At 70.2% G+C, this 55,717-nt stretch carries 55 protein-coding genes, 1 tRNA gene and 1 pseudogene (2 of these 57 cut by a window edge); 23 read left to right on the top strand and 34 right to left on the bottom strand.

The annotated features are described in order from the left end of the window. The 3 genes from FB559_RS08865 to FB559_RS08855 form a co-directional block, all read right to left on the bottom strand. On the bottom strand, positions 1–135 hold the 5' end (the start) of the coding sequence (locus FB559_RS08865) for a hypothetical protein (protein WP_141955151.1). It extends 567 nt beyond the left edge of the window; 135 of the gene's 702 nt are visible here — the first part of the coding sequence; it begins with the start codon at positions 133–135; its stop codon lies off the left edge, out of view. Positions 136–355: 220 nt separating this feature from the next. After that, on the bottom strand, positions 356–1,252 hold the full coding sequence (locus FB559_RS08860; RefSeq protein ID WP_141955150.1) for a class I SAM-dependent methyltransferase: 897 nt from the start codon (positions 1,250–1,252) through the stop codon (positions 356–358). A gap of 56 nt (positions 1,253–1,308) precedes the next feature. Beyond that, positions 1,309–2,073, bottom strand: coding sequence for an SDR family NAD(P)-dependent oxidoreductase (locus FB559_RS08855; RefSeq protein WP_141955149.1), 765 nt, complete (start codon positions 2,071–2,073; stop codon positions 1,309–1,311). 103 nt (positions 2,074–2,176) lie between these two features. Between FB559_RS08855 and mshA the strand changes: the two genes are divergently transcribed. From mshA to FB559_RS08840, 3 genes are all read left to right on the top strand, one after another. After that, the gene (mshA, locus tag FB559_RS08850; protein ID WP_425455058.1) at positions 2,177–3,460 is read left to right on the top strand and encodes a D-inositol-3-phosphate glycosyltransferase; all 1,284 of its coding nucleotides are present in this window, start codon (positions 2,177–2,179) and stop codon (positions 3,458–3,460) included. Between the two features lie 46 nt (positions 3,461–3,506). After that, the gene (locus FB559_RS08845; RefSeq protein WP_141955148.1) at positions 3,507–4,046 is read left to right on the top strand and encodes a type III secretion system chaperone family protein; all 540 of its coding nucleotides are present in this window, start codon (positions 3,507–3,509) and stop codon (positions 4,044–4,046) included. Positions 4,047–4,169: 123 nt separating this feature from the next. Then, positions 4,170–4,970 (top strand): SAM-dependent methyltransferase, encoded by an 801-nt coding sequence (locus FB559_RS08840; protein WP_141955147.1) that lies wholly within the window; start codon positions 4,170–4,172, stop codon positions 4,968–4,970. Positions 4,971–5,010: 40 nt separating this feature from the next. Here the strand turns inward: FB559_RS08840 and FB559_RS08835 are convergent, their stop codons facing one another. Continuing rightward, complete coding sequence (locus FB559_RS08835; protein ID WP_141955146.1) at positions 5,011–5,850, bottom strand: class I SAM-dependent methyltransferase; 840 nt, start codon at positions 5,848–5,850, stop codon at positions 5,011–5,013. A gap of 106 nt (positions 5,851–5,956) precedes the next feature. Between FB559_RS08835 and FB559_RS08830 the strand changes: the two genes are divergently transcribed. Next, positions 5,957–6,703, top strand: a complete 747-nt coding sequence (locus FB559_RS08830; RefSeq protein WP_141955145.1) for a phosphoglyceromutase — start codon at positions 5,957–5,959, stop codon at positions 6,701–6,703. 171 nt (positions 6,704–6,874) lie between these two features. On the opposite strand, the gene phoU is transcribed toward FB559_RS08830, so the two are convergent. Beyond that, positions 6,875–7,540: a phosphate signaling complex protein PhoU gene (gene phoU, locus FB559_RS08825; protein WP_141955144.1), complete on the bottom strand. Its 666-nt coding sequence runs from the start codon at positions 7,538–7,540 to the stop codon at positions 6,875–6,877. Between the two features lie 164 nt (positions 7,541–7,704). Here phoU and FB559_RS08820 point away from each other — a divergent pair, with 164 nt between their 5' ends. Beyond that, the gene (locus tag FB559_RS08820; RefSeq protein WP_141955143.1) at positions 7,705–8,883 is read left to right on the top strand and encodes a sensor histidine kinase; all 1,179 of its coding nucleotides are present in this window, start codon (positions 7,705–7,707) and stop codon (positions 8,881–8,883) included. 8 nt (positions 8,884–8,891) lie between these two features. Further along, positions 8,892–9,569, top strand: coding sequence for a response regulator (locus FB559_RS08815; protein ID WP_483902904.1), 678 nt, complete (start codon positions 8,892–8,894; stop codon positions 9,567–9,569). A 50-nt stretch (positions 9,570–9,619) separates the two neighbouring features. On the opposite strand, the gene FB559_RS08810 is transcribed toward FB559_RS08815, so the two are convergent. Together FB559_RS08810 and FB559_RS08805 are read right to left on the bottom strand one after the other, a co-directional pair. Next, positions 9,620–10,489, bottom strand: coding sequence for a hypothetical protein (locus FB559_RS08810; RefSeq protein WP_141955141.1), 870 nt, complete (start codon positions 10,487–10,489; stop codon positions 9,620–9,622). A gap of 134 nt (positions 10,490–10,623) precedes the next feature. Further along, a complete protein-coding gene (locus FB559_RS08805; RefSeq protein WP_141955140.1) occupies positions 10,624–11,346 on the bottom strand; it encodes a hypothetical protein in 723 nt (240 codons plus the stop codon). Positions 11,347–11,639: 293 nt separating this feature from the next. Here FB559_RS08805 and FB559_RS08800 point away from each other — a divergent pair, with 293 nt between their 5' ends. Both FB559_RS08800 and ispF read left to right on the top strand, forming a co-directional pair. Further along, positions 11,640–12,122: a CarD family transcriptional regulator gene (locus FB559_RS08800; RefSeq protein ID WP_141955139.1), complete on the top strand. Its 483-nt coding sequence runs from the start codon at positions 11,640–11,642 to the stop codon at positions 12,120–12,122. 25 nt (positions 12,123–12,147) lie between these two features. Beyond that, positions 12,148–12,609, top strand: a complete 462-nt coding sequence (ispF, locus tag FB559_RS08795) for a 2-C-methyl-D-erythritol 2,4-cyclodiphosphate synthase (RefSeq protein ID WP_141955138.1) — start codon at positions 12,148–12,150, stop codon at positions 12,607–12,609. Positions 12,610–13,137: 528 nt separating this feature from the next. On the opposite strand, the gene fahA is transcribed toward ispF, so the two are convergent. Both fahA and FB559_RS08785 read right to left on the bottom strand, forming a co-directional pair. Further along, complete coding sequence (gene fahA, locus FB559_RS08790) at positions 13,138–14,343, bottom strand: fumarylacetoacetase (protein ID WP_141955137.1); 1,206 nt, start codon at positions 14,341–14,343, stop codon at positions 13,138–13,140. An 87-nt stretch (positions 14,344–14,430) separates the two neighbouring features. Then, a complete protein-coding gene (locus tag FB559_RS08785; protein ID WP_141955136.1) occupies positions 14,431–15,735 on the bottom strand; it encodes a DUF2637 domain-containing protein in 1,305 nt (434 codons plus the stop codon). 253 nt (positions 15,736–15,988) lie between these two features. Here FB559_RS08785 and FB559_RS08780 point away from each other — a divergent pair, with 253 nt between their 5' ends. From FB559_RS08780 to rlmB, 4 genes and pseudogenes are all read left to right on the top strand, one after another. Then, positions 15,989–16,753 carry a DUF6585 family protein gene (locus tag FB559_RS08780; protein ID WP_141955135.1) on the top strand — a complete coding sequence of 255 codons (765 nt, stop codon included), beginning with the start codon at positions 15,989–15,991 and terminating at the stop codon, positions 16,751–16,753. 107 nt (positions 16,754–16,860) lie between these two features. Continuing rightward, positions 16,861–18,252, top strand: a complete 1,392-nt coding sequence (gene cysS, locus FB559_RS08775) for a cysteine--tRNA ligase (protein ID WP_141955134.1) — start codon at positions 16,861–16,863, stop codon at positions 18,250–18,252. Positions 18,253–18,327: 75 nt separating this feature from the next. After that, positions 18,328–18,777 (top strand): annotated as a pseudogene (locus FB559_RS08770) (Clp protease N-terminal domain-containing protein); the annotation flags it as partial. 167 nt (positions 18,778–18,944) lie between these two features. Further along, positions 18,945–19,847: a 23S rRNA (guanosine(2251)-2'-O)-methyltransferase RlmB gene (rlmB, locus tag FB559_RS08765; protein WP_141955133.1), complete on the top strand. Its 903-nt coding sequence runs from the start codon at positions 18,945–18,947 to the stop codon at positions 19,845–19,847. A gap of 63 nt (positions 19,848–19,910) precedes the next feature. Here the strand turns inward: rlmB and FB559_RS43730 are convergent, their stop codons facing one another. The 3 genes from FB559_RS43730 to FB559_RS08750 all read right to left on the bottom strand — a co-directional run bounded on the left by FB559_RS43730 (position 19,911) and on the right by FB559_RS08750 (position 22,508). Then, positions 19,911–20,465: a hypothetical protein gene (locus FB559_RS43730; protein ID WP_185792102.1), complete on the bottom strand. Its 555-nt coding sequence runs from the start codon at positions 20,463–20,465 to the stop codon at positions 19,911–19,913. A 523-nt stretch (positions 20,466–20,988) separates the two neighbouring features. Then, complete coding sequence (locus FB559_RS08755) at positions 20,989–21,903, bottom strand: SDR family oxidoreductase (RefSeq protein ID WP_141955131.1); 915 nt, start codon at positions 21,901–21,903, stop codon at positions 20,989–20,991. Next, positions 21,900–22,508, bottom strand: coding sequence for a TetR/AcrR family transcriptional regulator (locus tag FB559_RS08750; RefSeq protein ID WP_141955130.1), 609 nt, complete (start codon positions 22,506–22,508; stop codon positions 21,900–21,902). The genes FB559_RS08755 and FB559_RS08750 overlap by 4 nt, the downstream gene beginning before the upstream one ends. A gap of 156 nt (positions 22,509–22,664) precedes the next feature. Between FB559_RS08750 and FB559_RS08745 the strand changes: the two genes are divergently transcribed. Beyond that, positions 22,665–22,737 (top strand) — tRNA-Thr (locus FB559_RS08745). 558 nt (positions 22,738–23,295) lie between these two features. Here the strand turns inward: FB559_RS08745 and FB559_RS08735 are convergent. Both FB559_RS08735 and FB559_RS08730 read right to left on the bottom strand, forming a co-directional pair. Continuing rightward, positions 23,296–24,090: a hypothetical protein gene (locus tag FB559_RS08735; protein WP_141955129.1), complete on the bottom strand. Its 795-nt coding sequence runs from the start codon at positions 24,088–24,090 to the stop codon at positions 23,296–23,298. A 110-nt stretch (positions 24,091–24,200) separates the two neighbouring features. Next, positions 24,201–24,971 (bottom strand): class I SAM-dependent methyltransferase, encoded by a 771-nt coding sequence (locus FB559_RS08730; protein ID WP_141955128.1) that lies wholly within the window; start codon positions 24,969–24,971, stop codon positions 24,201–24,203. Positions 24,972–25,110: 139 nt separating this feature from the next. Here FB559_RS08730 and FB559_RS08725 point away from each other — a divergent pair, with 139 nt between their 5' ends. After that, positions 25,111–25,713 carry an HIT family protein gene (locus FB559_RS08725; RefSeq protein ID WP_141955127.1) on the top strand — a complete coding sequence of 201 codons (603 nt, stop codon included), beginning with the start codon at positions 25,111–25,113 and terminating at the stop codon, positions 25,711–25,713. A gap of 51 nt (positions 25,714–25,764) precedes the next feature. On the opposite strand, the gene FB559_RS08720 is transcribed toward FB559_RS08725, so the two are convergent. The 3 genes from FB559_RS08720 to FB559_RS08710 all read right to left on the bottom strand — a co-directional run bounded on the left by FB559_RS08720 (position 25,765) and on the right by FB559_RS08710 (position 28,482). Further along, positions 25,765–26,415 (bottom strand): hypothetical protein, encoded by a 651-nt coding sequence (locus tag FB559_RS08720; protein ID WP_141955126.1) that lies wholly within the window; start codon positions 26,413–26,415, stop codon positions 25,765–25,767. Positions 26,416–26,497: 82 nt separating this feature from the next. Continuing rightward, entirely contained in the window at positions 26,498–27,166 is a 669-nt protein-coding gene (locus tag FB559_RS08715; RefSeq protein WP_141955125.1) for a response regulator transcription factor, read from the bottom strand. Beyond that, positions 27,163–28,482: a sensor histidine kinase gene (locus FB559_RS08710; protein WP_141955124.1), complete on the bottom strand. Its 1,320-nt coding sequence runs from the start codon at positions 28,480–28,482 to the stop codon at positions 27,163–27,165. The genes FB559_RS08715 and FB559_RS08710 overlap by 4 nt, the downstream gene beginning before the upstream one ends. A 783-nt stretch (positions 28,483–29,265) precedes the next feature. Here FB559_RS08710 and FB559_RS08705 point away from each other — a divergent pair. Further along, complete coding sequence (locus FB559_RS08705) at positions 29,266–29,958, top strand: type 1 glutamine amidotransferase domain-containing protein (protein ID WP_141955123.1); 693 nt, start codon at positions 29,266–29,268, stop codon at positions 29,956–29,958. A 78-nt stretch (positions 29,959–30,036) separates the two neighbouring features. On the opposite strand, the gene FB559_RS08700 is transcribed toward FB559_RS08705, so the two are convergent. The 4 genes from FB559_RS08700 to FB559_RS08685 all read right to left on the bottom strand — a co-directional run bounded on the left by FB559_RS08700 (position 30,037) and on the right by FB559_RS08685 (position 35,406). Continuing rightward, positions 30,037–32,529 (bottom strand): WD40/YVTN/BNR-like repeat-containing protein, encoded by a 2,493-nt coding sequence (locus FB559_RS08700; RefSeq protein WP_141955122.1) that lies wholly within the window; start codon positions 32,527–32,529, stop codon positions 30,037–30,039. A gap of 156 nt (positions 32,530–32,685) precedes the next feature. Further along, positions 32,686–34,077: an MFS transporter gene (locus FB559_RS08695; protein WP_141955121.1), complete on the bottom strand. Its 1,392-nt coding sequence runs from the start codon at positions 34,075–34,077 to the stop codon at positions 32,686–32,688. Between the two features lie 271 nt (positions 34,078–34,348). Next, positions 34,349–34,699, bottom strand: a complete 351-nt coding sequence (locus FB559_RS08690) for a transcriptional regulator (RefSeq protein ID WP_141955120.1) — start codon at positions 34,697–34,699, stop codon at positions 34,349–34,351. After that, positions 34,696–35,406 carry a cytochrome d ubiquinol oxidase subunit II gene (locus tag FB559_RS08685; RefSeq protein ID WP_141955119.1) on the bottom strand — a complete coding sequence of 237 codons (711 nt, stop codon included), beginning with the start codon at positions 35,404–35,406 and terminating at the stop codon, positions 34,696–34,698. The genes FB559_RS08690 and FB559_RS08685 overlap by 4 nt, the downstream gene beginning before the upstream one ends. Before the next feature lie 152 nt (positions 35,407–35,558). Between FB559_RS08685 and FB559_RS08680 the strand changes: the two genes are divergently transcribed. Further along, positions 35,559–36,449 carry a class I SAM-dependent methyltransferase gene (locus FB559_RS08680; protein ID WP_141955118.1) on the top strand — a complete coding sequence of 297 codons (891 nt, stop codon included), beginning with the start codon at positions 35,559–35,561 and terminating at the stop codon, positions 36,447–36,449. A gap of 34 nt (positions 36,450–36,483) precedes the next feature. On the opposite strand, the gene FB559_RS08675 is transcribed toward FB559_RS08680, so the two are convergent. The 4 genes from FB559_RS08675 to FB559_RS08660 all read right to left on the bottom strand — a co-directional run bounded on the left by FB559_RS08675 (position 36,484) and on the right by FB559_RS08660 (position 40,597). After that, positions 36,484–37,251, bottom strand: coding sequence for a resuscitation-promoting factor (locus FB559_RS08675; protein ID WP_185792101.1), 768 nt, complete (start codon positions 37,249–37,251; stop codon positions 36,484–36,486). Positions 37,252–37,441: 190 nt separating this feature from the next. Then, positions 37,442–38,581, bottom strand: a complete 1,140-nt coding sequence (locus FB559_RS08670) for a sulfotransferase family protein (protein WP_141955117.1) — start codon at positions 38,579–38,581, stop codon at positions 37,442–37,444. A 64-nt stretch (positions 38,582–38,645) separates the two neighbouring features. Next, positions 38,646–39,422 carry an SDR family oxidoreductase gene (locus FB559_RS08665; RefSeq protein WP_141955116.1) on the bottom strand — a complete coding sequence of 259 codons (777 nt, stop codon included), beginning with the start codon at positions 39,420–39,422 and terminating at the stop codon, positions 38,646–38,648. Continuing rightward, a complete protein-coding gene (locus tag FB559_RS08660) occupies positions 39,422–40,597 on the bottom strand; it encodes a hypothetical protein (protein WP_141955115.1) in 1,176 nt (391 codons plus the stop codon). The genes FB559_RS08665 and FB559_RS08660 overlap by 1 nt, the downstream gene beginning before the upstream one ends. Before the next feature lie 87 nt (positions 40,598–40,684). Between FB559_RS08660 and FB559_RS08655 the strand changes: the two genes are divergently transcribed. Further along, positions 40,685–41,608: an IclR family transcriptional regulator gene (locus FB559_RS08655; protein WP_141955114.1), complete on the top strand. Its 924-nt coding sequence runs from the start codon at positions 40,685–40,687 to the stop codon at positions 41,606–41,608. On the opposite strand, the gene FB559_RS08650 is transcribed toward FB559_RS08655, so the two are convergent. Together FB559_RS08650 and FB559_RS08645 are read right to left on the bottom strand one after the other, a co-directional pair. Beyond that, the gene (locus FB559_RS08650) at positions 41,571–42,053 is read right to left on the bottom strand and encodes a nuclear transport factor 2 family protein (RefSeq protein ID WP_141955113.1); all 483 of its coding nucleotides are present in this window, start codon (positions 42,051–42,053) and stop codon (positions 41,571–41,573) included. The genes FB559_RS08655 and FB559_RS08650 overlap by 38 nt on opposite strands. A 76-nt stretch (positions 42,054–42,129) precedes the next feature. Further along, a complete protein-coding gene (locus FB559_RS08645) occupies positions 42,130–42,549 on the bottom strand; it encodes a hypothetical protein (RefSeq protein ID WP_141955112.1) in 420 nt (139 codons plus the stop codon). Positions 42,550–42,652: 103 nt separating this feature from the next. Here FB559_RS08645 and FB559_RS08640 point away from each other — a divergent pair, with 103 nt between their 5' ends. Further along, a complete protein-coding gene (locus tag FB559_RS08640) occupies positions 42,653–43,477 on the top strand; it encodes a helix-turn-helix domain-containing protein (RefSeq protein WP_141955111.1) in 825 nt (274 codons plus the stop codon). Positions 43,478–43,574: 97 nt separating this feature from the next. Further along, positions 43,575–44,006 (top strand): VOC family protein, encoded by a 432-nt coding sequence (locus FB559_RS08635; protein ID WP_141955110.1) that lies wholly within the window; start codon positions 43,575–43,577, stop codon positions 44,004–44,006. Positions 44,007–44,033: 27 nt separating this feature from the next. Here FB559_RS08635 and FB559_RS08630 read toward each other — a convergent pair whose 3' ends face one another. Both FB559_RS08630 and FB559_RS08625 read right to left on the bottom strand, forming a co-directional pair. Continuing rightward, positions 44,034–45,272, bottom strand: coding sequence for an acyl-CoA dehydrogenase family protein (locus tag FB559_RS08630; protein ID WP_141955109.1), 1,239 nt, complete (start codon positions 45,270–45,272; stop codon positions 44,034–44,036). Positions 45,273–45,450: 178 nt separating this feature from the next. Then, positions 45,451–47,034, bottom strand: a complete 1,584-nt coding sequence (locus tag FB559_RS08625; protein ID WP_185792100.1) for an alpha/beta hydrolase — start codon at positions 47,032–47,034, stop codon at positions 45,451–45,453. Positions 47,035–47,263: 229 nt separating this feature from the next. On the opposite strand from FB559_RS08625, the gene FB559_RS08620 reads away from it, so the two are divergent. After that, positions 47,264–48,448, top strand: coding sequence for an epoxide hydrolase family protein (locus FB559_RS08620; RefSeq protein ID WP_141955107.1), 1,185 nt, complete (start codon positions 47,264–47,266; stop codon positions 48,446–48,448). On the opposite strand, the gene FB559_RS08615 is transcribed toward FB559_RS08620, so the two are convergent. Both FB559_RS08615 and FB559_RS08610 read right to left on the bottom strand, forming a co-directional pair. After that, positions 48,445–49,230, bottom strand: coding sequence for a DUF4097 family beta strand repeat-containing protein (locus FB559_RS08615; protein WP_141955106.1), 786 nt, complete (start codon positions 49,228–49,230; stop codon positions 48,445–48,447). The two genes, FB559_RS08620 and FB559_RS08615, sit on opposite strands and share 4 nt — an antisense overlap. Positions 49,231–49,344: 114 nt before the next feature. After that, positions 49,345–51,438: a S8 family serine peptidase gene (locus tag FB559_RS08610; RefSeq protein WP_141955105.1), complete on the bottom strand. Its 2,094-nt coding sequence runs from the start codon at positions 51,436–51,438 to the stop codon at positions 49,345–49,347. Positions 51,439–51,747: 309 nt separating this feature from the next. Here FB559_RS08610 and FB559_RS08605 point away from each other — a divergent pair, with 309 nt between their 5' ends. Continuing rightward, entirely contained in the window at positions 51,748–51,990 is a 243-nt protein-coding gene (locus FB559_RS08605) for an SHOCT domain-containing protein (RefSeq protein ID WP_221639928.1), read from the top strand. 3 nt (positions 51,991–51,993) lie between these two features. On the opposite strand, the gene FB559_RS08600 is transcribed toward FB559_RS08605, so the two are convergent. The 3 genes from FB559_RS08600 to FB559_RS08590 form a co-directional block, all read right to left on the bottom strand. Continuing rightward, positions 51,994–52,530 carry a MarR family winged helix-turn-helix transcriptional regulator gene (locus FB559_RS08600; RefSeq protein ID WP_246121451.1) on the bottom strand — a complete coding sequence of 179 codons (537 nt, stop codon included), beginning with the start codon at positions 52,528–52,530 and terminating at the stop codon, positions 51,994–51,996. Positions 52,531–52,599: 69 nt separating this feature from the next. Beyond that, entirely contained in the window at positions 52,600–53,703 is a 1,104-nt protein-coding gene (gene cax / locus FB559_RS08595) for a calcium/proton exchanger (RefSeq protein WP_141955103.1), read from the bottom strand. A gap of 104 nt (positions 53,704–53,807) precedes the next feature. Beyond that, positions 53,808–54,614, bottom strand: a complete 807-nt coding sequence (locus FB559_RS08590; RefSeq protein WP_141955101.1) for an SAM hydrolase/SAM-dependent halogenase family protein — start codon at positions 54,612–54,614, stop codon at positions 53,808–53,810. A 99-nt stretch (positions 54,615–54,713) separates the two neighbouring features. Here FB559_RS08590 and FB559_RS08585 point away from each other — a divergent pair, with 99 nt between their 5' ends. Then, positions 54,714–55,013, top strand: a complete 300-nt coding sequence (locus tag FB559_RS08585) for a DUF3263 domain-containing protein (protein WP_141955099.1) — start codon at positions 54,714–54,716, stop codon at positions 55,011–55,013. A gap of 173 nt (positions 55,014–55,186) precedes the next feature. Continuing rightward, positions 55,187–55,717 carry the 5' portion of a trehalose-phosphatase gene (gene otsB, locus FB559_RS08580; protein WP_141955096.1) on the top strand. The gene runs 276 nt beyond the window's last position, so the window shows 531 of its 807 coding nt (coding positions 1–531); its start codon is at positions 55,187–55,189; its stop codon lies beyond the right edge, outside the window.

Here is a 55,717-nt window from a genome sequence, read left to right as displayed (position 1 = left end):
CAGGTACGAGGCGATCACGCCCATCGTGTCCGTGCTCCGGGGTGCCCCACCCATCACTATCCGGGCGACGATCGCGAGGATCACCGCGCCGATACCGGCTAGGCCACCCCACCGCATCTCGTGGCCTTCACGCATAAGAACCATCTCCTCAGGTGAGCCGAGTCGTATCTCCACCGTTCAGCGCGCGGAGACCGACTTCCATGGGCGAAAGTCCTGACTTCGGGCATCCGAATGGCGGCACGGCCGATGAGGTCAAGGCATCCGAACAGCGATTCTGACTTCGGTCAGCGATCGGGCAGGCGAGTGCCGGACGGGACTCATGGGCAAATTGCGAGGGGCCCGCCCTGACCGATGGTCAGGAACGCGGTGCGCGCGGGTGCGGGACCGCCGGCCCGGCGGCCGACCAAGGAAGGGTGACCTCGCCGAGCCGCCAGCGTGCCCGGCCGCCTAGCGGCGCACGGGTGTGGACGGGGTGGTCGCGGGCGAGGAGCCCGACCGCGGCGATCCAGCGCTGGCGGGGACCGAACACCGACTGCGGCGCCGCGGCCGCCCAGGCGCGGTCGAACGCGGCCAGCAGCTCGTGCACCTGTTCGCCGGGTACGTTGCGGTGGATCAGCGTCTTCGGCAGCCGCTCGGCCAGCTCGGACGGGCGCGGCAGCGACGCGAGATGCGCCGCGAAGGTGATCGTGGCCGGAACGGCCACCGGCGGCCGTCCACGCGGACCCGGCGCGGATCCGCCGTGGGGGACCGCCGCACCGCCCGGGCGCCCACGGTGCAGGGACGCCCAGACGGCGCGGCGGCCGATCTCGTCGCAGGTGCCCTCCACGAGCACGCCGTCCGGTGCCAGGCCGGCGCACAGCCGGTCCCAGGCCGCCCACGCGTCGGCCTCCTCGTACTGGCGTAGCACGTTGAACGCGCGGATCAGCGCCGGCGGGCGTTCGACCGGCAGCTCGAAGCCGCCCAACCGGAACGACAGCCCCTCCCGCAGGCAGGGCCGGGCCGCGGCGACCCGGGCCGGGTCGATCTCGATCCCGACGACCTCCACCCGCGGATGCACCGCGCGCAGCCGCGCGAACAGCTCGGCGGTCGTGACCGGCGAGGCTCCGTACCCCAGGTCGACGACCAGCGGCCGGTCGTGGCGGCGGAGCAGCGGGCCGTGGACATGGGCGATCCAGCGGTCGACGCGGCGCAGCCGGTTGGGTGCCGTCGTCCCGCGCGTGCTGGTCCCCTCGGGCCGCCGTCCCTGAGACATGGCGCCAAGTGTGGCCTCCGCCGTACGCCCCCGGCCGGGGACGTGCCGGCCGGAGGTCAGACCCGATGGACCTTGTGCGCCGCGGCCTGGGCGCGTGGCTGGACGTCGATGCGGTCGATGTTGACGTGCGCGGGCCGGGTGACCGCCCACGCGACGCAGTCCGCGATGTCCTCGGCGCTCAGGGGTTCGGCCACACCCTCGTACGTCTTGGCCGCCTTCTCCGCGTCGCCCTTGAACCGTACGAGCGAGAACTCCGCGGTCGCCACCATGCCGGGGGCCACCTCGGTCACGCGTACCGGCTGGTCGTACAGCTCGAGTCGGAGTGTGCCGTTGACCGCTGCGGCGGCGTGCTTGGCGGCCGTGTAGCCGGCACCGCCCTCGTAGACGGCGTGGGCGGCCAGCGAGGTGATGTTGACGATGTGCCCCGCGCCGCTCTCGACCAGCATCGGCAGCAGGGCCTTGGTGGTCCGCATCAGGCCGAGCACGTTGGTGTCGTACATGCGCTGCCAGTCGTCGGGATCGGCGCTCGACACGGGGTCGAGGCCGAACGCGCCGCCCGCGTTGTTGACGAGGACGTGGCACTGCCGCACCGCCGCCGCGAGAGCCGCCACCGACTCCGCTGAGGTCACGTCGAGGGTGACGACCGCCACGCCGCCTCGCCGGCCGGACGGGTCGGCGGCCTCGATCTCGGCGGCCAGCTCGTCGAGGCGGTCCCGCCGCCGCGCGGCCAGCACGACGTCGAACCCCTCGGCGGCGAGTCTGCGTGCGGTCGCCGCGCCGATGCCACTGCTTGCTCCGGTCACCACTGCTGTCTTACGCACGTGGGTCATCATCGCAGCCGTTTGGCCGACGGCCGACCGGGGAGATCCGGTGACGGGAATGTCACGTTGTGGTCGGTAGGTTCTCCTATCGGAGGTGGTGTCCGTGTCACGTCTTGCCCGGGTGGCGACGATCAGCGTCCATACCTCGCCCCTGGACCAGCCGGGGACGGGGGATGCCGGGGGAATGAACGTCTACATCGTCGAGGTCGCCAAGCGAATGGCGGAGCGCGGGATCGAGGTCGACCTGTTCACGCGGGCGACCTCGCGCACGCTCCCGCCGGTGGCCGAACTCGCACCGGGGGTGCTCGTCCGGCACGTCTCGGCGGGACCATTGGAGGAACTGGACAAGTCCGAACTACCGAACCAGATGTGCGCCTTCACCTCGGGACTGTTGCGCACCGAGGCCGCACACGAGCCGGGCCACTACGACCTGATCCATTCGCACTACTGGCTGTCGGGGCAGGCCGGCCATGCCGCGCGGATGCGCTGGGGCGTCCCGCTCGTCCACTCGATGCACACGCTCGCGAAGGTCAAGAACGCCGCGCTCGCCGACGGCGACACACCCGAGCCACTCGGCCGCGTACTGGGTGAGCAGCGGGTCGTGGACAGCGCCGACCGTCTCATCGCGAACACCGCGGATGAGGCGAGCCAGCTCCGCACGCTGTACGACGCGGATCCGCAGCAGGTGGAGACGGTTCTGCCGGGTGTCGACCTGACGACGTTCACCCCGGAGGCTCCGGGTGAGGCGAAGCCGTCGCACGTGGAGGCACGTCGCCGCCTCGGGCTGCCGCCGGACCGGTCGGTGCTGCTGTTCGTCGGCCGCATCCAGCCGTTGAAGGCACCCGACGTGCTGATCCGCGCCACCGCGGCGATGGTGGAGCGCGAGCCACGGCTGCGCGACCGGCTGCTGGTCGCCGTCGTGGGCGGGCCCAGCGGCTCGGGCCGTTCCCGTCCGCGTGAGCTCGTCGAGCTCGCGGCGCGGCTGGGGGTAGCAGACATGGTGCGCTTCGAGCCGCCGTGTCCGCAGTCCGAGCTGGCCGACTGGTACCGCGCGGCGGACATCACGGTCGTCCCGTCGCACAGCGAGTCCTTCGGGCTGGTGGCGGTCGAGTCACAGGCGTGCGGCACCCCGGTGGTCGCCGCGGCGGTCGGCGGTCTGAAGACGGCCGTACGTGACGGCGTCTCCGGCGTACTCGTGCGGGGGCACGAGCCGGCCGACTACGCGCGCGTGCTGCTCGACCTGCTCGACGCCCCGCGCCGGCTGCGCCGGATGTCGGCGGAGGCGGCGAGGCACGGCGCGGCGTTCGGCTGGGAGGCGACGGCCGACCGGCTCCTGGAGATCTACGCCAAGGCCGTAGGAGAGCGGGCGATGGCCGCCTCGGCGTGAACCCGCGACATGATGGTGCCCTTTCCCGCCGACCTGAGGAGCCGTTATGAGCGAGGATTCCGGCCGTTCGGACGCCGGCCTGGACGCCGCTTCGGAGGCCGATCCGGACGAGGCGCTCAAGGTGATCCTGGAGGACCAGGGACTGGAGTACGAACGGCCGCGCGCCGGGGCGTACCTGGTCAAGCTCCCCGGACAGCACAAGCTGGCCACGATGACCTGGCTCGTCGCCGGGGAGCACAGCCTGCACGTCGAGGCGTTCTTCTGCCGTCAGCCGGACGAGAACCACGCGGAGTTCTACCGTCATCTGCTCAGCAAGAACGGCGGCATGTACGGCGTGGCGTTCGCCCTCGACCCGATCGGCGACGTCTACCTCGTCGGGCGGCTGCCGCTGTCGGCGGTCACGCCGGAGGAGATCGACCGCATCCTCGGCTGCGTGCTCACCTACTCCGACGACAACTTCGACCGTGCGCTGGAGCTCGGATTCGCCGGCTCGATCCAGCGGGAGTGGGACTGGCGGGTCAAGCGCGGTGAGAGCCTCGCCAACCTCCAGCCGTTCGCCCGGATCCTCCCAGATGCAAAGGAATGAGGCGATGCCGCTCATTCTGGCCAAATAGGAACAGATTCTAGTTTTGCGGTGATTCCGTAACTCTGAGTCGCCTCGTCTAGTTAAGCTCTGTCCGGAAAGCGCGGGATCGGACGGAGGGACGTCATGGAAGACCCGGAAGAGGTCGACCTTCACACCCCCAACGCGGCCCGGATGTATGACTACTACCTCGGCGGCAAGGACAACTTCGCCTCCGACCGCGACGCGGCCGAGAAGGCCCTGGAGTTCGCGCCGCAGATCCGTCTCGCCGCCCGGCAGAACCGCGCGTTCATGGGCCGCGCCGTCCGTTACCTCGCCAAGGCGGGAGTCCGCCAGTTCCTTGACGTCGGGACCGGCCTGCCGACGCAGAGCAACGTCCACGAGGTGGCGCAGGACGCCGCCCCGGACTCCCGCGTGGTCTACGTCGACAACGACCCGGTGGTGCTCGCCCATGGCCGGGCCATCCTGGGCGGGGCGGAGAACGTCCACATCGTCCACGCGGACCTGCGTTCCCCGAAGGAGATCCTGGACAGCCACGAGGTGCGGCAGCGGCTCGACTTCGACGCGCCGATCGCGATCCTCCTGGTGGCCATCGTGCACTTCCTCCAGGACGATGACGACCCGGAGTCGATCGTGGCACGCTTCCGCGAAGCCCTGCCGGCCGGCGGCCACCTCGTGCTCAGCCACGTCTGCGGCGAGGCGCTGCCCCGGTCGGTCCCCGGCGTCACCGAGGTCTACAAGCACTCCACGACCCCGATCGTGGCCCGCAGCCCGGACCGTATCGCGGGGTTCTTCGGCGACCTCGAACTCGCCGAACCCGGCCTGGTCAACGTTGCGCAATGGCGCCCGGACTCAGAGGAGACCAGGCGGATCGCCGAAAAGTACCGGCGCCCCTACTTCCTCGCAGGCGTCGGCCGGAAGAACTGAGCCGGACCGGCTGACCCACCTCCCGCGCGGGTCGGTGCACCTAGATCGTCGCGGCGATGACGTGGGCGCCCGCTCCCGGTGGCGGGGTGGCCATGCCGCTCTCGTACCGCGTGCAGACGTCGTGGTAGTCGAGGTTCTCGATATCGCGGAAGCCCAGGTCACGTAGCTGCGCGACAAGATCCTCGGCGGCGAAGTGGCTGAGAAGGGGCTCGCCGTTCGCGGCGGTCCAGGCGGCGCGGGCCTCGTGCGCGGCGCGGAAGGGCGGTGCCAGCGTGTCCGGTGGATCGAGGTAGTCGAAGACGACCCCGGAACCTCGGGGGAGGGCGGCGATGAAGGCGAGCGTCCCGAGCACCGCCTGGGGCGTGAGGTAGGGCACCACGCCGGCCCACACGAAGAACGCCGGGCGGTCGGCGTCGAACCCCGCCTCGGCCAGGCCCCCGGCCAGGCTCGACCGCTCGAAGTCGATCGGGGCGAAGGTCAGCGATGGCGGCTCCGCGATCCCGGCGGCGGCCAGGCGCTCGCGCTTCCACTCCTGGGTGGCGGGAAAGTCCACCTCGAACACCCGCGGCCCCGCAGGTCCGTACGGGCTGCGGTAGGCGAAGGTGTCCAGGCCGGCCCCGAGGATGACCACCTGGCGCACTCCGCGCGACACCGCCGCCGCCAGGGCCTCCTCGGCGTAGCGGGCACGAGCGGTCACGACCAGCCGGGCCATCTCGTTCGCGGCGTCGAAGGACGTCTCGAAGGCCGGGTCGCCGGCGTCCGGGCCGAGGATGCGAGCCGCGAGCGGGTCGCTGAACACGCGACCGTCCTCGATCTCCTGGTGCGCCGCGCGTGCTGCGGCGACACCGAGAGCGGTGATGCTGGGCCGGCCGGTCTGCATGGGGCGCCCCTCCGGATCGTCCAGAGCGCCCATTGTGTCAGCCGCATCGTTCTGACCCGGGTATCGCCGCTTTGGGGTGTTATGGGACCCAGTAGGCTCGCTGGCTATGGCGACATTGGTACTTCTCCGGCACGGAGAGAGCGTCTGGAACGCCGAAGGGCTGTTCACCGGCTGGGTTGACGTCGACCTTTCCGAAAAGGGGGAGGAGGAGGCGGTCGCCGGCGGCGACCTCCTGCTCGACGCCGACCTGCGGCTCGACGTCGTGCACACCTCCCTGCTCAAGCGCGCGATCCGCACGGCCAACATCGCGCTCGACGCGGCCGAGCAGCTGTGGATCCCCGTACGCCGTTCGTGGCGGCTCAACGAGCGGCACTACGGTGCGCTGCAGGGCAAGAACAAGGCGCAGACTCGCGAGGAGTACGGCGAGGAGCAGTTCATGACCTGGCGCCGCTCCTATGACACCCCGCCGCCGCCGATCGCCGACGACGACCCGCTGTCGCAGGTCGACGACCCGCGCTACGCGCTGCTGCCGCCGGAGATCGTCCCGCGCACCGAGTGCCTCGCGGACGTGGTCGACCGGATGCTGCCGTACTGGTACGACGCGATCGTGCCGGATCTCGCGGCGGGCAACACCGTCCTGGTCGCCGCGCACGGCAACTCCCTGCGCGCGCTCGTCAAGCATCTCGACGGCATCTCCGACGACGACATCGCGGGGCTGAACATCCCGACCGGAATCCCGCTGCTGTACGAGCTGGACGACAACTTCGAGCCGCTGAAGAAGGGCGGCGAGTACCTCGACCCGGAGGCCGCGAAGGCGTCCATCGAGGCCGTCAAGAACCAGGGCAAGAAGTAGGACCGATCATGGAAAGGCCCCCTTGCCTGCGTTTCCGCCGCAGGCAAGGGGGCCGCTCGTGGTCGAGTGATCAGGTACCGGCCGATTCCGCCTGACGGTCGCGCCGGCATCACCGCTGAAACCAAAGAAGCCCCGGCGCGACCGCCGGGGCTTCCTCGTCCTGGGGACGCGTCAGAGCGCGACCTCGCCGATCTCTTCGGGGTGCTGGCCGGTGACCAGGTACACGACGTTCTCCGCGACGTGTACCGCGTGGTCGGCGAAACGCTCGAAGTAGCGGCCGGCCAGGGAGATGTCCACGGCCGGCTCCACCCCATGGCCCCACTTCGGCGACAGCAGCGCGTCGAACAGCTTGCGGTGCAGCCGGTCCATCTGGTCGTCGTCGACGTCCAGTTCGAGACCCATCTGGACGTCCTGTGAGGCGATCACGCTGCCCGCCTTGGCGATCATGCGTTCGGCGATCTGGCCCATCTCCAGGACGGTCGCGTGGAGTTCCGGCGGGATGGCCGACTCCGGGTGGCGCCGCCGCGCCGTCTTGGCGAGGTGGACGGCGAGATCGCCCATGCGCTCGAGGTCACCGCTCATGCGCATGGCGGTGATGAGAGTGCGCAGGTCGTTGGCGACGGGCTGCTGGCGGGCCATCAGGTCGAAGACGGTCTGCTCGATCTCCGTCTCCAGCTTGTTGACCTGGTCGTCAGCGCCGATCACTTCTTCGGCGAGGCGGAGGTCGGCGTCGAGCAGGGCGGTGCTGGCCCGGGCCATCGCCGACCGCACCAGCCGCGTCATCTCCACGAGCTTGTCGGAGAGTCCGTCGAGCTCCTCATGGTAGGCGTCGCGCATTCGAATCCTTCAGTTAGGCACTCAGTGGACACTTTTATCCGTTTAGCAGGATTGTCGCCCGCCATGAACGGTTGTGTAGGTGCAGGTTAACTTTGCACGAACGTACTTGCGGGTAAGCGCATAGGGGAACAGACCTGGTCAGAGTCCAGCCTACGATCCAAGATGTGGATGTGGAGGTTGTCGCGACTCTGGCAGGCGCCGCAGGGCTGGTGACCGGTCTGGTGACCGCATTGGCCGTACGGGCCAGCGAACGTGCCCAGCGCCCCGCTCCGGCCATCCCTCAGGCCGCCGGTCTGCCGACCGGCGTTGCCTCTGTGCTCAGCGTTCTGCGCTCGTCCGCGGTCGTGATCGACAGCGACGACCGCGTCCTGCGGGCCAGTTCGGCCGCGCGCGCCTTCGGCATCGTCAGCGGCGATCGCCTGGTGATCGACCGGCTGCTGGCCATGGCGCGCCTCGTACGCCGCGACGGCGAGATCCGCGAAGAGGAGATCGAGGTCATCCACGGGCGCCGCGAGGGCCGCTGGTTCGCGGTACGCGTCGCGCCCATGGGTTCACACGGCCTCGTCCTCGTACTGGCCGAGGACCTGACCGAGCTCCGCCGGGTCGACGCGATCCGCCGCGACTTCGTGGCGAACGTCAGCCACGAGCTCAAGACCCCGGTGGGCGCCCTGTCGCTCCTGTCCGAGACGATCGAGGACGCCGCCGACGACCCCGAGGCCGTGCGCCGCTTCGCCAAGCGCATGCAGCACGAGTCGGTCCGCCTCACCAATGTCGTCCAGGACCTGATCACGCTCTCCCGGCTGCAGGGCGGAGAGCCGGTCGCCGAGCCCAAGGTCGTCTCGCTCGACGACGTCGTGCACGACGCGGTGGACCGCTGCCGGCTCAAGGCCGAGCCCAAGGAGATCACCCTTGCCATCGGCGGCCGCGAGGGTCTCAAGGTGCACGGCGAGGAGGAGCTCCTGATCACCGCGGTGCGCAACTTCATCGACAACGCGATCGCCTACAGTCCCGAGCACACCAGGGTGGTCGTCTGCACCCGGCTGGCCGACGAGCGGCACGCGGAGATCAGCGTGACCGACCAGGGCATCGGGATCCCCGAGGCCGACCTGCAACGCATCTTCGAACGTTTCTACCGGGTCGACCCGGCGCGTTCCCGGCAGACCGGTGGCACCGGTCTCGGACTCGCCATCGTCAAGCACGCCGCGACCCGGCACCGGGGCGAGGTCAACGTCTGGAGCAAAGAAGGCTCCGGATCGACGTTCACCATCCGCCTGCCCCTGTTGACCACCTCCGCATCCGCGAAGGAACAGATCGATCAAGCCACCGTACGGGAGGCCCCCTAGTGACCCGAGTGCTCGTCGTGGAAGACGAGGAGTCGTTCAGCGACGCGCTGTCGTACATGTTGCGGAAAGAGGGCTTCGAGGTCGCCGTCGCGGCGACCGGACCGGATGCCCTCGAATCGTTCGACCGCGCCGGTGCCGACCTCGTCCTGCTCGACCTGATGCTGCCCGGGCTGCCCGGCACAGAGGTGTGCAGGGAGCTGCGCACCAAGTCCAACGTCCCCGTCATCATGCTGACCGCCAAGGACAGCGAGGTCGACAAGGTCGTCGGCCTCGAGCTGGGCGCGGACGACTACGTCACCAAGCCGTTCTCCTCACGGGAGCTCGTCGCCCGTATCCGCGCGGTGCTGCGGCGCCGCGGCGACGTCGAGGAGCTCGCCCCGCCCACCCTTGAGGCCGGACCGGTGCGCATGGACGTCGAACGCCATGTCGTGACCGTCTCGAGCCGCGAGGTGCCGCTCCCGCTGAAGGAGTTCGAACTCCTGGAGGTGCTGCTGCGCAACGCAGGCCGGGTGCTGACCCGGATGCAGCTCATCGACCGGGTGTGGGGCGCGGACTACGTCGGGGACACCAAGACCCTGGACGTCCACATCAAGCGTCTGCGGGCCAAGATCGAGCCGGTCCCGTCGACACCGCGTTTCATCATCACGGTGCGGGGTCTCGGCTACAAGTTCGAGCCCGACGAGTGACAGCCCGCCTCATGGTCCCACGCGGGGATCATGAGGCGGGAGTCGCCGTCTCAGGCCGTCGGCGTGGCCGAGGGCCGTTTTTTCGACGTGGTGTGCTGCGTCTTGGTCTTGTGGGTCCTGGTCTTCTTCTGCGTCTTGCTCTTGTCCGCGGCCGCGGGCGGTGCCACTGGCGGCGTGGCGGACGGCGCCGGCGCCGCCGGTGCGGGCGAGTAGGTGCTGTAGTAGCCGTTGCGCGGCACCACCGGGATGTTCAGGGCGATCGTTCCCGCCTGCTGGAAGTGCAGGGTCAGCCGCACCGTCTCACCGCCCGAGTAACCCTTCGTGATGCCCTTGAGGATCACCTTGGACGAGGTCGACGGGCTCGGAGGCGGGGCGACCGGCGGAGTGGCGGGCGCGCTGCTGCCGGAGGCGCCGGGCGTGGGCGTACCCGTGGTGGCCTTGGGGGACTGGCCGGCACCCGGCGTATGCCGGGGCTTGACCGCACGGCCCTTCGCCTTCGTGGGCGTGGGAGTCGGCGTGACGCTCGGAGCCGTGCCGGGGGCCTGTGGCGGCGCGGGAGGCTGGACCGTGGTGATCAGCCTGCTCGGCGGCAGGTCGACCGCTCCGCCGGCGATCTCGACCGACTGGGCCACGCCGGGCGCCTCGACGGCGACGAGGCGGTCGGGCGAGGCGGCGTTGTTGACGAACCACGCGTAGAGCGGCACCGAGTCGCCCGCGGCGAGTTTCTGCCCGGACGCGGGGCCCAGCAGGAACGCGTTGCGGATGTCGACCAGATGCGCGGAGGCGTTGACGCCCTCGTTCAGCTGGGTCGGCAGCGCGCTCTGCGGATGCTGCCCGGCCGCGCAAGCGGACACCAGCGGGGCGACGGCGAACACGCCGGCCACGGCGATGGCAGCGGCCCTGCGGCTGTTGCGGCTCACGGCGTCGTACTCTCCTTGCGGGAGTGGAGCATTTCCGGATCTTTCGGGTGGGCGCGCTAAACGCCACAGGGAAGCGTAGCGGTACCCGTGGCGCGACGATGCGGGGGGCCGACGAGGCCGTGTCCCGCGCGTGTTCAGCTCGGAGTCTGCAGCGGCCGAAGATCGGCGGAAACGTCGCGGCCGGCCTGGATGCCCTTGAGGATCTTGCGGACGATCCGGTCGGTGCGTACCAGGACCGCGGTCAGCCCGGTCGTCCTGTACGTCGAGGAGAGCACCCGGTCGGGGTCGTCGGCGACGAGGGTGCCGCCGGGCGTGGCGCCGCTCGCGAGGCGGCTGACGTCGCCGTCGTTCTTGTCCGTACGGTCGTCGGCGACCAGCCAGACCTGGAGCCGCTGATCGCCCGCCTGCCGGATGACGCCCTGGGCGGCGGCGTCACAGCGGCAGTCACGGGGTACGACAAGAACGACTCCGGCGACATTCACGAGATCGGTGACGGGGACACGCTTGTGACGGAAGATCACGTTGCCGGCGGGCAGTGCTCCACCGGCGTCTCCCGGGCGCGAACGCTGCGGCCCGGTCGGCGGGACCTGGATGGCGCGGGGGTTCGGGCGAGGTGAGATGACGGTCATCAGCACGCCACTGATCAAGGCGATGAGCACGGCACTGGCGATGAAGGGGGCGGCGATGCCGTAGCGCGTGAAGGGACGTCCGAGCCGCTGCCAGCGGTCATGTCGGCGCCGTTGTCGCAGCTCACGCCGGTACGCGATGACGTCACGATCAAGCTCTCTGGCGTCATCCGGTACGACGACGTCGACCTTGGGCAGCCCGTAGTCGTCATGGTCGCCGTGAAGCCCCACGCCACACCTACCTTCTCGGACCACTGTGGTCGTGCGCGGGTACCGAGGCTCCCGCCGAGCCGGGCTCAGGGGGCTTCAGACCCGTGCCGATCCGTCCAACTCCAGTATGAGCCGCTTCCGCCGCTGTGTGCGCGGTGCCGGCCAATCCGATCGGTGAGGCTGGGTGCTGCACGTGATTCGAGCTTTGTCAATACCCTAATTACCGTGCTGACCTGCGCATATGCCGGTAACGTCGGTTCAGCAGGTCCTCGCAGCGTGCTACCCTTATCCATAGCGGAAGGGGTACTTGTCACATGACTTTCAAGGTCGGCGACACTGTCGTCTACCCCCATCATGGGGCTGCTCGGATCGAAGCCATCGAGACTCGTGCCATCAAAGGTCAGGACAAGACCTACCTGGTGTTGAAGGTCGACAAGGGCGATCTCACAGTTCGTGTCCCTGCGGAGAATGCCGAGCTCGTCGGCGTTCGTGACGTGGTTGGCCAGGAAGGGCTGGAGAAGGTGTTCGAGGTGCTGCGGGCACCATACACCGAAGAGCCCACCAACTGGTCGCGACGCTACAAGGCGAACCTCGAGAAGCTTGCGTCGGGCGACGTGAACAAGGTAGCCGAGGTCGTCCGGGATCTTTGGCGGCGTGACAAGGAGCGTGGCCTGTCGGCAGGCGAGAAGCGCATGCTGGCCAAGGCACGTCAGATACTGGTCAGCGAGCTGGCGCTGGCCGAAAAGACCAACGAGGACAAGGCCGAGGCGCTCCTCGACGAAGTACTGGCCGGCTAGCCGGTTGGCAACACTTGTCCCACGGGTGGGCGTCGGAGTCGACGTCCACCCGTTCGGTTCGGGGCGTCCCCTGCGGATCGCGGGCCTTGACTGGCCCGGCCAGGGCGATGGCCTCCAGGGCCACTCCGACGGAGACGCCGCCGCCCACGCGGCATGCGATGCCCTGCTGACCGCGGCCGGCCTCGGAGACCTGGGAGCGGTGTTCGGCACCAGCGACCACCGCTGGTCGGGTGCCTCCGGCACCACTCTGCTCGCCGAGGTCCTGCGCCGCCTGGACGAGGCCGGCTACACGATCGGCAACGTGGCCATCCAGATCATCGGAAACCGCCCGAGGATAGGCCCACGCCGCCAGGAGGCGGAAAAGGCCCTCAGCGAGGCTCTGGGGGGCGCGGCGGTCAGTGTCTCCGCCACGACGACCGACGGCTTGGGCCTCACGGGCCGCGGCGAGGGCATCGCCGCGATCGCCACCGCTCTCGTCTTCCAGTAGCCGCCGCCGCGCGGCCCGCCGATGGGGGCGAGTTCGCTTCCCGGCACCGCCGATCCGTTCGGCCGCCTTACCGACCCGCCGCAAGGGACACCCAGGCTCAACCGAGGCGGGACGGCCGCGATGCCCGGCCCGCGTACGGCGGAGGGGTCGGCCGGTACGGCTTCGGCCTGTCTCGAAGCCCTCGGCTCGGGCTCCCATGGTCTTGGAGCCTGCCGGTCTTGGAGCCTGCCGGTCTTGGAGCCTGCCGGTCTTGGAGCCTGCCGGTCTTGGAGCCTGCCGGTCTTGGAGCCTGCCGGTCTTGGAGCCTGCCGGTCTTGGAGCCTGCCGGTCTTGGAGCCCACCCACCTGGAGCCCACCCACCTGGAGCCCACCCACCTGGAGCCCACCCGCCCGGGGGTGCCATCCCACTCTCATTGTCCAGCCAGAACAGCGACAGGCGGAAGTAGAGCGGGGTTCTGTGGATAACCCCGGGCACCAAGGCGACGCCACCCAGCCCCAGCCCCTGCCTTGTCGGCTCTCCGCTGCAGTTCAGGAGGGTGACGGGTAGACCGTCCCGACGACGTCGCCGAAGCCGATCGGGGTGATGTCGCTCGCGGTCGCCGTGGCGCTGATGCGTACCGTGTCGCCGTCCTCCAGGAAGGCGCGCGTGGTGCCGTCGGGCAGTTCGAGCGGCTCGTTGCCGTTCCAGGTGAGTTCGATAAGACTGCCGCGTTCGTCCCGCTCGGCTCCGGAGACGGTCCCGGACGCGAGCAGGTCACCCGTACGAAGCCACGCCCCGTTGACGGTCGTGTGCGCCAGTTGCTGCGGCGGTGTCCAGTACATCCCGGCGAACGGCGGCCGGCTCACCACATGGCCGTTGATCGAGATCTCCAGGGTCACGTCCAGGCCCCAGGGCTCCGCGCAGCGCAGGTACGGCAGGGGTTCCGGATCCTGTTCCGGCGGCGGTACGTGGGCGGCGTCCAGGGCTTCGACGGGCACCACCCACGGCGAGATGGACGTCGCGAAGGACTTGGACAGGAACGGCCCCAGCGGCTGGTACTCCCACGCCTGGATGTCCCGCGCGCTCCAGTCGTTGACCAGGACGAACCCGAACACGTGGTCGCGGAACCCGCTCGTCGGCACCGGTTGCCCCTGCGCCGACGGCGTGCCCACGACGAAACCGAGCTCCGCCTCGACGTCCAGCTTGGTCGTCGGGCCGAACACCGGGCCCTGGTCACCGCGCCGCTGCCCGCTGGGCCGTACGACGGGCGTACCCGACGGGACGACGCTGCCGGCGCGGCCGTGGTAGCCGACCGGCAGGTGCGACCAGTTCGGCAGCAGGGGTTCGGAGCCGGGGCGCAGGATCCGCCCGAGGTTCGTCGCGTGCTCGCGTGAGGAGTAGAAGTCGACGTAGTCCGAGACCTCGAACGGCATGTGCAGGTCGACGTCGGCCACCGGGGACAGGCACGGCTCGACCTCGTCGCGGTAGGACATGTCCGTGAGCAGGGTGATGAGCCGGTCGCGGGTGGGCTGCCAGACCGTACGGCCCGCGGCCATGAACCCGTTAAGTGATCCCGACGCGAACCATCTCCGGTCGGCGAGCAACCCCGCGTTCGCCAGCTCGGCCAGGTCGAGCACGAGCTCCCCGATGGCGACGCCGACGCGCGGCAGCTCGCCCCGCTGGGAGAAGACACCGTACGGGAGGTTGTTCACTCCGAAACCGCTGCCCTCGGGCACGGGCACCCAGGTACTCATTTACTAAGCGTTCCCCCTCAGAGCAGGTTTCACCAAGTCGAGGGGGGCATTACGGGCCTCATCCGAATCCGCCCGTACGCGGCCCGCTCAGTCCCGTGGCGGCGTCGGCGAGCTGCGGAACTTGCTGGACGGCGGCGTCGCCTCCATGTCGTCGTCGGGCCACCGGCCCGCGCTCGTGGTGTCCTCTCCGGCGTCCGGGTCCTCGGCGCGCTCGTCGGCGAACCCGTCGTCGTCCTCCTCCTCGGCGGCCGTGCCGACGAGCGGGATGCCGTCGGGGTGCGTGTCCGGCAGCTTGATGCCGTCCGGCTGGGTGTCGGTGAGGGCGGGCTGCCGCCGCGGTCCGCCGACCAGCCTCACGTCGGTGGGCAGGGTGGTCCTGGCCACAAGGCGCGGAGACGGCTCGTCCTCGGCCGGTTCCGCGGGCTGGTCGTTCATCGGCGCCTCCGCCAGGGGTTCGGGATCGGGCTCGGCCGGGTCTTCCGCCGTCTCGGGGTGGAGGCCGTCGTGGCGAGGCGCGGGCGGCAACAGTGGCTCGGGCTCGTCCGCCTCCGGCTGGGGGGCCCGGGAGGCGGGTACGGTCTCGGTCGGCTCGGTGTGCGCGTCGCCGGAAGGCGCCGGCTGGCCGGCGCCGCCCCAGGACGGGGGCACGGGGTCGCTCGGCTCCACCGGCCCGTACTCGTCGTCGCGGGATCCGGAGAGGCGCGCGCCCTCCCATGGCTCAGGCGGCGCCAGCAGCGCGGCGTCCCAGGGGTTCGACTCCGCCTCACCGGCGGGTACGGGCTCGCGTACCGGCTCCAGCTCCCTGATGGAGGCCGGGCGGGGCAGCGGCTTGGTCTCCGCCGGCTCGAAGCCCGGGATGATCGCCTTGTCGACGACGGTCGCGGGCACCGGCTCCACGGGCCCGGCGGGTCCTTCGCCCTCGGCAGCGCCACCGGACCGCCGGCGACGGCGCTCGCGGAGGCCCGGCATCTGCTTGATCATCGAGATCCAGAGCCAGACGGCGAGGATCAGGATCGTCCAGGGTGCCACGGCGACGCCGACGTTCACCCAGGTGTCCGGGAGGGCGGCGTAGCCCTTGACCGCGCGCTGCACGCTGGCCGCGCCCGCCCCGACGATCAGCACCATCAGCAGCAGCCAGCGCACCGAGCGGGCGAACCAGCCGGACCGGCGGGCGGTGAAGATCGCGAGGATGATCACGACGACCAGGCCGTCGAGCATCCCGGGATAGAGGTACGCCCAGCGCCGTGCGGCGCCGCCGCGGAGCGCCAGCAGGCGCAGGTCGTCATAGGACAGCACGAAGGTGCCGGCGGCCAGCGCGACGACGCCGAGGCCGCCGAGCGTCGCCAGGAACCTTCGCTGTGCCTTCGAATATTGCGTGGGGGTGAGTGTCATTTGGGGGGAAGCCAACCATCGGGGCGAACGGGGTGACCACCATCTTGGCCGTATTCAGCGGTTGTCGGTGTGAGCGCGGGCCGCGTGTCGCCGGGAGATCGGCCGTACCCGCTCTTGGCATACCCCCCGTGCGGGCTCTGGAAGCCGTACCGGAAGGATGTTGTGCCGCTTCGGGTCGTGCGCTTTTGGGTATGCGGCCATTCGTGTTGTTTTGTCGGCCACGGCACTCGATCATGGTGTTCCCTTGAGAGATGTGAGCATTCCTCCCCCCATCGACGGTCTTGCGAAGGATGAGCGGCTCGGCGAGCCGGTCAGCGTCCATGATCCGCGTACTGAGAACCCCCGCGCCCGTACCTGGCTGGTGGTCCTCGGGCTGCCCGGACTGGTGTTGCTGCCCTTCACCGTGAGATTCCTGATCCACGGGTTCGGGTGGGCCACGGTGCTGAGCGTGCTGCTCACCATCGGCTACCTCGGCGCGGCCGGCCGCATCCTGCTCCGTGACGTCCTGCCGGGCTACGGCAAGGTGGTCTACCTCTACGGGAACGGACTGATCCTCGCCGACCGCGGTGACATGAAGGTCTTCGCCTGGGACGCCATCAAGGAGATGCGCGTCTCCGGCGTACGCATCGGCTCGTCGGAGACGGTGAGCTGGCGCTGCGTGCTGGTCCGCGCCGACAGCACGGAGGCCGTCGTGGGCCCGGAGTTCCCCGGCGTGCAGGACGTGGTCGAGGCCGTGTCCTCGGCGGTGACCGAGCGGCTGTTGCCCAAGTACATCTCCCGGGTCGAGACGGGCGGCTCGGTGCGTTTCGGACCGTTCACGATCTCCCGCGAGGGCATCACCAAGGACGACGAGCAGGTGCCGTGGCCGCAGGTGGCCTCGGTCGAGATCAGCAACGGCATGGTCTACATGAACCGCCGCGACCGTACGGCCGGTATGACGGCCACTGCCGGAGAGGTGCCGAATGCCGTCGCCTTCAGTGAATTGGCGCGTCACGTACAGCGGGTCCAGACGGAATGAGGCGTGGCTGAGCGCGATCGCCGTCAGGGCATCCTGAGCGTCCGGGATCGCCCAACAAAGCGGATTTCCGTGCCGGGGGCGGACCCGCATCGAATAGCCTCTTACGCGTGAGCCTGCGCCTCTACGACACCGGTACCCGTGGCATCCGCGAATTCACCCCGCTGACCGCGGGCCATGCGGGCGTCTACGTTTGTGGTGCCACGCCGCAGGCCGCCCCCCACATCGGCCACATGCGCTCCGGCGTGACGTACGACCTGCTGTTCCGCTGGCTGGTCGCGTCCGGCTACGACGTCACGTTCGTCCGCAACGTGACCGATGTGGACGACAAGATCATCAATGTCGCCGCGCAGACGGGCACGCCGTGGTTCGCGGTCGCCGAGGCCAACCAGCGCGTCTTCAACAAGGGCTACGACGAGCTCGGCTGCCTGCCGCCGACCGTGGAGCCGAGAGCGACCGGCCACGTACCGGAGATGATCACGCTGATGCGGCGGCTCATCGAGGACGGGCACGCGTACAACGTCGGCGACGACGTCTACTTCGACGTCATGTCGTGGTCGGGCCGGTACGGCTCGCTGTCGCACCAGCGGCTCGACAGCATGCGGGCCGCCGGTGACTCGGTCGGCGATCACGCCAAGCACGACCCGCGCGACTTCGCGCTGTGGAAGGGCGCCAAGCCCGGCGAGCCGAGCTGGGAGACCCCGTGGGGCCCAGGCCGTCCGGGCTGGCACCTCGAGTGCTCCGCGATGGCCACCAAGTACCTCGGCCCGGCCTTCGACATCCACGGCGGCGGCGTCGACCTGATCTTCCCGCACCACGAGAACGAGCTCGCCCAGTCGGCCGCCGCCGGTGACGAGTTCGCCCGCTACTGGGTCCACAACGGGCTGCTCACCGTGAACGGCGAGAAGATGAGCAAGTCCATCGGCAACGTCGTGCTCCTGTCGGACCTGCTCGACAAGGCGCGCCCGGTCGAGGTCCGCTACTACCTCGGTTCCGCGCACTACCGCTCGATGATCGACTACTCCGACGAGGCCCTGCACGACGCCGCCGCCGCGTACCGGCGCATCGAGGCGTTCGTCGTACGCGCGGTGGAGATGGCCGGGCGGGTGGAGCCGGGCACGCTGCCGCAGGCGTTCGCCGACGCCATGAACGACGACCTCGGGGTGCCGCAGGCGCTCGCCGTCATCCACGAGGCGGTCCGCGAGGGCAACACCGCGCTGACCGCCGGCGACAAGGACACGCTCGTACGCGTCCTCGCCGAGCTGCGCGCGATGCTCGGCGTCCTTGGCATCGACCCGCTGTCGCCGCCGTGGGAAGGCGCGGACGAGGATCTGAGCGGCGTGCTCGACGCGCTGGTGTCCCTGGCGATCGAGCAGCGGCAGGCCGCACGCGAGCGCAAGGACTACGCCGCCGCCGACGCGATCCGCGACCGTCTCACCGCCGCCGGCATCCTCATCGAGGACACCCCGCGCGGTCCGCGCTGGGAACTCAAACGTTCCTGATGCGATTGGTGGGTGAGAGTCCGGGGACGTAACGTTCGAGAGGCTTCACACCCCACCGTTCTCGAGGTGGTCCACTTGTTCGAGCGGTTCACCGACACCGCCCGCCGCGTCGTGGTCTACGCCAAGGAAGAAGCCCGGCTGCTCGACCACGAGCACATCGGCACGGAACACATCCTGCTCGGCCTGCTGCGCGACGACACGGAGACGGCGGTCCAGGTCCTCACCTCGCTCGGCGCCGGCCTCGCGCCCGCACGTGCCGAGGTCGAGGACATGGTCGGCCGGGGACAGCAGCCGCACGCCGGTGACGTCCCGTTCACGGCACGCGCCAAGAAGGTCCTCGAGCTCTCGCTGCGCGAGGCGTTGCAACTGGGCCACAACTACATCGGCAGCGAGCACATCCTGCTCGGCCTCCTGCGCGAGGGCGAAGGCGGCGGAGCGGAGGTGCTCAAGCGCCTGGGCGTCGACTTCGAGGAGCTGCGCCGCGCGGTCCTCACGGTGCTGCGCTCCCGTCAGCAGTCGCGGCCTGCGCCGGGCGTCTTCGCCTCCGGCGGGTCCGCGATCGAGGGCCGGCTGGCGGCCATAGAAGCGCGTCTGGAGCGCATCGAGCGGTTGCTTCGGGACGGTTCGGGTCGCGACTCCGCGTAGTCTGTGCCGGGGCGGATCGTCGCCCTGGGCACTCGCGGAGGACATGGATGGCCAAGCGTCGCAAGAAGGGGTCGAGTCACACCCCGAAGGCCGAGGACCGGCACTGGTACGGCAAGCGTCAGACGGCGCGTGCCACCAAGGCGGCCACTCGGACGGGGAGTGTCACGACCGGCCCACGGCGCGATTCGTCCGCCGCCGGGGACCGCCCGCAACGGCGCCCCGCGCCGGAGGGCCCGGAGATCGTCACCGGCCGCAACCCGGTCGTGGAGGCCCTGCGCGCCGGCATCCCCGCGAGCACCCTCTACGTCATGACGGGCGCCTCGGACGACCGCATCCGTGAGTCGATCAAGCTGGCCACCGACGCCGGCGTCGCCCTGCTGGAGGCGGGCAAGATCGAGCTCGACCGGATGACCGACCGCGCCGTGCACCAGGGCATCGCCCTGCAGGTGCCCGAGTACGACTACGCGCACCCCGACGACCTGCTGCAGCTGAGCACCAAACCGCTGATCGTCGCGCTCGACGGCGTGACGGACCCGCGCAACCTCGGCGCCGTCGTACGCTCCGCCGCGGCGTTCGGCGCCCACGGGGTGCTCGTGCCCGAACGCCGCGCGGCCGGAGTGACCGCGGGTGCGTGGAAGGCGTCGGCGGGCACGCTCGCCTCGGTCCCGGTCGCCCGTGCGACCAACCTCGTACGAGCGCTGAAGGCGTACCAGAGCGCGGGCCTGTTCGTGGCCGGCCTGGACGCCCGCGGTGCCACGGGGGTCGACGCCCTGGACGCCGCCGACGGACCTTTGGTGCTGGTGGTCGGCTCGGAGGGCAAGGGCCTGTCGCGCCTGGTCGCCGACACGTGCGACCTGCTCATCAACATCCCGATGCCGGGCAAGGCCGAGTCGCTGAACGCCGGCGTCGCGGGCAGCATCGCGCTGTACGAGATCGCCCGCCACCGCTGACGCCGCCCGGCCGCGCGACGCCCAGATGACTACCTCGGCGTCGCCCGGCCGGTCAGATCGGGTCTATCCGCGGCGTACGCAGAGGGCCTGCTTGGAGGCGAACAGGGGGACCGCGTCGTAGGACTCGCCCTGGGGGCAGGAAGCGGCATCGGCCGCCCACCGCAGCACCGTCCCCCAGTGCGGCGAGGCGCAGGCGGTCTCCTGAAGGTGTGAGGACTGCTGGGGGTCCAGAATGCAGTCACCGGCCCGGAACACCCCACCCCCCTGACCCACGTCGCCGGGGTGTGGCGCGCTGAGGTTGCGGATGCACGCGACCTCCTTGCCGACGTTGATCGAGTGCGCCTGGTCGACACTGACCATGGCGTCAGTGTCGTCGGGGCAGTCGGTCGGACCCCCGATCAGGACGGAAGCGGTCATCTTGGTGACCTTCGCCTTGGCGTCGCTCGAGCCACAGCCGGTCCGGTGGAACGCCTTGCCCGCCTGGTCGCCGATGCGGCCCTCGGAGCTCACGCACTGCCCGGCCTTCCACTCGCCGGTCGGGGCCGATTTACCGTTGGAGAGCGCGCTCGCCACGATGAACAGGACCACGATCACGGGTACGGCGATGCCGATGATCATCCGGTTCTGCTTGCGTCGCTGCGGTTGGGGGGCCGGCGGGTATCCGTAGGGCGGCGGTCCGCCGTATCCCGGTCCGTTGTAACCCGGTCCGCCCATGCCTGGGCCTGGGCCTCGGCCTGGGCCCATCGGGCCGTTCGGGACGCCTGGGCCCGTGGGGCCGGCCGGCGAGCCTGCCGGTCCGTTGGGCAGGGGCGGCGCTGGCGGCTGGACCTGCCAGGGACCCGGTGGCGGTGGCCCTTGCCAGGCTCCGGGAGGCCCTTGCCAAGCCCCCGGCGGGCCACCCGGACCCGGCATGCCATCTGGGCCGCGTGGTCCTGGGCCACCCGGTCCTGGAGGGCCGCCGGGTCCTGGAGGGCCGCCGGGTCCTGGAGGGCCGCCGAGGCCCGCGCCACCTTGGCCGGGCGGGCCTGGAGGAATGGCCATGTTCATGTGAACCCCCCGTTTTGAGTGCCCTTGATTGGCCGGTCGCTTATAAGGGCCAGGTCACCTTAGTGGAAGGCGCCATTTCTCGGGGAATTGCGCGCTATCGGTAGTCGGCCGCGTCGGCGTCCTTCTTGTCGCCGAAGAAGGCGTCGGCGAAGAACCGGGTGACCTCGGGCTGTGAGCCGTCCAGGTCGGTGAAGCCGTAGTGCTTGGCCAGCACCCCGGATGACAGGGACTGCCCGGACCATCGGGAGACGTCGGGATCGGCCGCGAGCGCGGCGACGGCGCGGCCGATATAACGCGGTGACTCGGCGATGGCGAACCATTTGTCCTTGGCGATCCCGTCGCGCCAGTTCTCCTCGGTGACCCCGAAGTGTTCGAGCATCTCCTCCGAACGCAGGAACCCGGGCGTGAGCGACAGCGAGGTGACCCCGTGCGGCTCCAGCTCCTCCTTGAGCATCTTGCCGAGCCGGGTGATGGCCACCTTGACCACGTCGAAGAACATCGAGCCCCGGTAGCGGTCGTTGAACATGTAGTCCCCATCGGTGATCTCGACGACCAGCCCGCGCCCACGCCGTACGAGCAGGGGCAGGACGGTGTGCAGCGTGATCAGATGGGTCTCCAGCCCGTTGCGCAGCGCCCGCAGCCCCTTGTCGAGGTCGTGTTCCCAGAGCGGCTTCCACTCGATCCACTGGTCGCCGCCCCAGGTGTCGTCGACCAGTACGTCGAGCCGCCCTCCTTGCTCGTCCTCGATCCGCCGTACGAGACCCGCCACGTCGTCCGGCACCATGTGATCGCATCGGACCGCGATCCCCAGCCCGCCGGCCTCGGTCACCAACTGCGCGGTGTCCTCGATCGTCTCCGCTCGCCCGATCGGACTCCGCGACTCCCGGGTCGTGCGCCCGGTGACGTACACCGTGGCCCCGGCCGCCCCGAGCTCGACCGCCATGCCCCTACCCGCACCGCGCGTACCGCCGGTCACCAGGGCGACCTGTCCGTCCAGTGGACCGCTCATATTGCTCTCCTTCTTGGTTCGTGCTGGGCCTCTGGAGCACGCCAGCCGGCCAGTACCGTCGCGAGATCGGCCCGCATCCGGTCGCACAGCCCGCCTTCCGGCCGAGCCGACCAGTGGATCGCCGTGCCATCGGCCACCGCGGTCAGAATCCGAGCCGCCACCGGCGCGGGGGGAGCCCCCGGTAGGACTCCGGCCGCAAGACGGATCACCGCGGCCACCTCGGCCTCCATCGCCGCGTAGAACTCGGCCATGAGCCCTCGCAACTCGTCATCGGCCAGATCGGCCGCGAGCTGCGCCAGGTTGTTGGCGGCCGTGGCCGCGTCGTCGAGAGGCGCGTACGCCGCCACGAGTACGTGGACCACCGCGTCCGCCCCACCGGCATCCGAGACCGAACCACGCATCTGCCCGCGTACGTTGTCGACAGCGGCCCTGGTCATGGCGACGAGCAACCCATGCTTGGACCCGAACCGCTGAGCGAGCGTCCCCACCGCGACCTGCGCCTCAGCCGCCACGTCGGCCAGAGTGAAGCTGGGCCCGAGCCGACTGACAACCCGCCCGGCCGCCGTGAGCAACCGCTCGTCCGTGATGTGCCTGGGCCGTACCATGGAGTTATTGAACCACAGTTCATTAACCGGAGTGAGGGGCCGGGCCAGAAGGAGCGGGGGAGGGCCGGAGTGCCACAAGTGGCAGCCAAGGCCATGATCCCCAGCCCACCCATCCCGCTAGCCGCACGCGCTATCGTGGTGACGCTGCATAAGCAGGCCTCCGTAGCTCAGATGGCAGAGCGTCCGCCTTGTAAGCGGATGGTCGCCGGTTCGACTCCGGCCGGAGGCTCTGTATCTGCCCCGGGGGGGCGACCCCCCGGAACCCCCCGATGTGGGGGGCCTCCGCCCCCCACGCCCCCCGCGGGCAGAGGTTCGGGGTCACCTTTAGGTGATCGCGGCGATACGCCGAGCAGATCAGGCTTCGGGGTGACGGTCGTTTGTCCGTTGACGCTCCACCTTCGCCCTGAAGTCTGACCGCGCCCCTGAGATCGGGATACTGTTCGTCTTCGACCCAGATCGTGCGGCGATCTTCCTCGTCGCGGGTGACGAGGCGGGGCAATGGTCGCGCTGGTATGAGGACCATCCTTGACCTCAGCGGGGACATCGCCAGCGGGGCGGTTGCTCTTCCTTGAAGCGGATGGTCGCCGGTTCGACTCCGGCCGGAGGCCCGTGCCGACCCGGGGGGACGACCCTCCGGACCACCCGATGTGGAGGGCTCCCGCCCCCCACAGCCCCCTACGGCCGAGCTGGCAGAGGGGCGAGTGCTCGCTGGAACCCCGCTGAGTTCCGCCAGCGTCACGTCGCGCCGAGTCTGCGTGGCGGCGGCATGCTGATGACAGCGGGCGGGTCAGAAAGGCGGTTCGTCGAAGGCGGGTTCGCGGGATTCTCCTCTTAACCGCGCGCTCTGCCGCTGACGCCATTCCTCCTCGCGCCGTTCGTGCTCGATGAGTTCGGCGTGGGCGGCGAGTGCCGTGGTGTCCTCCCCCCAGGCTCGCAATCCGAAGATTGCGACCAGGCGGTGGCCCTGCTCGGGGCTGGCTGCCAGTTCACGGCGCAGTACGGGGATCAGAGCCGCCCGGTCATGGAACAGCTCGGGAGCGTCCAGCAGGGGGATGGAAGCGGCGAGGGCCGCTTCGCGAACGGCGGGATCAGGATCGGCGATGCAGGCGGACACCGCTCGGAACAAGGCGGGACGCAACGCGCGGACCTCCTGGAAGACCGGGGAGGAGGCCAACGAGCCGTCCCACTCCTTCCACTGCTCCTCCATGACGTCGCTGACCGTGTGGGCCACCGCTGCCAGCCAGTTCAGCAGCTTGGCGCGCAACGGCCGGCGGCCGGCCTCCCACGCAGGGGCCAGTGCCTCCTGACTGTCGTGGTCGGCGAGGAGCGCGGCGACGTAAACGGCCGCAGCGCCCGTCTCGCCGTAAAGGCATTCCTGATGCAGCACAACATCCGAAAGGTGGTCCAGAGCGCGGGTGACGGCATCCCGGCCACCGGAGGTAAGAGCGCCCAGCGCCGCCCGCGTGGACAGCACGGCCCCGAACGGATGGTCCTCGTCTCTTGCGGCGAAGGCAGTGTCCAGGGCGCCCCAGTCGGTCTCCACGAGCAGTACGCGCGGATCAGGCAATTTCTCGATCTCCACTAGGTGAGTCTGCCTGAAGATGGCGTGGCCCTTCACTGCTGACTGATCTTCCACGGCACCGCCATCGTCGCCTCGGACCGACTCTGGCTCCGCTCGTGATCCGCGACCGGCTAGTCGTCCGCGCCGGTGGGCGACGGCGGTGCCTCGACGACGAAGAACAGGAAGCAGGGTTTGGTCGAAAGATCGTGGAAGTCGTCGGGGAACAGCTCACGGGTGGCCGGGTCGGGCTGTGGTTCGCTGATGACGGAAAGACGGAAACCGGCGGTGGTGAAGGCATCGATCATCGCGTGCAGTGGCTTGCGCCAGAAGCTCATCGGGACGGACCGGCCGTTGAACATCCAGTCGAAGGTGTAGTTGGTGGTCGCGAAGTAGTCGGGCCGAGGATCGGAGAACGTGTAGGCCACCAAAGGGTGGTCCACCGACGCGATCAGCCGGCCGCCGGGGCTGAGCACTCGTCGCAGCTCGGCCAGCGTCGGTCCCCAGTCCTCCAGGTAGTGCAGCACCAGGGACGCGACCACGTCGTCGAAGGCACCGTCGGCGAACGGCAGGTCGTCGCTCAGGTCGACCCTGTGCAGGGCCACGTCGTCACCGAGCCGGCGCCTGGCCAACGCCAGCATTCCGGTGCTGGCGTCGATGCCGGTGACGACCGCACCGCGGTCGCGTAGTGCGGCGGACAGGGGGCCCGAACCGCAACCGGCGTCCAGGACACGACGGCCCGCCACGTCTCCGGCGAGGGCCAGCATCGCGGGCCGCTCGTAGTGCGCGTTCACGAGGTTGTTCTCGTTCTCCGCCGAGTACGCCTCGGCGAAACCGTCGTAGTCGTTCACCCGGTCCCTAGCCGCGGACTGGGCGAAGTTCTCGGGCACGTCAACGCGTTCCATCGTCGCCGCCTATGTAGTCACCTGATCCGCGGACAGGCCCCAATCGCCGGAGCCCCGTCGGCCGAGCGCAACCCACAGACCTAGCACACGACGGGCGGTGGGGTGATCGTCGATCGGGTGTTGTGTAAGGCTCTGCGTCATGAGCGTCGAGCCGAGCGAGTACGTGAAGCGTCTGCCGATCGGGGAGCGGATCCCCTTTCCGGCCGAGGGCATCCCGTTCTGGGAGGTTTTCCCGTACGAGGGAGACCTGCGAATCAAGGTTCTGCAGGAACCGACGCTGCCCGAACCACCTCGACAAGGTGAGGCCGGACCGGAGGACTGCGGCGGCTGTAACCGCCCGGATGCCGACTTCCTGTGGACCGACGAGCACTGGCGGCTGGGCGGCTTCCCAGAGCCGGCCGCACTCCCGGCGATGGTGCTCCTCCAGCCGCGCGGCCACTACGACCTGCACGACCTGCCGCTGCAACGCGCGGCCGAGCTGGGGCCCATGCTGCAGCGAGCGGAGCAAGCGATCATGTCGCTTGGTGGCATCGCCCGAGTGCATGTGAACAGGTGGGGTGATGGGGGAGCCCACCTGCACATGTTCCTGATCGCGCGCCCGGCGGGAATGATGCAGATGCGCGGCACATGTCTTCCACTCTGGGACGACGTGCTGCCAAAGCTGCCCGAGGCGGTCTGGAACGAGACCAACCGCCGGATCGCTCAAGGCATGATAGCCGGCGGCGGCACCGCGCACCTTTGAGTCTTCGCCCGGGGACGGTAATCGTCGAGCACCTATGACCATCGGCTCCGGCTACGCCGACTGATATCCCTCGTGTTGACCGCCCGGAGCCTGGGCCGGCGTTGGCGTCCCCGGGCGGTCCCGCAAGGGCAGGCGCATCTTCCCGGTGGCGAGCAGGACGCCGAGGTGGGCGAAGGCGATGAGGAGGACCAGATCGGCAAGGTGTGCGATCACCACCTCGCGCGGGATGCGGCTGAGTGGGAACGCGATCGCGCCCGCGGAGATCAGCAGGCCGGTCGCGACGGGCACCGCTCTGATCCGGGCGAGGACGAGGCCCAGGACGAACATGCTGGTGGGGAAAAGCGGGCCCGAGATCCAGAACCCGACCATCGCGGCCAGCTGATGTTCGTCCAGGAGCCGTACGGCCTCGGCGTGGGAGACGTTGAAGAGCTCCTCGTTCATGCCCTGCACGCCGAAGGCCGTGCCGCCGACGCAGCCGTAGACCGCCACCGGCAGGCCGATCGCCGCGAAGCGCGGGACACGCGGCTCGATCAGGCGGAAGACCGCGGCCACGCCGACGATCCAGCAGACGGTGGCGATGACGATCAGCGCGCCCGTGGTGATGCCCTGGCGGTGGTCGTTCCAGAAAAAGGTGGACAGCGCTTGGACCGCCGGAGCGGCGATGAGACAAATGCCCGCAATGACCCTCGTGGAAGTTTGCATGCTCACGACGGTAGAAATCGCCGCGGCCGACCACATCGCCCGAGGGTCGCGGACCACCCACTTCATCCGCAGTAGCGGGCCGTCATCCTGGGGGCAACCCCGCGAGCCCCCACTGGTAGGCAAGCACGACGAGCTGCGCCCGGTCGCGCGCGCCGAGCTTCGTCATCGCGCGGTTGACGTGTGTCTTGGCGGTCAGCGGGCGCATCCCCAGGCAGTCGCCGATCTCCTCGTTCGTCAGGCCCTCCGCCACCAGTGGTACGACCTCGCGCTCCCGGTCGGTCAGCGCCTCCAGCCGTTCCGGGGAGACCGGCGGCCGGCCGGCGCGGCCCACGAACGTCGAGATCAACCTGCGGGTGACGCGCGGCGCGAGGAGCGCGTCCCCGGCGACCACCGTGCGCACCGCCTGGCGCAGCTCGTCGGGATCGAGGTCCTTCAGCAGGAAGCCGCTCGCGCCCGCGTGCAGCGCCGTGAACACGTACTGGTCGAGATCGAACGTCGTCAGCACCACGACCTTCGTATCGGCGAGCCCCTCGTCGGAGAGGATCGCCCACGTGGCGGCCAGGCCGTCGGTCCCCGGCATCCGCACGTCCATCAGTACGACGTCGGGACGGTGGGCGCGGGCCAGCGAGATCGCCTCGTCGCCGTCGGCCGCCTCGCCGACGACCTCGATGTCATCCGCGCGTTCGAGAAGCTTTCGGATTCCGGCCCGTACGAGTGTCTGGTCATCGGCCAGCAGGACGCGGATGCTCATGTGCTCCCCCCAAGTGGCAGCCAGACGTGTACCCGGAAACCACGCTCTCCCGTGCCGGGGCGTTCGTAGGCTCCGGCGGTCAGCCGGCCGTCGAGCGCGGCCACTCGTTCGGCCATTCCGCGAAGCCCGAGGCCCGCCTGCCCGAGGTCCGCGTCTGACCGGACGACTGAGGGCGTACCGCCGTCGTCGCGAACCTCGACGGCAAGGCCCCCGGCACCGTACCGAACGACGATCTCCACCAGACCGGGATCGGCGTGGCGTACGGCGTTCGCCAGCGCCTCCTGCACGATCCGGTACGCCGTCACGTCCACGAGGCTGGGCAGTTCCTGCGGCTCGCCCTCGACGTGGATCTCAATACGCGGACCATGCTCGCCGTACGCCCGCGCCAGCTCGCCGAGGTGGCGGACGCCGAGGGTCGCGGGCTCTTCCGGGTACGGGGCGGCGACGCCGTCCCGCAACACGCCGACGGCCGCGCGCAACTCGCCCAACGCGTCACGGGTCGCCCGGCGTACGACGGTCAGCGCTTCGCTCGCCTCCGCCGGGTCCTCGGTGAGCAACTCCGCGGCCAAGCCGGCGTGCAGGCTGATCACGGCGAGGGTGTGCGCGGACACGTCGTGCAGGTCGCGGGCGATCCGGATCCGTTCCTCGGCGACGCGCTGGGCGGCGGCGTGGTCACGCTGGGCCGCGAGCGACGCGAGCCGTGCCTCGTACTCGTCCCGCCGGCCGCGACGGCTCCGCACGGCGTCGCCCAGGAGCAGCATGGCGACGAACACCACGGTCGATCCGTCCAGCACCGCGTCGAACACGCCCGCCCGGCCGTGCTCGGTCCGGCCCAGCACGTCAGAGACGATCACCCATCCGGCGATGGGAAGCGCGAGCCACCGCCGCGGCGCGACCGCCGCCGAGTACAGCGCGATCCACAACGGAACGGCGGGTGCCCCGCCCGGATAGTCGTCGACGTGGTAGATCGTCCACAGCAGGCCGGTGACCGCGAGCGTGACCGCGGGCCATCGTCGTCGCACCACCATCGTCGCCGCCATCGCCAGCCCGATGCCGTACGCCCACACGTCGGGAGTCCGGTCACCGGGCGACGGTGCCCCCGTGCCGATCCGGTACACGGTCGCCGCAGCGGCGGCGAGGCACAGAACGAGCTCCTTCACCCACGGTGGGATCGCGTCGTACCGGTCGCGCAGCCGGGCCGGACGCTCGACAGGGCCCTCCGCCGGTCGCCGCAGCGCGGCGTACAGCCGACGCGAGCCTTCACGCGAAGCCGGAAGACGGCCACGAGAGGGTGCGCCTGCTTTGGCTGCGCTCATCCCTTGATTCTCGACCGGCTTCTCATCCCGGCCAAGCCGCGATCACGACTGAAGCGGGTTTGATGCGAAGGCGGTGTTCGGCACGAGGAATGCGAATTCGTGACCTATCCGGCGGAGCTGTCCTTCAGGGTGCTCAGGCGTCAGTACGGGAACGGGACATCGCGATCCGCAGGGGCCCACCGCGGGCCACGCAGTCGCCGTCGCACCCGGTCGAGCCGCTCTCTGTCGGCCACGTCGCCCTCGTCTCGCCCGGCCCGGTGCTCGAGAATTCTCTCAACGCTCTTCCCGAGCGGCATCTCAGGCAGTTTGGCCCAGGACTTCGGCCGACGGGACATGAGGCGCTCTTCGGCCGCGTACGCCGCCTCGGCGTCCCGCCGGCCCGTGGCAGCGCGCAGGTCCTGGTTCGCGCGACGCCGGTTCGCTCGATTCGGCTGCCGCTTCCTGGCAGGGACCCAACTGCGCGCGGGCTTGAAACTGAAGCCGCAGCTTCCACGCCGGTCCTTGGCATAGCTGAGCCGCTTCTTCTCCTGCGGCGTCTTCCGCGGCAACACCACACTCCATTCCCCGGTCCGCCGATCCCCGGAGATTAGAACTTCGGGCAAAGGGCGTCGACCGAATTTCGCGGCGACGGCGAGACACGGGTGGACCAGGTGGCGCAAACCCGTGCCCGGCGCGTTCCGGGGTCCTGGGCGCAGGTCTCGTAGCGTGGATATGGGTAGCACGTAGAGTGACGAGTAGCGCGTTCCCGGCTGTACCTACCGCGCAGGACAGGGGGCCGACCCCATGGCCAAAATCCTTTTTGTGATGACCGGCGCGAGTTACTGGACGCTCAAGGACGGCACCAGGCACCCGACCGGATATTGGGCCGAGGAGTTCACGGCCCCGTACAGCGTGCTCACCGGGGCAGGCCACGAGATCGTGGTGGCCACCCCAGGTGGCGTGGTGCCGTACGTGGACGTCATGAGCCTGCGTCCCTCCATGGCCGGTAGCGAGCAGATCGCGTACCAGGAGGAGGAGATCCTGCGGTCCGCCGAGGAACTGCGGCGGCCGATCGAGTTGGCGGACGTCCGCATGGAGGACTTCGACGCCGTCTACCTCCCTGGGGGCCACGGCCCCATGGAGGACATGTGGAGCGACGCCGACGCGGGCCGGCTGCTGACCGCGGCCCTCACCTCGGGCAGGCCCCTGGCCATCGTGTGCCATGCGCCGGCCGCGATGCTGGCCACCCGGCGGAAGGGAGTCTCACCTTTCGCCGGCTACCAGGTCACGGCCTTCACGAACGACGAGGAGAACGCCATCGGATTGGCTCCCAAGGCCCGATGGCTGCTCGAGGACGAGCTGGTCGACCTGGGCGTCGACTTCACGCGCGGCGAGATCTGGAAGCCGTACACGATCGTGGACCGCAACCTGTACACCGGGCAGAACCCCGCCTCCGCCGAGCCCCTGGCACGGGAACTGCTCAAAGCGCTCGACTAGCCAGTCAGAGGACCAGGCCCCGAACGTAGTCGTCGAACCTGAAGGCCCGACGACTACGTTCGGAGACGCGCGCCGCGGTCAGCCGTTCGGCACCGGGATCTTCCATACACTGCGGCCGAACGTCGCCGCGTAGATCGTGCGATGGTCCCCGGTGACCTTGATGTCGAACACCGGGGTGTCGGGCAGGCCGTTGCCGACGTGTTTCCAGCTCTTCCTGTCGTTCCTGTCGTAGAAGACCCCGTAGTCGGTGGCCGCGTACAGCTGGTGGCTCACCTGGTCGTAGGTGAGCATCTCGACCGGGGCGTTCGGCAGTTTTCCGCTGATGTTGTGCCAGCTGCCGCCGCCGTTCGTGGTCTCCCACACGTTCGCCGCGGTGTCGCCCTCCCGGTAGCCGGAGTAGGCGACGTACACGTGGTCGGCGTTGGCGGGGTCGACGACGATCGCGTTGACCCACCGGGTCGGCAGGCCCTTGCCGGTGAGCTCGGTCCAGTGCGCGCCGAGATCGGTCGTCTTCCACATCCGGCCGGTGTCGGTGCCGACGTAGATCGTGTCGCCGTCCGTCTTGGCCGGTGCGATCGAGGTGATCGTCGCGTACTCGTTGGCGTAGAACGGTCCCTGGTCGTTCTCGTCGGGTGGCACCGGGCCGGTCAGGTAGTCACCGGGCGGGCTGATCTGGGTGAACGTCGCGCCGCGGTCGGTCGAGCGGTCCAGGACGTTGCCGCCGAAGTAGAGCACCGACGGGTTGCTCGGGTCGAGCACGATCGGGGCGTCCGTCGTGATCCGCGCGGAGTGCCGCTGCCCGAACCGGATGCTGCGCGAGGTGCCGTCGCCGTCCTCGTGCCGCGTGCAGACACCGACCTGCGAGCACTCGTAGTAGATGTCGTGGTCGCTCGGGTCGATCAGGACGTTGTGGCCGTCGCCACCGCCGTAGGCGTTCCACTGCGACAGGTCCGACGCCCCGGCGGTGTTGGTCCACGTACGGACGCTGCCGTTGTCCTGCAGACCCGTGACGAGCCGGTTCGGGTCGTCCGCCGCCACCGCGAGGTGGTACGACTGGTTCCACGGCGCGTACGTCGCGTGCACCCATGAGTCGCTCGCGCCGTTCTGGTCCGAGCGGTAGATCCCTCCGTCGTTTCCGAGGTAGATCCGGTTCGCCACCTTCGGATCCCACTGCATCGCGTGCTGGTCGGAGTGCACGCCGCCGGAGTCGGACCACGTGGCGCCGCCGTCCTTGGACTCACGCAGGTTGACGTCCGCGCTGAACACGTGGTTTTCGTCCTTCGGGTCCACCCACATGCGTCCGAACCACCACTGGTAGCCGCCCGAGGAGCCGGGCCGGCCGCCGGGCGTGAAGGTGTCCCCGCCGTCATTGGAGACGTAGAAGCCCTTGTCCGGGCCGTACGGGCTGCCGCTGACCACATACACGCGCTGGGGATTGCCGGGCGCGACCGCGATGCCGATCCGGCCGAGGCTCGCGTCGCTCTTCAGACCGGTGCCCGTGGTGTCGGCCGGGTGGGTTCCGACGACGTTCTCCAGCCGTTTCCAGTGGTCACCGCCGTCGTCGGAGCGAAAGAGCCCGGAGCCGACGCCGCCGTACACCCGCGCGCCGTTGTTGCGTTTGTGGTCCCACAACGCGGCATAGACACGCTTGCCGTTGGTCGGGTCGAGCGCCAGGTCGATGCCGCCCGTCGTGTTGTTCGGCGTCTTGAGCACCTGTTTCCAGCTCTTGCCGTTGGCGCCGAGCCGGTAGATGCCACGCTGACCGGCCGTACCGGACAGGTTGCCGGCGGCCGCGACGAACACACGCCGTGGGTTCGCCGGGTCGACGACGATCTTCCCGATGGCGCCGCTGTCGGTGAGGCCCCACTGCTTCCAGTGCCTGCCGCCATCGGCCGACCTGTAGACGCCGTCACCGAAGAACGTCAGGCCTCCGCCGGACGGGTTCGCCTCACCGGTACCGGCCCACAGGGTGCCGTCCGAGCCGAGCGCGATGGCGCCCATCGTCTGCGTCTGGTCCACCGGCCAGGCGGGAGTGAAGGTCTTGCCGGCGTCGACGCTCCTCCAGATGCCACCGCCCGAGACCGCCACGTAGAACGTGTTCGGATGATTCGGGTCCACGACGAGGTCGGTGACCCGGCCGCCGACGTTGGTGGGTCCGACCTGCCCCCACGTCCCGCTGCCGTGCTTCAGCGCCCTGGCCTGCGTACGGGCGTTCTTGACCTGGCCCGGCTTGACGTCGTGACCGGAGGTGAACTTCTGCGTGAGGTACTCGGCCGGGGCCGTGGGGCCGCCTTCCTCCTCTTCCTCTTCCTCGTCGTCGCCTTCTTCTCCTTCTTCCTTTCCGCCGTCGGCGTCGTCGTGCACGCGCTCGGCGGCCTCGCCCCGATCGTTGCCGCTCGCGTGGTTCGGCGCGGTGAGCCCATGGACGAAGAAGGCGACGATCGCGAGGGCGAGCACGCCTGCGAGGACGAGTCTGGGGGTGGTCCAGCGCGGCCGCGGTCCGGCGGCCGCGGGCTCAGGGGCCGAGTCCGGGGTGCTGTGCCGGGGCTCGCCTGGAGGGTCGTCCGCCATGTCGTCTCCTCGCTGTGGGCGTGGTTCGCTCCCGAGGAAGACGGTAAGGATCAGGCAGGCGCTCGTCATCAGACATATGTCGAAATCGGGTGCCCGATATCGGACAAAACTCCGCCGCGACGGCTCAGACGTCGCTGGGACGCCTGGGCACCGCGATCAGCTTTGTGTGGAGGGGCGGGGCCGTCCCGTTGGCTCGGGCCGCACGGTCTCGGATGTGAGGTCGTACCGCGTGGTCGCCACGATCGAGAGGGCGATGACCACGGCCGCGATCATCGGAGCGCCCCATTGCACGGTGTTCAGCGCGCGCTGCGACTGCGCCACCGGGTGGTCCAGGTCGGAGGACACGAATCCGGCCGCCGTCAGCAGACCGGACAGGACGAGCGCGCCGAACGCGAACACCACCGTCTCGGCCGCGGTCCACACGCCGGTGAACACTCCCGCGCGGCGCTCACCCGACGCCTCCGCGTCGGCGATGATCGTGTCCGCCAGCATGGAGTACTGGAGCAGCTGGAGCCCCGCGTACCCGACGCCGATGACCAGGACGCACCCATAGGCGTACGCCGAGCCCAGGGACGGGGTCGCGACGAGGCCGGCCGACCCGACCATGAACAGCAGTGACGCGATGATCATCGCGCCGCGCTTGTCGATCCGGCGCGAGAGGCGGATCCACAGCGGCATGGTGACCAGGATGGGGCCGACCAGGCAGACGAACAGCGGCGTCACGGCGTGCGGGTCGCCGAGCGTGTACGTCGCGAAGTACGGCGCGCCCGCGAGCATCACGCCGGCCGCGAGCATCTGCGCGCAGCTGAGGGCAAGGAGCCAGCCGAACCTGCGGTTCGTGCGGAGCACCGCCAGCTGGGCGCGCAGTGTCGGCTCGGCGCGCTGACGCTCGGTCATCGGGGCTCGCCTGGTGCCGAAGAAGCTCGCGAGCATCGCTGCCAGCAGGATGGCCGCCATGGCCAGCCCCATCACCCGGTAACCCGCCACACCGTCGGCGGCGTTGTCGGCGATCGCCGGTGCGACCGAGCCGGAGATGAGGATCGCCACGCCGGCGAACACCATCCGCCAGCTCAGCAGGCTGGACTGCTCGTGGTAGTCGTTGGTCATCTCCGCCGGCATGGCCTTGTACGGGACCTCGAACAGGGCGTAGGCCGTCGAGGCGAGCAGGAACGCGGCGCCGACGAAGAGCCCGGCCGGCGCACCGGTCAGCGGTGGTCCGATGAAGATGAGCGCGAAGCACACCGGCAGGGTGAGGGCGCCGGCCAGCAGCCACGGCCGCCGCGGCCCGCGCTCAGAGCGAGTCGCGTCGGAGAGCCGGCCCACGACCGGATTGACCACCAGGTCCCAGACCTTGGGCACGAAGACGACGGGCCCGGCGATCGCCGAGCTGACGTCGAGCACATTGGTCAGGTAGAAGAGCAACAGCAGGCCCGGCACGGTGCTGAACGTGCCGGTACAGAACGATCCAAGCCCGTAGCCGATCCGCACCTGCCTCGACACCGCGCCCACCGATGGGACCGGCGCGAGGGGGACGCGGCCGTCTGCCATACCGCAGTATCACACGCGTGATCGTCGCCGTCTCCCCTGTATTCGGCGACCCCCCCGGCGGTATGTTGCGCGCCGCCTTCTTCCGCGAACGTTCGCCGGTATCTGGGGCGGTCCGGGTCACTGGCCCGTCCACCGACACGCAGCGGATGGTGGTCCGCTGCACCGGATGCCAGCCCGCGGGCCGGCGTAACGGCCCTCCACCTCGCCCGCGCGGAGGACAGGGGGTCCGATCGGCGGGCGGGATGGGTGGCCGTCAGTGGTGGTACGGGCATCACCCCGGGTGCGGTGCTTCTTCGGGGGGAGTGGCAGGGCGGGCGGCCGTGGTCTCGACCCGGCGGATGAGCCGTTTCAGCTGGGCGATCTCGTCGTCCAGGGCCTTCCTGCCGTCCGCGGTCAGGTGGATCCACGTACGGCCGCGCTTGCCCGCGTACCCCTTCTCGATTTCCACCAGGCCCGCCTTCTCGAGCACGGTCAGATGCTGTGAGAGGTTGCCCGCGGTCAGGTCCAACGTGGCCCGCAGGAATCCGAACTCCACGCGCACGGCCTCTTGGGCGATGGTCAGGATGCCCAGCCGTACACGCTGGTGAACGACGTCGTCGAGCCCGTTCGCCGGATGGGTCATGCCCGGCGCCGTTCGGCCAGGCCGAAGCCCGCGCCGCCGAGGAGCAGCACACCACCGGCGAACAGGAGGCTCGGAAGGAAGCCCCAGGTCACCGGCAGGCCCCACGCGGGACCGGTTCTGATGCCGTACGCCAGGAGTGCGACCGCCAGATAGCCGACGGCGAAGGCCAGTACGGCCCAGCTGCGTTCCACCCGGGCCAGCACGAACAGGGCGAGGCTGATGGCCACCAGCGGTATCAGGCCGATGGCGACCGGACCCGCCGGAGAGAGGCCGCCCAGCTTGAGCTGCGGAGTCCACGCGGACGCGACGCCGAACACCAGCCCGGCGGCGATCCCCGAACCGACGTAGGGCAGGACGCGGGAGCCGACTCCGCGACTCCGGGCCCGGGACACGTAGAAGGCGGCGATCGCCGCGTAGGCCAGGACGAGGGCGAGGATCCAGTAGACGCCGGAGGGCCAGCCGACGACCTGGATGCAGGCGCCCCTGTCGATGATCTCCACGCCTCCGCGTGCGCCCAGGACCGGATCGCACGTGACGGTGTGCCGTCCCAAGCGGTAGAAGGGTGCCGCCGCGACGACCACCAGGCCGAGCAGCGCGAGCGGGAACCAGGTGCCGCGCTGCGCCTGGCGCACGCGCCTGGTGAGCTGGTCGGTGGCCGCGAGCACCTGTTGAGCCATGTCCGCGGAGGGGATCGATTCGTCTGTCATGGCGAGTAGGTTTCCATAACAAACCAGTCTTGGCAAAAAACTGGTTTGACAATCCGCTGACCTGCCGTGCTCCGAAGGCCTCCGGGCCGAGATGCGCCTCACCTGGTGACCGCCACGGGTAGCATCCACGAGCACGCAACGGAGGCGAATGAATGACACGGCTGCCAGGACCCGCCGCACGGCGTTATGGCAAGGTCTTCGACGAGGTCGCGGCTGAGTACGACCGCCACCGCCCGGCGTATCCCGACGAGCTCATCGACCAGGCCTGTCGGGTCGCGGGGATCGGGAGCGGCGATCATGTGCTCGAGGTCGGGTGTGGGACCGGCCAGCTGACGCGCGGCCTGGTCGCCCGGGGTCTGCACGTCACCGCGATCGAACCCGGCAAGAGCCTCATCGCACTGGCCAGGCAGAACCTGGAAGGTGCCGGAGAGGTGGAGTTCGTGAACGCGCGGTTCGAGGATGCCGTGCTTCCCCGCGAGCATTTTCAGGCAGTGTTCTCCGCGTCGGCGTTTCACTGGATCGACCCGGAGATCAGTTGGCAGAAGGCCGCCGACGTCCTCGCTCCCGGTGGAACGCTCGCCCTCGTGCAGTACTGCGGAATCGAGGAGCCGCGCAGCAGGGGAGATCAGGAGGCATCGCTCGCCGCCATAAGAAAGGTCGCCCCGGACATCGCCGCCAATTGGCCGGCCTACCGGGATCTCGACGCCACGCTCGCCGGGATGGAGCAGCGCCGTGGCAACGTCTCAGAGGTATGGGCGTGGCTCGGCAGCTACGACATAGCGCAGGACCATGCGGGGCGCCTGTTCGACGACGCTCAGGCGGCGGTCATGCCAAAGCTCCTCGAGCACACTCCTGACGAGGTCAATGCTCTCCTTCGTACGCTGTCGTTCTACGCCCGGCTTTCCGAGGCCCAACGCCGAGCGCTCGCGCGGGAGAACGAGGCCATCTACGAACGACTCGGGCGCCCGATCCGCGCCGGCACGGTCGCGGCTCTCGTCACGGCACGGCGCAGCACCGAACAACGCTCGTCCGGCTCACGCTGAAGAGTGCCGGTGGGGCGATCCAGGAAACAGAGCCTCAGAGGTAGCGGCCGCAGTTCGGCCACTGGCCCTGCCAGTTGCCGTTCACCCTGTTGTACAGAAGCTGGGCGCGGTACGTCTGCTCCGCCGCCGAGGCGTCGCTCGGGAGACCGGACCCGCCGACCGTCGCCCACGACTGCCGGTTGAACTGGTACAGCCCGTAGTAGCCCGCGGGGTTGACCGCGTGGGGGTTGCCGCCGGACTCGCACTTCGCCACCGCGCTCCAGTTGAGTCGAGCGGCAGCGCCGGCGCCTGTCGGCTGCGGTCCGATCGCGAGGATCCGCGACACCGGCTTGCGCTTGATCTTCTGCGCGATGATGGCCTTGACCTTCTTGCCGTGCCGCCGGACGTAGGCGATCTGCACCTGCCGGAGGCCGGAGCGGCCGCTCCGCGTCACCTTCTGGCTCCAGGCGGCGACCTTTGTGCTCTTCTTCCGCACGATGGGCGGCGGAATCTTCAGGACCTTGGTCACCGGGTCGGACAGCAGCCGGAGGACCTTGATGGTCGTGGTGGGGGCGGCCTCGGCGGGCGGGGTCACCAGGTCGTGCGGGCCGAGCTGGAGACCCACCTGAGTGAGGACCTCACGTACGGTGCCGGCCGTGGTCATGGTCTCGGTGCGCTTCTTGTGATCGACCATCACGACGACCTTGTGCGGCGTGGGCGTCGCTCGCGGCGCGTCCGCGGCCTTCGTATCCTCCGCCTTCGACGTTCCGCACCCCGACGCGGTGGCGGTGACCGCAAGCAGGGCGAAACTCGTGATGACCACGGATAGGCGCACGTATCCTCCGGCTTATCGGCAGCCCCCCGCGTACCGGCAAGAACTTTAGCGGGGCAAAGGCGCTCATCGTAGCGAACGCGAAACTTCCCTCTATAACGGCTTAGCCCAGAATCCGTGCCGTCAAGGCGGGCAGGAGGCGGAATTGAGGCGGTTCGAACCGCGGCCTGGCCGGGCGAAATCACGAGGCGAAGTGCTCGTCGATCTCCTCGGGCGTCAAGCCGAAATCGGACAGCGTGTAGCGATGCGCCGGTCGGCCCGCGCCCGCGTGGCTCTCGGTGTGCAGGCGTGCCATGGCCGTACGTGCCGTGTCGCTGAGCGGCAGGGCGAAATGGGCATAGGCCGCCTCGACTGTACCGAGGGGGTCGCGTACGAAGTCGTCGTAGTCCACGTCGAGGAACTGCGCCGGGTCGTGCTTGGCGCGTTCGGCGCGAAAGAGGTCGAGGCCGCGGCTCCACAGCTCCAGCTGGTCACGCCCGATCACCGCGCCGGTGAACTCGTCCGACCAGCCCGCGGACGCGTGGGCGGCGAGGCTGCACATCGAGGCCATCGCGGTCCGCGGGGAGCGGTGGGTCTGGATGACCAGCGCGTCCGGGTAGACGGCCATCAGCGCGTCGAGGGCGAACAGGTGGCTCGGGTTCTTCAGCACCCAGCGCCGAGAGGCGTCGGGGAGGCCGATCAGCTGCAGGTTGCGCCGGTATCGCCGGTACGCCGGCGTCCAGTCCTGCGTGGACAGCCAGGTGGAGTACGTCGGCAGGTGCGCGAGGCACTCGAAGGAGATCGACCGCATCGACTGGCGCAGCAGTTGCCAGCACTCCTCGACCATGTCGGCCGACATGTAGTGCACGCCCATGAACTCCGGGTGTTCGACGTGGTGGCGTTCGTAGCCGGACTGGATCGCCTGGAACATCGGGTTCTCCGCCCAGCTGGAGCGCGGTGGCCGGGGCTGTGGCGCCTCGGCCAGCCAGACCTCCAGGCCCTGGTTGGCCGGGTCGGCCGTCAGCAGACGGTGCAGCGCGGTCGTTCCCGTACGGGGCAGGCCGGTGACGAAGATCGGTCGTTCGATGCGTACGTCGGCGTAGGAGGGATTCCGCCTCCACGCGTCCTCCGACAGCAGCCGCGCGACGAGGGCGCCGCGCAGGAGTGCGCGTGTCGCCTTGTTGCCCAGCGGGGTGAGCGCGGCCTCTCCGGCATAGGACTCCAGGAGCACGGACAGGCCGTCGAGATACGGGTCGTCGCCGAAGCCGGTCAGACCGGTGATCTTGCTGGCCGAGGCGTGCAGGTCCTCGACCGTGCCGACGTTGTCGCGTCCAGTGGCCATCGGGGTCGGTCCTCCGGGGTCGATGCGGCGCGCTGCCCTGTGGTGCCTGTTCAGTGGTGCCGGTTCAGTGGTGCCACTCGCCGCCGTTGACGTCGAGGCACTGTCCGGTGACCGCCCGCGCGAGAGGGGAGAGCATGAACACCACTGCGTCGGCGACCTCGTCGGGTTCGGGGAGCTTGCGCAGATCGAGAGTGACGGCGTTCTCGTCGTAGACCTCCTGCGCCGAGACGCCGCGTTTCTTCGCGAGATAGTCGAAGTACCACTTCAGGTTGTCCGCCCAGATGTATCCGGGCGCGACCGTGTTGACCCGTACGCCCTGCGGACCGAGCTCGGTCGACAGGCTCTGCGCGAGGGCGAGCAGGGCGGCCTTGGACATCTTGTACGCGCCGAAGGTGCGCCGTGAGTGCCGCAGCACGGCCGAATTGATCATGACGATCGAGCCACTCTGCTCGACGAGCGCCGGAGTGAAGAGCCGGGTGAGGTGCAGCGCCGCGAGCACGTTGGTCTCGAAGGCGGCGCGTACGGCCTCCAGGTCGACCGTGGCGAGGTCGGTCAGCGGCGGGATCGCGAAGGCGTTGTGGACCAGGCCGTCGACCCGGCCGAAGGACTCCAGCGCGGTGTCGACCATCCGCTGGCAGGCCGCGTCGTCGGTGATGTCGGCCTCCACCGGCACCGCGCGGCGGCCGAGCTGGGCGACCTCCTTGGCCACCTCGGCCAGCCGCAGGGCGTTGCGCGCGGCCAGCACGACGTCGGCGCCGGCCCTGGCGCACTGTAATGCCAGGCCACGGCCCAGGCCCGGCCCGACTCCGGAGATGACGACGACCTGGTTCTCGAGCAGCATCAGCCCAGCATCCTTCGGGCGACGGCGGTCTGGCGCGCGGCGATCCGGGCGGCCCACTCCTGCGGGCTCACCCGCTGCCGTTCGTAGTAGGGGAGCCGCGGCAGCTCGTCGGACGCCATCACTTCCACCGTGGGACCGTCGTCCGGTTTCAGCTCGCGCGTGAGCCGCTGCCAGCGGAACTGGAGGTAGCCGCGGCGATGGCCGGTGCGCTCGATCCAGTTGGCCAGCCCGGGATCGCGCTCGCCGACGACGAGGCGGATCTTCCCGTCTGGGTCCACGCGCGCCTGGTCGGCGTTGAGGCTCGTCTGGTGGTTGATGTAGTCCAGCGAGATGTACCACATGCTCCCGAGCTGGAAGCCCTGGTACGGCGCGACCTCCCGCGCGGCCGCCGGAACCGTGATCACCATGACCTGGTCGTCGTCGAGGTCGTAGTGGCCGACCGAGGAGTACTGCGTCGCCAGCCCGCCGGGGGTGGGCCGCGGCTCGGTCATCGTGTTGACCGGCAGCTTCAGGTAGTGCCACTCGGGGAAGGCGAGGAACGTCCGCAACCGCGAGAGCAGCATCCGGCCGGCCACGTCGTACCGCTTGGCCGTCGTCTCCGGCGTCGCCGGCGCAGGAGCGGACCCGAGCGTGTCGGCGCGGTGGATGCGGATCTCGCCGGGCCGCTCGTTCTCCCAGTCGCTGAAGACCTCGCGCGCCAGCAGCATCGCCGAGCCCTGGCCGAGCGTGAAGTGGTTCGGTCCCGCGTCCGGCCGCGCGGGGCCGAAGCGCAGCTCGTACGTCCCGTCCGCGGCGATCTCGATGTCGCGGTCGTCGAACGCCGCCAGGCTGTCGGGAGACCGCGCCGGCGTGTAGTCGCCATTGAGAATCTGGAAGCTCAGGTCGGCCGTGGTGCCACGGCGCCCGGTGACGACGTACTCGGCGTCGTCGCGGATGCTGGCGCTGAAGTAGAGGGTGTCGGGGTTGTCGAGACCGAGCTTGGAGTACGGCCCCGTCGACGCGGCGAAGAACGGGAAGTCGCGGTCGTAGGCCCAGGCCATGTGCAGCGACGCCTTGATGCTGCCGGCGAGGTACTCCAGGCCCTCGGCGAGGTCCTGCTCGGTCTGTACGTGCGGCGCCGTACGGATGATCTGCTCGGCCTCGGCGATCGCCTGGGCGAATGACTGAGTGGCCACCGGGGCTCCCTCTGGGCGGTACAAATATGTACCGAAGTGGTAGCTTGCTTCCGCGACGAGACTAGAACGTGTTCTAAGGAGTGGTCAATGGCCGTGGCCCGGCACTCGCCCCCGACCGAGCGCGTGATCGCCGTCCTGGATCACTTCGTCGCGGCCCGAGGCCGCCGCATCGGGCTGTCGGCCCTGGCCCGCGAGCTCGGCATCAGCAAGCCCACCTGCCTCGGCATCGTCACCGGGCTGACCGCGGCCGGCTATCTGGTGCGCGACCCGCGGACGCTGACGTACGGCCTCGGTCCCGCCCTCGTCGCGGCGGGGCGGGTCGCGCAGCAGAGCTTCGTCGCCGGCGACGTCGCGCGCCGGCACCTGGCGCCGCTGGCCGAGCGGTACGGCTCCACGTGCGTCGCGTCGGGCGTGGTGGGCGAGGAGATCATGCTCCTCGACGCGGTCGGCCCGTCGGGCGCGACGCCGGTCAGGGTGGGCGAGCGCTACCCCTTCGCGCCGCCGTCCGGCCTGATGTACGTGCTGTGGGGGCCCGACGAGGCGTTCGACCGGTGGCTGGCCAAGGAGCCGATGCTGCCGGTGCGGATGGACCGCGAGCATCTGCGCGCCGTCGTCGAGCAGTGCCGCGCGTCGGGGTATCTCGTGGAGAGCCTCACGCCGGCCGGCATGCGGCTGCACACGCTGATGGCCGGTGTCGCCACGTACGAACTGCCGCCGGAGGTACGCGCGCTGGTGGGCGAGATGGTGTCCAGCCTGGGTGAGCGCGTCTACCTCGGCGCCGAGCTCAACCCCAGGAAGAAACACCCGGTCAACCTCATCGCGGCACCGGCGTACGACGCCGACGGCCGGCAGGAGCTGGTGCTGACTCTGTACGTCGGCGGCTCCGTCACCGGCGCCGAGATCGCCAGGCGCGGCACCGCGCTGGTCGCGGCCGCCGACGCCGTCACCGCGGAGCTCGGCGGCGCGGCGCCGGTCAGGGCGCGGCGGGCGTCGCCCAGCGGTTCGCGGTGAACTTCAGGCTGGGCATGTCGTCGAGGGACACCGTGAACTCATACGTCCGCTCGTAGCCCGTGCTGCTGATCCGCCATCGACCGTCGGCGTCGCGCCGGTAGGTGTCCTGGTAAAAGGCGGATCCCCGGATCAGCAGGCGGTAGTCCATGGCGATGACGGTGTCGTCGAAGCACCAGCTGCCCTTGGCCTGGTCGCCGTCGACCTCGATCTCGGGGTGACCGGCGAAGTGCGTCGTGATCACCGCCGGGCCCAGGTTGGCGCGCATGTACTCGACGATGGCGTCGCGCCCCTCAAGGCGCAGCGGATCGCCGAACACCCGCGTGCCGTACACCGCGACGGCGTCCTCGGTCAGGGTGCCGGCGAACTCGTCCCAGAGTTTGAGGTCCACGCAGCGCAGGTAGCGATACTTCGTCTGCCGGATCTCCTCGAGCGCGATCAGGTCCATGGGCCCCAGCATGCTCGCCTCGGCGGCTCTCGACAAGAACGCGTTCTATTTTCGTGGGCACACCGCCCAGGCCGCATCAGCAGTAGGGACCGAGGGCCTTCCTGATGCCGGCCGGTGCCGGACGCATGCCGGGTGCCTCGCACAGGCCGTCCGTGCCGAAGATGACCGCGTGCCACCGGCCGCCCACGAGCCGGGCCACCGCGCGAGCCGGGTCCGCGACCACCGTGGTCACCTCCACGGTCGTGGTCGCCCAGCCGCCGTCGCACACGATGCGCCTCGTCACCTTGTAGTGCGGCCAGCCCCGGGCGTCCATCGCCTTGATGAACTCACGGGCGGACGGGCAGGCCGGCGACCGCGACGGGGTGGCGACGGGCGAGCCGGACGATGCTGACGTGGACGGGGTTCCGGCGGTGCGGGGCGGGTCCGCGTCGGACCGGCAAGCCGCCGTCCCGACGGAACCGGCGAGCACCGCGAGGCAGAGCAATGGCCGTAACACCGCACCCCCTGCATGAGTCGTACCTTCCACGCATTTCGCGTCGACCGTACGCCATCCGTGAGCCCCAGGGTGGGGTGGACGACCGGCCCGTAGCATCGGGGTCGTGCGTGTCGGCCCACGGCGTGGCGAGAGCGCCGGCGGACTCCGTGAATGGGCCGACGGCGTTCCCGGTCCGGCCGTCCGCGGCCGGGTCCGTGCCTACACCGGTTACCGGGAGGAGTCGCCCACCCCGGCCGACCGGTGGGAGGCCCCGGCGGGTGAGCTCATCCTGATCGTCGGCTTCGGAGCCGAGTCCCGCGCGCAACCCGAAGCCGGGGTCGGTGAGCCGCAGGCGTACACCTCGTTCTTCGCCGGGATGAACGACCGGCCGACGCGGATCGCGCACGACGGTCACCAGTTCGGCATGCAGATCCGGCTCGACCCGCTCGGTGCGTACGCGCTGTTCGGTCCGCCCATGCACGAGCTGGCCAACCGGACGGTCGAGCTGTCCGACCTGCTGGGCGCCGACGCCGAACGCTGGGCGGGGCGCCTCTCGGAGGCTCCAGGGTGGGGTGAGCGCTTCGCCCTGCTCGATCGCCTGCTCGCCGCCAGGATGGCGGCCGGCCCGGTGCCCTCGCCCGAGGTCGCCTGGGCGTGGCGGACGATGCGCCGTGCCGGCGGAGCGGTACGGGTCGCCGACCTGGTCACCGGCGCCGGGTGTACTCACCGGCACCTGCTGGCCCGGTTCCGCGACCAGGTCGGGACGGCGCCGAAGACGGCGGCACGCGTCTTGCGCTTCGAGCGCGCCGCGCGGCTGCTGGCCCGCGGGGAGCCGGCCCCGGCGCAGGTCGCGGCCGTGTGCGGTTATGCCGATCAGTCGCACCTGACGCGGGACTTCGCCCGCTTCGCGGCCACGACGCCGGCCGCGGTGCGGCGCGCGGCGCCCTGAGCGGCCGAGGCGGGCCGGTCAACTTTCTTCAAGACCCTGCCCGGTACCCGGATCTACGGTTTCGCCAAGACCCGATCAGGCCGGAGGGAGCCACCCCATGTACGACCCCGAACGCGGCTATCCGGCAGTGGTGCCGTGCGTGCTCTACGACGACCTGACGGCCGTCAGCGGCTGGCTGACGGAGGTCCTCGGCTTTCGCGAGGTGGTCCGTGCGGCCCTGCCGGACGGCTGGGTGGGGCACATCGAGGTCGAGCGGGACGGCTTCATCATCCTGCTGGGCCGACGCGGCGGTCCGCTCGGTGACACCTCGAGCCTGACCCAGGTCTACGTCGACGACGTCGCCGCGGCGTGCGAGCGCGCGACGAGCGCCGGAGGTTCGATTCTCGACGAGCCGGCCGGCCGGCCCTGGGGTGTCCTTCAGGCGGTCGTCGCCGATCCCCAGGGCCAGCGGTGGGTGCTCACCCGGCACGTACGCGATACCGACCCGGCCGACTGGTACGGCCGGACTCTGGGACCGGTGCCCGGCTGAGGCGGCCTCGCCGATCGCGAACGCCGGTCAGCCGTCGGCGAGATGCATCATGCCGAGCAGCCGGTGCACCGGGTCGCGGAAGCCGGTGTTGCGATGGACGGCGATCATCGACATGTCGCGGTAGATCCGCTCCATCCGGGCGCCTTTCACCATCGCCCTCGCGCCGGCGCTGCGGAAGATGTTGCGTTCGGCGCTCTCCCATGCCTGGACGATGACCTCGCGGGCGATGGCCCCGATGTGCTGGTCGTCCTCGAAGGTGTACCGGCCGCCACCCGACGCGGCGTTCTCGCACAGCTCCCGGTGCATCCGCGCGCACTGCAGCAGCGCCGCCTCCGCCGTCGCCAGCTGGACCTTCGCGGTGCCGAGCCAGCGCAGGTAGTCGGGGTCGGTGCTCCGTGGCACGAGCGGCGGCAGGGACGTGGGCCGGGTGCGCGTCAGCTGCTCGTACTCGTCCAGCGCGTTGTAGCCCGCGCCGACCGTGATCGCGGCGAGGGTCATGGAGAAGACCCCGGCGTTCCGGCCCGCGTACAACGGGTTTCCGTGCAGGCGCAGGCCCGGGGTCCCGGCGCTGACGTCGATGTCGATCATGTTGGTGCGTTCGAGGACACGGTGGTCGGGCACATGTGTGTCGTTGAGGACGATGCTGTGCGACCCGCTGCCGCGCAGGCCCAGCTGGTCGCCCCAGTCGTCGAGCATGGTCCAGCCGTCGCGTGGGATGAGGAACAGCAGCATCTCGGTGTCCGCGTCCTCCGGAGCGACTCCCTCGGGGATCGCCTGGCCGAGGAAGTGTGTCGAGTACGGGATCCCGGAGCAGTAGCCGACCTTGCCCTCGAGCCGCCAGCCGCCCTCCTCGCGCCTGGCGATGACGCTAGGCGCGGCGACCGAGGCCGCCCGGAACTCCTGCCCGCTGCCGAAGACCTCGGCCTGCGCACGCTCGCTGAAGGACGTGGCGACCTGCAGGGCGTGCGCCGCGGCGAGGCCGTAACACCAGGCGCTGGACACGCAGCCCCGGGCCAGTTCGATCAGTACGCGGACGAACGTCGAAACGTCGGACTCACAGCCGCCGTACAGCCGGGGGACGTAGATCCGATAGAGGCCTGCCGTCTCTAATGCCTGATGGATCTCCGGCGAGTAGTAGGTGCGTTCCTCGGTGTCGGCCTGCGACTCGACCAGCAGGGGGCGCAACTCCCGAGCACGTCGGACCAGGTCGTCCGGGGTCAGGTCGGGCTGTGGCGGAATGACGTCGGCGTCGTTCGTGACGGCCACGGGTGATCCTCCTAGGGGGCACGCGGGGGGTTACGCGGGCACCCCAGTCTCTGTGTGGCGGTACGGCCCTGTCTCCGGGGCTACACCAAGTTGTTACAAATCGTCCCCTCTTCTCCTGACGCGTGCTGTCAAGCCGTTCGGCATTCCACCGGCGCATTCCTGAAAGGCTTCGTAAGTGTCAGGAGAACGGAATCGTGTCCTGCTCACAGACGGTTCCGGGCGGCGGGAGGGCGCCGGTCAGCAGGTAGCGGTCCTCGTAGTCGCCGGCGCAGGCACTGGGGTTGGAGAGTTCGGTATGGCCGTACCCGTGCACGGTCAGCAGGCGTGCGCGGGCCAGGGCCCGGGACATGGCGACCGAGTTCGCGTACGAGGTGGCGGGGTCGCCGGTGATGCCGACCAGGAGGATGGGGCCCGCGGTGCGGCGGTTCCACGGACCGGTGTAGCCGTCCCGGCCGGTCGGCCATTTCGCGCACGCCTCCGAGGGCCAGACCCACGACAGGCCGATGAGGCCGGATCGGGCGGAGGCCAGCCGGGCGGCGGCGGTGTACGCGCGCGGGTCGCGCGGGTTCGCGCTGTCGGAGCACAGCACCGCGAGGGTCTGTTCCTGGCCGGCGTACGGGGCCTGCGGCGCGGCGAGCGAGGACGGGGCCTGCGGCGCGGTCAGCGAGGACCGGGCCGGGGCGGTGACGGGGTGGCCGGTCGCCGAGGCGGTCCACAGTTGCTGTAGCTGGTCGGTTCCGGCCTTCCAAGCGCCGACGTCGGCCAGCGGCAGGCTGAAGACGGCGCAGAGGTCGTCGCAGGACAGTGTGTCCGGCGGGGTGCCGATCGGGACCGGATGCGCGCGCAGACGGCTCAGCAACGTCTCGAACTTGGCGTGCGTCGCGGCCGGGGTCCCGGCGGAGAACGCGCACGCCGTGGTGGACGCCTTACCGCACAGGTCCAGGAGGGCGTCGAGGGTGGCCGCGGACGCCTTGTCGGCGCCCATGCGCAGGAAGGCGGGCAGCCGACCGTCGCCGTGGGTCCAGGCGACCGGGTCCAGGTTGCCGTCCAGGATCATGCGCCCGACCCTGCCGGGGAACAGGTTGGCGTACGTGGCGCCGAGGCCGGTGCCATAGGACAACCCCACGTAGTTCATGACGGGGTCGCCGGTGGCCTGGCGGAGCAGGTCCATGTCGCGCGCCACGTCCGCCGTGCTGTCGTGGCGGAGCAGAGCGCCGCCCCGGCTCGCGCACCGTGCGTCGAACCGTGCCCAGGTACGGTCCCAGTCCGCGATCTGCGGCCCGGTGTCGGGAACCGCGGGCAGACCGGACAGGAATTTGCTCTCGGCGTCCATGGTCGGGAAACAGCGGATCGCCGTGCTGGAGCCGAAACCGCGCGGGTCGAACCCGACGATGTCGTACCGCGCCCGCCACGCGGCGGGGATCCTCCCGTACTCCGCGCGAAGGGGGAGGAGTTGTTCACTGGGACCGCCGCCGTTGACGAACAGTGAGCCGATCCGGTGCGCGGTGTCGGTCGCCGGATGCCGCATCACGGCGATGTCGATCATCGCGCCGTGCGGGCGCCGGTGGTCGAGCGGCACCTGGGCCGTCGCGCACTGAAAGCCGTCGTCGCAGGAAATCCAGTGCAGCGCCGGAACCGGCGACGCGACCGAGGCGACCGAGGCGGTCAGGGGCAGGAAGGCGGCACACAGCCCGGACATGACGGCGACGACCCGCCGGGGGAGGGCGGCACCGGACCGTGCTCTTCGGAAGAAAGGTGACATGGCCCCCAGAATGGGGACTCCGAATCCGGCCGGCACCGGCCGAAAGTACGGTCCGGGCGCCACGGTTCGTACTTTCAGCCAAAGAAACGGCTCAGTGCGGCAGACCGGAGACGCGTACGTCGTGGCGCGGACGGTCACGGTGGGCGATCGCGATCGCGATCGGGGCCGCGGCGCCTCGGTGCCCTGACCGGCGGCCACCTGCGGCTCCACCGCCATAACATGCGTCACCATGACCGATGAAAGCGTCCGTCCGTTCCGGATCGACATCGCGCAGGATCAGCTGGACGATCTGAACGAGCGGCTCGACCGCGTGCGGTGGCCGGACGAGCTGCCCGGTGTGGGGTGGGAGTACGGGATCCCGCTCGGCTACCTGCGCGAGCTCGTCGACTACTGGCGGCATCGGTACGACTGGCGCGCGGCCGAGGCGCGGCTCAACGCGTGGCCGCAGTTCACGACCACCATCGACGGGGCGAACATCCACTTCGCCCACCTCCGGTCGCCGGAGCCGGACGCGACTCCACTCGTCATCACGCACGGCTGGCCGGGCTCGATCGCCGAGTTCGCCCAGGTCGCCGGTCCGCTGTCCGACCCACGGGCGCATGGCGGGGACCCGCGCGACGCGTTCCATCTCGTGATCCCGAGCATCCCCGGGTTCGGGTTCTCCGGGCCCACGCGGGAGACCGGGTGGGAGTTCCGCCGGGTCGCCGCGGCGTTCGGGGAGCTGATGCGGCGCCTCGGTTACCGGCGGTACGGCGCGCAGGGGGGTGACTGGGGGGCCGCCATCTCCCGCGAGATCGGCCGTACCCGCACCGACCAGGTGATCGGCGTGCACCTCAACCTCATCCCCGGCGCGGGGGCGACCTCCGAACCGGACGCCGGCGAACTCGCCGCGCTGAGCCCCGCCGAGCGCGAACGCGCCCTCGCCTCCTGGGAGCGCGGCAGGCGCTTCGCCCGCGACCGGCAGGGCTATGCCGACATCCAGTCCACCCGCCCGCAGACCCTCGCCTACGCGCTGACCGACTCCCCGGTCGGGCAGCTTGCCTGGATCGCGGAGAAGTTCAAGGAGTGGACGGACTCGCGCGACCGGCCCGAGGACGCCGTCGACCGCGACCAGCTGCTGACCAACGTGATGCTCTACTGGCTGACCGGGACCGCCGGGTCGTCCGCGCGGATCTACTACGAACGGGCGCACGCGGACTACTGGGGGACGCCGGACGAACCGTCGGCCGCGCCGACCGCCCTGGCCGCCTTCCCGCAGGAGAACTTCATCCCGCTGCGGCACATCGCGGAGCGGACCAACACGATCGTGCGGTGGACGGAGTTCGACCGGGGCGGCCACTTCGCCGCGATGGAGCAACCCGACCTGCTCGTCACCGACGTACGGGCGTTCTTCCGGCAGCTAGGGGGGCTTTAGCCGGGGAAGATGTTGATGCCTCCGGAGTCGGTGCGTACGTAGACACGGGAGGGCGCGTCCGAGGCGGTGGGCACGGTGACGTGCTTACCGCCCGAGTCGGATCCGATGTCGACCCGGTACCGGCCGCCGCGCAGCCCGATACGCACCGAGCCCGAGTCGCTGTTCGCCCGTACGTTCTGCGGCGGAGACGTGAACACCATCCGTATGCCGCCAGAATCGGTGGAGGTCTTCGCCGTGGGCGAGCGGAGTTCGGTGGCCCGGAGCGAGCCGGAGTCGCTGCTGGTCTCCAGCGCACCGCCGACGTCCTGGATCGTGAGCGATCCGGAGTCGGAGTGAGCGGTGACACTGCCGGCGATGTGCCGCACCGTCTGTGAGCCCGAATCGCTGCCCGCGTCGACCGCCGCCACGCCCTCGATGTCGATGCGGCCGCTGTCGGTACCTGCACGTACGCTCACCGCGGCGGGCACGGTCAGGTCGTAGTCGACACGGCACCGGGAGCAGCCCCTGCTGAAGGTCAGCGTGCCGTCGGCCAGCCGCTCCGTGGGGTGCGGCGTGCCGCTCTGGTAGTGCACGACGCGGTGGACCGTCACGCCGTCGCCGCTACCGGCCCGTACGACCACGTGGCCGTCACCCGCGTCAACCTGGAGACGGTTCACCGTTCCGGTGACGTGCGTGTCGGCGGGCGTGGTGCTGTGCCGGTAGTCGGCGAAGTGCACGCCCACGCCGCAGCCCGACGCGGTCAGGGCGATGACGGCGGCGATCGCCACACTGCGGCTGTTCACGGATGACTCCTCAAGGTCGGCTTGAGAAGAACGCTACGGGAGCCTCGACCCCCGTCCCATGTGGCTGGCATGCCGGGTGAAGGTGGGGCTAACCCCAACACACGACCACCGGGGTCAGTCCTCTTTCTTCTCCTCGTCCGGGTCGACGATCGGCATGGCGGCCGTCTCGTCGAACGCGTCCTGCTCGGGGAGGCCGCGGACGTCGTCCAGGTCACCCTTTGCCAGCGACTCCCAGTTGCTCGAGTCCTTCAGCCGGTCGAAGCCGCGGCGGATGCTGTCCCAGCTCTCGTCCGCCAGCGGAGTGCCGATGTCGGAGGAGTCGATGGGGCCGTCGCTCAGCGGGTCGGGCTCCTGGCCGCCCGCGACGCGGTAGTCCTGGCGCGCGGGCGGGTGGTGCCCGTTGGAGCCGTTGCCGTCCGTGGGAGTACGGGCGGGCGGCTCGTACGGCTCCAGCGACGAGAACGGCTCCTCCGGATCGTAGGACTCACGAGCCGGCTCGGCCGGGCGGCCGTCCCAGGCGCCGGGCGCGGACGGCGAGGGTGCGGGGAGCTCCCAGGAGGGGGCGTCGGGGGAGGGATCGTCCCAGGACATGGATTCGGCCGGAGCCTGGTCCCAGGACGGGGTCTCGGCCGGAGCCTGGTCCCAGGAGGGCGGCTCGGCCGGAGGCCGGTCCCGGAACTGCGAGTCGGCCGGGGGGTGCTCCCAGGAGTCCACGGGGGCCGGCGCCTCGGGCCTGGTCTCCCAGGGGGAGTCGGACGGGTCCTGGCCCCACGGCGACACGTCGGCCGGGGGTGGTTCGGAGGCCTCCGGCGGCCTGCGCTCCCACGGTGACAGACCCGAGGGCGACCCTGCCGACGACGGCCGGCGTGGCGCGGCGGCGGCCGGCCGGCGCTCCCATGGCGCCACCTCGGCGGAGTTCGCGGGCACCGGTGGTGAGGAGTCCGGCTCGGGCGTGCCCTCCTCGTCGTCATCGCTGGGGCGCCGCCGCCGCTGCCGCCACCCGAGTATCAGGCTGAGCAGGATCAGCGTGCCGCCACCGCTCAGGACGGCGATGAGCATGAGGTCAGGGCCGTGCTCGGCGGGGGAGGCGGTGGGCCGGGAGCTCGACTGCGGCCGTTCGACGGACGTGCCGCCGTGCTCGGCCTTGTTGATGTGCGCGGCCATCCGCAGGGCGCCGTACGCGTCGACGACCCCCGTGCCGATCTCGTTGCTGCGGCCGTCGGGCGGCCGATGCGTCGCCCCCTCCTCCAGGGCCTGCTTGACCTCCGGCGGAGTGAGGTTCGGGTAGCGGGCCTTGACGAGAGCGCTCATGCCCGCCACGAAGGCGGCGGACGAGCTCGTGCCGGTTCCGAGGATGTACCCGTGACCCGCGGCGTCGGCGCTCACGATCTCGACCCCGGGCGCCGCGACCGAGATGTAGGTGTGCCGGTTGGTGAACTTGGCGGCCTTGAACTCGCGGTCCACGGCGCCGACCGCGATCACTCCGGGATAGGCCGCCGGGTAGTTGCGCCGGTTGGCGCCGTTGCCGTCGTTGCCGGCCGACGCGATGAGCACGGAGCCTTTGCCGATCGCGTACTTGATCGCGGCTTCTTCGGCGCTGTTGCCGTTGTAGAAGAGGTTGCCGCCGCCGAGCGACATGCTGATGACCTGCGCGCCGTGGTCGGCGGCGTACCGGATGCCCTTCGCGACCGCGTCGCGCGCGCGGTCGACCTGGTCGTGGTCGCCCCGTAGCGGGTCGTTCAGCTCCCAGGTCACCCGGATCGAGAGGATCTTGGCGTCGGGCGCGACGCCCATGACGCCCGCGGCGGCGCCCGTCCCGTGTCCGTGGCCCGCGACCAGGCTCGCCATCTCGGTGCCGTGCCGGCCCCAGTACTTGCCGCCGGGCTTGCGCGTGTGGCCGGTGAAGTCGGGGCCGTCGATGACGCGTCCGCTCAGGTCGGCCTGGTGACCGTCGACACCAGTGTCCAGGACGGCCACGGTCACGCCGTTGCCGCGGGAGTACTTCCACGCCCGCGGGATGTGGAGGGCGTCGAGGGTCCACTGCTGGCCGCGGTAGAGGTCGGTCGGCGCCGTACGCGCCGCCGGCTGGGACGGCCGGGCGGGCGAGGCGGACTGGGCGGCGGGGACCGAGAGCACGCCCACCGCGACGCTGACCAGCACTGCCGACGCCACCCGGGGAAGGGCACGGCGTACTTCGGACAAGTGCACCGGATTCCCTCCCGGCTATCGACAGCGAACGTAATTCTGCCACGGCCTGAGGTCAGATGCTTACGCGTTCGAATGTCACCTGCACGGTGATCGGTGAGAATATGGTCGAAATCTCAGTCAATGTGTACGGTGCACGGTGTACGCGTTCCGGGCCTGTGCTCCCGATGGCCGCGCGCGGCGTCATCCGCGCACCCCTTCCCTGGCGGCCATCCGGACTACCGGCCCGGATTCGTCTGCGCCGAAAGGCGTACATGCGGAGCCGCCTCACGTGGGACGCGGACGCGCGACCGTGCCGTCACCATCAACACCATGAACGCGATGACGCTGACCGCGAACGGTCCCTGGCACGACGGCCACTCCACCGCATGGTGGCCGATCTTCCCGATCGGCTTCGGCCTCTTCTGGCTGCTCGTCCTCGGCGGCGGCTACTACCTGCTGTCGAAGCGCACGCGGTCGGGCGGTGGCGCCGAGCGGGTACTCGCCGAACGCTATGCGCGTGGCGAGATCGACGAGGAGGAGTACCGCGAACGGCTGGCCGTGCTGCGCACCTAGGCTCTACGGGGCGCAGTCGTCGGCGCGGGCCGCCTCGATCGAGGTCTCCAGCTCGGCGGCCTCCATGGGGTAGTTCGCCGCCGCCTCCGCGAAGCGCCCGAGCAGCCCGGCGAACATGCTCCGCTCCTCGTCGGTCCAGTCGGCGACGAGCCGGGCGATGAAGCGCCGCCGGAACTCGTCGGTCAGTCTCCTGACCCGTTCCCCGGACTCCGTCAGCCGCAGGTGCGCGCGGCGCGCGTCGACCGGGGACGGGGTACGGGAGACGAACCCCGCGTCGATGGCGTGGCCGACGAGCCGGCTGGCGGTCGAGGGGTCGATGTCGAGGTAGTCCGCGACGGCGCCCACGGTGACCTCGCCCCGTCCTTCGCCCTGGCCCGCGATGGCGTGGATCACCAGCAGGCTGGACAGCTGGATGGGGCGCCCGCCCTGTCCGCACTGTTCGCGCAGGCGCTGCAGCAGATGCGGTTTGGCCCAGAGCCGGCGGAGCTGGAATGCCGCGCGTTCGATCTCCGTCACACTCGCGTCGATGTGCGGACTCACATCGTCACAGTAGTTGAGATGGGTGACCATGAATGCCGTCCGGTTTCGGCCGATTTATCGTCTTGCATCTCATCCCCACCAGAAGGCCGTCGCGATGATGCCGTACAAGACGATCAAAGTCGCGCCCTCGAGCCAGTTCGACTCGCCGTCGAGCACCACCAGGACGGTGATGACGATCGACATGATGAGCACGGCGATGAGCAGCGGTGACAGCACCAGCGTGAAGGACGCTCCCACCAGCGGGGAGAGCAGGACCAGGGCGGGCGCGACGACGAGCGCGATCTGCAGGGGACTCTGCAGGATCACCGACAGCGCGTAGTCGGACTGGTTCTTGAGGGCGAGCTGGATGCCGACGACGTTCTCGACGGCGTTGCCGGCGATCGCGACGATGACCAGGCCGGCGAACGCCTCGGAGATGCCGAGCGTGTGGATCGCGGGCTGGAGGGCGCCCACGAACCAGTCCGACACGAACGCCGCGCCGACGCCGGTGATCGCCAGCATGGCCAGCGCGAGCGCCAGCGGCCAGGAATGCTCCGACGACTCCGCGGCCTCGTCGGCACTGTCGGCAGCGTCGGCAGCGTCGGCTTTGGGGGCGGCCTTCTGTCGGCGGAGCGAGGCCGGGAGCGAGGCCACGAACAGCCCGAGCAGCAGGACCGACACCACGATCGACAACGTCCGCTCGTGCAGGGCGGCCTTGGACGCGTGCGAACCCAGCGCCGAGGTGAGCGACGGGACGAGCAGCGCCGCGACGGACAGCACCATGAGCATCGACATCGTCCGCGCGGCCTCGCCGCCGAACGTCTGCCGGCCGTGCTTGATGCCGCCGAACAGGAACGCGAGGCCGAGGACCAGCAGGACGTTCGCCAGGATCGACCCGACGATCGTCGCGGTCGCGACGTCGTACAGCTTCGCCTTCAGCGCGAACAGCACGACGAACAACTCGGGAAGGTTTCCCAGAGCGCTTTGGACGACGCCGGTGGCACCGGCGCCCAGCCGGTCGCCCAGCGCCTCGACGCTGCGGCCCACCAGGCTCGCCAGCAGTGCGAGCGCGATCGCCGCGACGACGAAGGGCGCGACGTTTCCACCGAGCTTCGCGTAATAGGCGATCCCGGCCATCGCCGCGGCCACGGCGGTGATGATGCTCAGGCGCCAGTCAGAGCGTGTGAAACCCATGGGGAAGATCATGCCTCATGGGACCTGCCGTCTTGACCCTTACTTGACCATCGGCGAGCGAGCTCCGAAAGTCGCCGTGGCCGGGTGGAGAAACGGGTCCCGGATCACGTCGCGATGGCGATGCGCACGTGCGCTCCGGGTGGCAGCCCGAGGCGCTGGGCCGCGTTGCCGGAGTTGACGGCGAGGGCCACCTGACCGGCCGCGTCCGTGTACGCGACGAGCTCTCCGGGAGGTACGGACCCGAACGTCTCGCCGTAGGACACCCGCCGCGAATGCCGCCCGAGCGTGACCGTGAGGGCCTCGCCGTACCGGGCGCCGATCCGGTCCAGGTCGGCCCCGGTGACCGACAGCTGGACGTTGCCGAACCGGTCGACCGTGACAACCTCGCCCTCGGCCATGTCGTCCCGTACGTTGCGGGCCGGCGGCGGCAGCCGGACGAGGCCGGCCGGGTCGATCTCCTCGCCGACCGTCGCGACCTCACGGCCCGCGGCGATGTGGGCCGCCACCGGAGAGAAGATGTCCCGGCCATGGAACGTCGCCGACACCGGATCGAGCCACAGCCCCCGGTCGGTCAGCTCGAACGCCCGTATCTCCTCGTCCGTGGCCGCCCATGACAGCACGCCGTTGTCCGGCCCGACGAAGACGCGGTCGCCGACGGCCACCGCGACCGCGCGGCGCCGTGTGCCCACCCCCGGGTCGATCACGGCGACGTGCACGCCGGCCGGGAGGTAGGGGACCGTCTGCGCCATGACCGCGGCGCCGCGGCGTACGTCGCCGGGAGGCACGAGGTGGGTGATGTCGATGATGCGCGCGGGTGGGCAGATGCTCGCGATGACCCCGTGACATGCGGCGACGAACCCGTCTTCCAGCCCGTAGTCGGTCAGTAGCGTTACGCAGTGCTTCGGCGTCACAGTTCAGGCTACGCCCGCCGGCATCCGCGAGAACACCGCGAACATGTCGGTGATCACGCGTAGCATGACAGCCCCCCGAACCCGTACAGAGGGGACCTGATGCAACCGGCGGACGCCCGGGGCGATGGCCCTGAAAACGAAGGTGACGGCGGCCTGGCCGACCGTGACTTGGCGATTCTTTCGTTCGAGCGGCAGTGGTGGAAGTACGCGGGTGCCAAAGAACAGGCCATCCGTGAAAACTTCGACATGTCCTCGACCCGCTACTACCAGCTGCTGAGCCTGCTCATCGACCGTCCCGAAGCGCTCGAGCACGACCCCATGCTCGTGAAGCGACTGCGGCGTCAGCGTTCGCAGCGCCAGCGCCAGCGGGCGGCCCGCCGGCTCGGCATCCGCACCTGAACGAGCTCGCGAAGACGGCGCACCCCGCATGCGACGCGGCCGTGCGCGTGCCGGCGCGCGCCACACCGTCCGTCGCGCCCAGCGGGGCGTACGCCGCCGTCCCGCTACCGCCTGCCGCACCGCGGCGAGCGTACGGCGCCAACCTGCGGCGATGTGGATAGGCTGAGCGACCCATGAACGTTGAGTCACGTACGGCCGCCGGCACCGAAGGCCTGTCCGCGATCAAGACGCGGCCCGGCGCGGCATTGGCCGCCTTCGACTTCGACGGCACTCTCGCGCCCATCGTCGATGACCCCGAGTCCGCTCGCGCCCAGGACGGGGCGGTCACGGCACTCGCCGAGCTGGCACGCCACATCGGCAAGGTCGCCGTCATCACCGGCCGCCCCGCCGCGGTCGCGGTGGAGTACGGCGGCCTCGCCGGCATCGACGGTCTCGTGGTGCTCGGCCAGTACGGCCGCGAGCGGTGGGAGAACGGCACGGTCGACACGCCGGAGACGCCGCCGGGCGTCGCCGAGGCGCGGGTGAAGCTCCCCAAGATCATCGCGACGGCGCCGGAAGGTGTCGTCATCGAGGACAAGGGACACGCCCTCGCGGTGCACACGCGGCGCGCGGCCGAGCCCGAGGTCGCCCTCGAACGCCTGCGCGGCCTCATCGCCGCGCTCGCCGAGCGGAGCGGACTGGTCATGGAGCCCGGCCGTTTCGTG

The organism is Actinoallomurus bryophytorum (assembly GCF_006716425.1).
GTDB classification, from domain to species: domain Bacteria; phylum Actinomycetota; class Actinomycetes; order Streptosporangiales; family Streptosporangiaceae; genus Actinoallomurus; species Actinoallomurus bryophytorum.
The sequence above is the reverse complement of the archived record's forward strand: the minus strand, read 5'-3'. Positions and strand labels throughout refer to the sequence as shown.

Excerpts from the sequence above, each read along its gene's own strand:
- FB559_RS08860 (WP_141955150.1), bottom strand. The coding sequence starts at position 1,252 with ATGTCTCAGGGACGGCGGCCCGAGGGGACCAGCACGCGCGGGACGACG.
- FB559_RS08845 (WP_141955148.1), top strand. The coding sequence starts at position 3,507 with ATGAGCGAGGATTCCGGCCGTTCGGACGCCGGCCTGGACGCCGCTTCG.
- FB559_RS08840 (WP_141955147.1), top strand. The coding sequence starts at position 4,170 with ATGGAAGACCCGGAAGAGGTCGACCTTCACACCCCCAACGCGGCCCGG.
- FB559_RS08835 (WP_141955146.1), bottom strand. The coding sequence starts at position 5,850 with ATGCAGACCGGCCGGCCCAGCATCACCGCTCTCGGTGTCGCCGCAGCA.
- FB559_RS08830 (WP_141955145.1), top strand. The coding sequence starts at position 5,957 with ATGGCGACATTGGTACTTCTCCGGCACGGAGAGAGCGTCTGGAACGCC.
- phoU (WP_141955144.1), bottom strand. The coding sequence starts at position 7,540 with ATGCGCGACGCCTACCATGAGGAGCTCGACGGACTCTCCGACAAGCTC.
- FB559_RS08800 (WP_141955139.1), top strand. The coding sequence starts at position 11,640 with ATGACTTTCAAGGTCGGCGACACTGTCGTCTACCCCCATCATGGGGCT.
- fahA (WP_141955137.1), bottom strand. The coding sequence starts at position 14,343 with ATGAGTACCTGGGTGCCCGTGCCCGAGGGCAGCGGTTTCGGAGTGAAC.
- FB559_RS08785 (WP_141955136.1), bottom strand. The coding sequence starts at position 15,735 with ATGACACTCACCCCCACGCAATATTCGAAGGCACAGCGAAGGTTCCTG.
- rlmB (WP_141955133.1), top strand. The coding sequence starts at position 18,945 with ATGGCCAAGCGTCGCAAGAAGGGGTCGAGTCACACCCCGAAGGCCGAG.
- FB559_RS43730 (WP_185792102.1), bottom strand. The coding sequence starts at position 20,465 with ATGATCATCGGCATCGCCGTACCCGTGATCGTGGTCCTGTTCATCGTG.
- FB559_RS08755 (WP_141955131.1), bottom strand. The coding sequence starts at position 21,903 with ATGAGCGGTCCACTGGACGGACAGGTCGCCCTGGTGACCGGCGGTACG.
- FB559_RS08750 (WP_141955130.1), bottom strand. The coding sequence starts at position 22,508 with ATGGTACGGCCCAGGCACATCACGGACGAGCGGTTGCTCACGGCGGCC.
- FB559_RS08730 (WP_141955128.1), bottom strand. The coding sequence starts at position 24,971 with ATGGAACGCGTTGACGTGCCCGAGAACTTCGCCCAGTCCGCGGCTAGG.
- FB559_RS08725 (WP_141955127.1), top strand. The coding sequence starts at position 25,111 with ATGAGCGTCGAGCCGAGCGAGTACGTGAAGCGTCTGCCGATCGGGGAG.
- FB559_RS08720 (WP_141955126.1), bottom strand. The coding sequence starts at position 26,415 with ATGCAAACTTCCACGAGGGTCATTGCGGGCATTTGTCTCATCGCCGCT.
- FB559_RS08715 (WP_141955125.1), bottom strand. The coding sequence starts at position 27,166 with ATGAGCATCCGCGTCCTGCTGGCCGATGACCAGACACTCGTACGGGCC.
- FB559_RS08710 (WP_141955124.1), bottom strand. The coding sequence starts at position 28,482 with ATGAGCGCAGCCAAAGCAGGCGCACCCTCTCGTGGCCGTCTTCCGGCT.
- FB559_RS08705 (WP_141955123.1), top strand. The coding sequence starts at position 29,266 with ATGGCCAAAATCCTTTTTGTGATGACCGGCGCGAGTTACTGGACGCTC.
- FB559_RS08700 (WP_141955122.1), bottom strand. The coding sequence starts at position 32,529 with ATGGCGGACGACCCTCCAGGCGAGCCCCGGCACAGCACCCCGGACTCG.
- FB559_RS08695 (WP_141955121.1), bottom strand. The coding sequence starts at position 34,077 with ATGGCAGACGGCCGCGTCCCCCTCGCGCCGGTCCCATCGGTGGGCGCG.
- FB559_RS08690 (WP_141955120.1), bottom strand. The coding sequence starts at position 34,699 with ATGACCCATCCGGCGAACGGGCTCGACGACGTCGTTCACCAGCGTGTA.
- FB559_RS08685 (WP_141955119.1), bottom strand. The coding sequence starts at position 35,406 with ATGACAGACGAATCGATCCCCTCCGCGGACATGGCTCAACAGGTGCTC.
- FB559_RS08680 (WP_141955118.1), top strand. The coding sequence starts at position 35,559 with ATGACACGGCTGCCAGGACCCGCCGCACGGCGTTATGGCAAGGTCTTC.
- FB559_RS08670 (WP_141955117.1), bottom strand. The coding sequence starts at position 38,581 with ATGGCCACTGGACGCGACAACGTCGGCACGGTCGAGGACCTGCACGCC.
- FB559_RS08665 (WP_141955116.1), bottom strand. The coding sequence starts at position 39,422 with ATGCTGCTCGAGAACCAGGTCGTCGTCATCTCCGGAGTCGGGCCGGGC.
- FB559_RS08655 (WP_141955114.1), top strand. The coding sequence starts at position 40,685 with ATGGCCGTGGCCCGGCACTCGCCCCCGACCGAGCGCGTGATCGCCGTC.
- FB559_RS08650 (WP_141955113.1), bottom strand. The coding sequence starts at position 42,053 with ATGGACCTGATCGCGCTCGAGGAGATCCGGCAGACGAAGTATCGCTAC.
- FB559_RS08635 (WP_141955110.1), top strand. The coding sequence starts at position 43,575 with ATGTACGACCCCGAACGCGGCTATCCGGCAGTGGTGCCGTGCGTGCTC.
- FB559_RS08625 (WP_185792100.1), bottom strand. The coding sequence starts at position 47,034 with ATGTCACCTTTCTTCCGAAGAGCACGGTCCGGTGCCGCCCTCCCCCGG.
- FB559_RS08620 (WP_141955107.1), top strand. The coding sequence starts at position 47,264 with ATGACCGATGAAAGCGTCCGTCCGTTCCGGATCGACATCGCGCAGGAT.
- FB559_RS08605 (WP_221639928.1), top strand. The coding sequence starts at position 51,748 with ATGAACGCGATGACGCTGACCGCGAACGGTCCCTGGCACGACGGCCAC.
- cax (WP_141955103.1), bottom strand. The coding sequence starts at position 53,703 with ATGGGTTTCACACGCTCTGACTGGCGCCTGAGCATCATCACCGCCGTG.
- FB559_RS08585 (WP_141955099.1), top strand. The coding sequence starts at position 54,714 with ATGCAACCGGCGGACGCCCGGGGCGATGGCCCTGAAAACGAAGGTGAC.